Source organism: Nocardia transvalensis (genome assembly GCF_015477765.1).
Classification (GTDB): Bacteria; Actinomycetota; Actinomycetes; order Mycobacteriales; family Mycobacteriaceae; genus Nocardia; species Nocardia transvalensis_A.
The window spans coordinates 112,442-168,346 of the sequence record NZ_JADLQQ010000005.1 but is presented as its reverse complement, the minus strand read 5'-3'; the positions used below and the strand labels follow the sequence as shown (position 1 = coordinate 168,346).

The window sequence follows — 55,905 nt, the reverse complement described above, 5'->3', positions numbered from 1 at the left end:
CCCGGGTGGAAGTGGAACACCGTCGCACGCAGGCCCAGCGCGGGCAGCAGCCACGACTCCAGGTAGTGGAATTCCTGGTGATCGGCCGTGCGGGCCATGTACAACCCCCACGGCTCGACGTGATAGCGCTCCACCGCGCGCACGAACCCCTTGGGGTCGACATTGGTCAGGTCGGCCACATTGAAGTACTCGACCTTCGGCCGATGCAGGTCCACCGCCTGTGCCTGCGACATGTGCGCCTCCTGTACCGCCGCCTGTGCCGCCTCTCCGCGTTCGAGGCCGTACCAGTCCCTGCCGCGCGGCTCGGTCACAGGTCCTGCGTCAGGTGCCTGGCCGGTTTTGGGCGTACCCGGCGAGTTACCCATGTGCGAGCGAGATCAGTCGTCGCCTTGGCAGAGATTAACCGCAATCGGCATGTGGTGGCTACCCGGCGGACTCCGGACGCGCGGACGGGCCGGGACGCGGTTACAGCCAGGTGAGGGTGATGTTCTTGGTGGCCAGCCAGCGTTCGAAATTGTGATCGTGCGAGGCGATCCCGTCGACGATCGCGGTCGCGCGCTCGAAGGCGTGCTGGGCGGTGGCGGCGTCGACGTGCCCGGCGGCGTGGGCGGCGAACAGGTCGTCGACGCCGCGCAGCTCGGGGACGCGGCCGTTGCGGGCCACGATGTCGATGTAGTGGTATTCCGCCCGCCAGCGCTTGGGCTCGACGCGGGCGAACTCACCGACGTAGATGTGATAGACCGGGTCGCGGTCGTGGGCGGCGTTGACGTGATGCATCGTCACCTGAATCGACAGCTCCGGCAGCACCCACGTCTCGGTGTAGCGGTTCGGGGGAGTGTCGGCCGCGCACACCAGATACAGACCCCACGGTTCGGCGTGGCAGCTCTCCACCGAGTGGACGAAGCCGCGCGCGTCGGTCTTGGTCAGATCGGAGATGTCGAAATATTCGACGCGCGGTCGGCGCGGTGCTCTCGCCTCGGCCGCGCCGATGGCGGAGTTGGAACCTGGGCTGGTGGTGGGCTTCGACTGCATGGGAACAACTCCGTTGGGCGCGGTGGTGCGCAGGGCTCGGGCCGTGCGTCCCGCGAGCCCGGTGAGTGCGGGCACTACGAGTAGCGATAGGTGAAAACCGGCCATGACACCGCCCTTCTCGATCCTTACCGAATCTCGGACCGGATCAGAGTACACCCGAGCAACCCCTGTTGGCGGGACGTGAACGGACCGGAATTGTCCTGTCGCACAATCGCTATCATCGGCGAGCTCCCTTGCGGCACCGGGCATTTCGGACATGGTCATTTGATCTAGATCGGCTCGGCCGCGCGTAGCCGCGGCTGTGCTCGCCGGTCGCAGCAACCGCGTCTCGAGCGTCCGATACGGCCCGCGCCGGGGCGCTGTTGCAGGGCAAAGAATCCGGCTGTCTTTCCGGCGGGGGCGCGTCCGGCTTCCCATGGCCGTCGGTGCGACGGCCGGGATGTCGCGATGCGCGCATTGCCGAGAAGTAGCGGCAGTTGCGCTGGCGCTCCCGGGGCCGGTCCGCCGGCAAGGCTTGCTCCCCTTCGACCGGCTCGGCGGCTACGGGGGTGCGTGAATGGCTCAGTTGTGACACGAGTCACTTCCTTGCGGCGGCGTGTCGGCCGGGGTTCCGCGCGGGCGCACCGCTGTTTGTTGTCGGTGGGTCGTCCTAGGCTGGTGCCATGGCTTTCGCATCCGAGATTCCCGCCGACGGGAACACACCGCTGGCGCATTCGGAGTTCCGGCCCATCGGCGAGATCGAGCGGGCCGGGGGCCGCTTCGAGGTGGTCAGCGAGCACAAGCCGGCCGGCGATCAGCCGACCGCGATCGATGAGCTGGAGCGCCGCCTGAAGGCGGGGGAGCGGGATGTGGTGCTGCTGGGCGCCACCGGCACCGGCAAGTCGGCGACCGCCGCATGGCTCATCGAGCGCGTGCAGCGCCCCACGCTGGTGATGGCGCCGAACAAGACCCTCGCCGCACAGCTGGCCAACGAGCTGCGGGAAATGCTGCCCCACAACGCGGTCGAATACTTCGTCTCCTACTACGACTACTACCAGCCCGAGGCGTACATAGCGCAGACCGACACCTACATCGAGAAGGACAGCTCCATCAACGACGACGTCGAGCGGCTGCGGCACTCGGCGACGCAGAGCCTGCTGTCGCGGCGCGATGTGGTGGTGGTCGCGTCCGTCTCCTGCATCTACGGCCTGGGCACGCCGCAGTCGTACCTGGACCGGTCGATTCCGCTCGAGGTCGGCACCGAGGTCGAGCGCGACCGGCTGCTGCGGCTGCTGGTGGATGTGCAGTACACCCGCAACGACATGGCGTTCACCCGCGGCACCTTCCGGGTGCGCGGCGACACCGTCGAGATCATTCCGTCCTATGAGGAACTCGCGGTCCGCATCGAATTCTTCGGCGACGAGATCGAGGCGCTGTACTACCTGCACCCGCTGACCGGCGATGTCGTCCGGCAGGTGGACAAGCTGCGGATCTTCCCGGCCACCCACTACGTCGCGGGGCCGGAGCGCATGGAGCGGGCGGTCCGCTCCATCGAGGCCGAACTCGAGGAGCGGCTGGCCGACCTGGAGCGCCAGGGCAAACTCCTCGAGGCGCAGCGGCTGCGCATGCGCACCCAGTACGACCTGGAGATGATCCGCCAGGTCGGATTCTGCTCCGGTATCGAGAACTACTCGCGCCACATCGACGGCCGCCCCGCCGGATCCGCCCCGGCCACCCTGCTCGACTACTTCCCCGAGGACTTCCTGCTGATCATCGACGAGTCGCATGTGACCGTCCCGCAGATCGGCGGTATGTACGAGGGCGATATGTCGCGCAAGCGCAACCTGGTCGAATACGGTTTCCGGCTGCCGTCAGCGGTCGACAACCGGCCGCTGACCTGGGAGGAGTTCGCCGACCGCATCGGGCAGACGGTGTACATGTCGGCCACGCCCGGCCCGTACGAGCTGGGGCAGACCGGCGGTGAATTCGTCGAGCAGGTCATTCGCCCGACCGGCTTGGTCGATCCGAAGGTGGTGGTCAAGCCGACCAAGGGCCAGATCGACGATCTGGTGCACGAGATCCGGCAGCGCACCGACCGCGACGAACGGGTCCTGGTCACCACCCTCACCAAGAAGATGGCCGAGGACCTCACCGACTACCTGCTGGGTCTCGGTGTGCGCGTGCGGTATCTGCACTCGGAGATCGATACGCTGCGCCGCGTGGAACTGCTGCGGCAGTTGCGCCTGGGCGATTACGACGTGCTCGTCGGCATCAACCTGCTGCGAGAGGGTCTGGACCTGCCCGAGGTGTCGCTGGTCGCCATCCTCGACGCCGACAAGGAAGGCTTCCTGCGCAGCACCACCAGCCTCATCCAGACCATCGGCCGTGCCGCCCGCAACGTCTCGGGCGAGGTGCACATGTATGCCGACAAGATCACCGATTCGATGCGGCAGGCCATCGACGAGACCGAGCGTCGCCGCGCCAAGCAGATCGCCTACAACGAGGCCAACGGCATCGACCCGACACCGCTGCGCAAGAAGATCGCCGACATCCTCGACCAGGTATACCGCGAGGCCGACGACGCCGAGGTGGTGGAGGTCGGCGGCTCCGGCCGCAACGCCAGCCGCGGCCGCCGCGCCCAGGGCGAACCCGGCCGCGCCGTCAGCGCCGGCGTCTACGAGGGCCGCGACATCAAGTCCATGCCCCGCGCCGAGTTGGCAGACCTGGTCAAGGAACTGACCGACCAAATGATGAACGCCGCCCGCGAACTCCAATTCGAACTAGCAGGCCGCCTCCGCGACGAAATAGCCGACCTCAAAAAGGAACTCCGCGGCATGGACGCCGCCGGACTGAAATGACCCTTGTCCTGGAAACGGCCCCTGCACGGCGGCCCGGGGGCGCCGTGCGGGGAATGTGGAAGCGTGCTCCGCGGGGAATGTGGAAGCGTGCTCCGCGGGGAATGCGGAAGCGTGCTCCGCGGGGAATGCGGTGGCGTGCTCCGCGAGGAATGCGGAAGCGGGCTCCGCGAGGAATGCGGAAGCGGGCTCCGCGGGGAATGCGGAAGCGGGCTCCGCGAGGAATGCGGTGGCGGGTTCTGCGGGGAATGCGGTGGCGAGCTCCGCAGGGGAGTTTCCTTTTGCGGGTGGGCTGCCTTCCGCGGAGGGGGTTCCTCTCGCGGATGGGTTGCCTTCTGCCGAAGAGTTTTCTCTCGCGGGCGGGTTGTCTTCCACGGGGGAGTTCCCTCCAGCGGGCGAGTTCCCTCTGTCATTTCCCTGCACCGCGGCCCCCTAGGGCCGCGGTGCAGGGACCCTCATCACCCCTGCTGGGCCATCCACTCGTTCACTCGGCGCTCGGCCTCCTCGCGTGGCACATCCTCGACTCGCGTCATGACGACCCAACGATGTCCGAACGGATCGATCACCGCGCCGTATCGGTCGCCGGTGACGAAGGTCTGGGGGTCTTCCACGCGGCGGGCGCCGTGGTTGCGGGCCAGTTCGGTGACCGCGTCGACGTCGGGGCAGTAATGGACGATGCTGGCGTGCACCCAGTCGTCGGCGGGCGGGCGCAGGCCGTGTTCGGGGACGGGCAGGCCGACCTGGATGGTCGAGTCGCCGATCTTCAGCTCGGCGTGCGCGGGCTGTCCGTCGGGAAGGTCGTTGCGGCTCAGCACTTCCGCGCCGAAGACCGCCGAATAGAACTCGATGGCATTGTTGCCGTCCGGGACCGGCAGGAAACAGGTGATGGAGTGGTAACCGTCGGGAATCGGATTCACGGTGTTCGTCATGGCTCTCACTCTGGCCGGTTGCGCGGCCGGGGTCTTGTAAGAACGCGACAGCGGCCCACCGTCCCGGGAACCAGCCGTGCCGGCCTCTGAGGAGATCGCGAAAAGCGCTGCGCCGGAGCTGATTCCGGTTCCTCCGCCGGAGGTCGCCAAAGGTATCCTGCGGCCGCACGAACAGGCGCGCCATCGCACCCTCGGCCGTTTGCCGGCCGGTTCGGAGACCGCTCGTTTCATCGAGTGGTACTGGACGGTCTCGTGGGATCTGCGCGGCCGCCCCACCTACCTCGCCGAGGTGCTCCCGTTCCCCAGCGTGAACGTCACCTTCGAAAGGACCCACACCCGCACCGGCGGCTGGGTCAACGGCGTGAGCACCGTCAAATACACCCGGGAGCTGTCCGGCGTGGGGGAGACCTTCGGTGTGAAATTCCGTCCCGGCGGCTTCGGCGCATTCACCGGCCTGGACGTCGGCGCGTTCCGCGATACGGCGATCGAGCTGACCGAGGTGCTCCCGGAGGCCGCGGGCCTGACCGACAAGGTGCTCTCGGCCGCCACCGATGAGCAACGTCGCGCCATCGTCGAGGACTTCTTCGCCGACGCGGCCCGGCACACCGCGGTCGACGACGCCTACCGCCTGGTCCTGCGGATCATCGCGGCCATGGAATCCGACCGCGAACTGACCCGCGTCGATCAGGTCACCGAGCGCTTCGACGTCCCCGTGCGCACCCTGCAGCGGCTGTTCCGGCGCTACGTCGGGGCCGGTCCCAAGTGGGTGCTGCGGCGGTATCGCCTGCAGGACGGCGCCCACCTGCTGGCCACCGGCCGCACCGCCGACCTGGCCGCCCTCGCGCTGGACCTGGGTTACTTCGACCAGGCCCATTTCTCCCGCGAGTTCGCCAAGGAAGTCGGAATGGCTCCCCTGGAATACGCCCGAACCTCGCTAATCTCCCAGGATTGAAGCACCCGCGAGGCAGGTGAACTCTACGACGGGAGTTGGCGATGGATGTTCTGGTGCTCATCGGACGGATCCTGTTCGTCCTGCTGTTCCTCAGTTCCGGGGTCGGTCATCTCGCCCAGCCCGGACCCATGGTGGCCTATACCCGGAGCAAGGGCGTGCCCGCCGCCCAGGCCGGTGTGCTCGTCTCGGGCGTCATGCTGGTACTCGGTGGCCTGAGCATTCTGCTCGGCATCTGGGCCGACCTCGGCGCGCTGATCCTATTCGTCTTCCTGCTGCCGACCGCGGTGCTCATGCATCCGTTCTGGAAGGAGACCGATGCACAGGCCAAACAGGGCGAGATGGTGCATTTCAACAAGGATGTGGCCCTGGCGGGCGCGGCGCTGATGCTGTTCGCCTTCTTCGCCCATACCTGCGACCTCGGCCTGACCCTCACCGGACCGCTTTTCCGCCTCGGCTGATCCGCCGGTCGCAGCCTATTTCGCAGCATTAGCACGGGATTTTCGGCGAACTATCAGCAGTCCGGCCGGTGGCGCAATTGTGAGCTGTCACCAAACGCGCCGCCGGTGCGTTGGGTGCGGTCGGCCGGTATCGCCGTCCTCGCCCCGCCGACATGCGGGATGTGACGAAAATCCCAGTGGCGCAAGACCGTTCGGTTCGGTGGCGTGGATCTCGGGCAACTGACGCGTCCGGGAATCGGCGCTGGTAGCGCGGGTTGTTTATGGCATCCGCCCGGCGAACATGTGCTGCGTGTTACTCGACGTGCGGGTGTGATGTGTTGCGATTCGGGATATTTCCGGCCCGGTAAAGGTTATCGTCTAGCGCAGTTGCCGCGCGGTACCCGTAGTCACGGGCAAAACGCGCCGGCACCCGACCACTTGGACGTTTGGAGGAGAGATGACCGCCTATCGGACCATTGTCGTCGGTACCGATGGCTCGGACTCGTCGTACGTCGCAGTCGAGAAGGCCGCGGCACTGGCTGGGGCTTCGGGCGCCACCCTGCACATCGCCTGCGCGTACTACCCGACCGACGATCGTGATGTGGCCGCCGCGGCCGACGTGCTCAAGGACGAGGCTTACCAGGTGCGCGGTTCCGCCCCCACCCACGAGATCCTGCGCACGGGGCGCGACCGCGCCACGGCGGCCGGTGCCACCGACATCGTCGAGCGCGCGATCGTCGGCGAGCCGGTGGAATCGCTGCTCACCCTGGTCAAGGAGGTCGAAGCCGACCTCCTCGTCGTCGGTAACCGCGGCCTCAACACCCTGACCGGCCGCCTCCTCGGCTCGGTCCCCTCCGACGTAGCCCGCAAGTCCCGCACCGACGTCCTGATCGTCCACACCGTCCGCTGACCCCGGCGAAAAACACGCCGGGGAAGGAGGAAACGGTCACCGCCGCTCCCCGCAACCGCGGCTTCCGTGTTCCCCGCCGCGGCGACCCCATCGCATTCCCTGTCTCACGGCCCCCTGGGGCCGTGAGACAGGGACCTCACTCAGCCGCCGTCGCCAACGCGCCCAGAACTTCCGGCAGTTCCTCGCTGTGCACCACCGATAGTCGCTGCGTCGCGCGCGTCAATGCCACGTAGAGGTCGTTCAATCCGCGCGGCGATTCGTCCACGATGCCCTGGGGCTCGACCAGGATCACCGCGTCGAACTCCAGGCCCTTGACCTCGGAGACGGTCAGCACGCGCACGGAATCGCCCGCCAGCTCGGCATAGTCGCCGACCAGGGCGTGCGGCGCGAGTACCGCGGTGATACCGGGCCGGTCGGCCTCCTCGGCGACGAGCTTGCTCACCTGCGCGGGCCGATCGGCGGCCGCCACCCGCAAAGCCTGTGGCGGGAAACCCGATTCGCGCACCGACTTCGGTATCGCGGCGTCCGGATCGATGGCCGCCAGCACGTCCGCGGCCACCGCCATGATCTCGGCGGGGGTGCGGTAGTTGACGGTCAGCTCGGTGAGCTTCCAGCGGTTGGCGACATACGGTTCGAGCATCCGCTGCCACGACGACGCCCCGGCGGGATCGCCGGTCTGCGCCACATCGCCCACCACCGTCACCCAGCGGTTCGGGATGCGCCGCATGACCATTCGCCACGCCATCTCCGACAGCTCCTGCGCCTCATCGACGATCACGTGCCCATAGGTCCAGGTGCGGTCGCCCGCGGCGCGTTCGGCGGTGGTCTGGCGGGCACGCACCTGCTGCCGCTCGGCCAGCTGGCTCGCGTCGATCAGGTCGTAGGCCATCAGGATCTCCGGATCCAGTTCGTCCTCGAGATCCTGGGGCGCCGAACCGGTCAGAATGTCCAGGGCGTCCTGGGCCTCGGCCAACTGCGCACGCCAGCGCCGCCGGGCGCGCTCGCGCTCCTCGGTGTCGTCGACGCCCAGCAACTCGGCCAGTTCGTCGAGCAGCGGCGCATCGGCGGCGCTGAAATGGCCGTTGTCGGGCCGGTACAGCTGTTGGCGGTCCTCGGCGGAGAGCTGGTCGGCCGCGCGGGCCAGGCGATCCGGATCGGCCCACAGCCCGGCCAGCACCTCCTGCGGCGTGAGGATCGGCCACAGCCGCGCAATGGCACGCTGAATATCCGCGTCGGCACGCATCTCGTCGCGAATCTCGGTCAGATCGGCCTGGCTCAACAGGTTCCGCCCGCCGGTGAGGTCCTTGCCCAGCGTCTCGGCCAGCTGATCGGTGAGCGCGTCGACCACCGAGGCGGCGAACACGGGCCGCGCCAGATTGTGCGGCCGCCGCGAGGACCGGGCCCGCCCGCGCGCCTTGGTGGCGATCTTGCGGTCGAGGGTCAGGTCGTAGCCGTCGAAGCGCAGCCGGATCGGCTCGCTGGGCACCTGCTGCCAGTCGCGCACGCCCTTCTTCAGCACGTCGATCATGTCCAGCGAGCCCTTCAGCTCCCCGGCGCGCAGCGAATCCTCCAGCGTCGCCTGCACTCCCGGATAGAGGTTGCCGATCGTGGACAGCAGCACCCCGGTCTCGCCGAGCGAGGGCAGCACCTGGCCGATGTAGTCGAGGAAGGTGCTGTTGGGCCCGATGATCAGCACACCGGCCTTGTCCAGCTGCTGGCGATAGGTGTAGAGCAGGTAGGCCGCGCGATGCAGCGCGACGGCCGTCTTACCGGTCCCGGGACCGCCCTGCACGACCAGCACGCTCTTGTGCTCGGAGCGGATGATCGCGTCCTGCTCGCTCTGGATGGTCTCGACGATGTCGCTCATATGCCCGGTGCGGGCGGCGTTGAGCGCGGCCAGCAGCGCGCTCTCGCTGCCCACCCCGCCCTCGTCGGATTCGATGGCACCGGCCCGGCGCGCGGCCTCCAGGTCCAGGTACTCGTCGTTGACCGCGGTGACCTTGCGGTTGCGGGAGCGGATGTGGCGGCGGCGGGTCACCCCGTCGGGCTGGGCGGTCGTCGCCAGGTAGAACGGCCGGGCCAGCGGGGCGCGCCAGTCCAGCAGCAGGGTGGCATAGTCGTCGTCCTCGTCCAGGATGCCGAGGCGGCCGATGTAACGGTATTCGTCGGTCCCGTTCTCCGACAGGTCGATTCGCCCGAAGCACAGGCCGTGCTCGGCGGCGTCGTATTTCGCCAGATCCTCGGTGTAGAGCTGGGTGAACGACTCGCGCTCGCTGCGGGCCTGCGGGGTGCCGCCGGATTCCAGCAGCACCGTCCGTAATCGGCGCTGGGCGTAGGCGCGCATATCGTCGAGCCGCTCGTAGAGGCGGGTCAGGTAGGCCTGCTCCCGGTCGAGTTCGGCTGCGCGGTCGGTCGCCGGGCGATCCTCGGTGAGGCGGTCGGGCAAAACGGAACTCCTTGTCACCACAGCCGGCCGGATCACGGCCGCGCGCGAGAAGAGAAAACAGAGTTGTCGAGTCTAGTTCGGGTTCGGTCCGTGCGCCGTAACCCCAGGTGAGACGCACGAGTCAGCATTCGGTACGGCCTCGATGACGGTGGTGAAATGCTCGACCACCGGGAACGGCGCATAGAAGTGATGCAACAGCTGTTTCCACCGCTGATATTCCGGCGAGCCGCGAAAGCCCTCGGTGTGGTCTTCCAGGCGGTCACACTCCACGAGCAGCAGGTAGGTGTTCGGCGTCTCGAGGCTGCGCGACAGGGTGAGCGAGCGAAATCCGGGCATGCCCGCGATCAGTGGGCGGGCCTCGGCGAACGCGGCCTCGAACTCCGCGGTGCGATGGGGCAGGACCGGCAGCAACGCATGCTCGAGGATCATGGGCGGCTCTTTCGGGGCGCGTGGTGGTCGGATTCGCACGCTACCGCGCCGGACCGACATCGTGCAGTACTCGCGAGGGACAGTGGCGTGGTGCGCACCACACCGATCCGCGGGCGCGGGCGAGAACGTAGTCTGGTGAGACGGTCGCCGTCGTGCGACCGGCAACCGGTCGGCGACGGCCGGTGATCCTTGTTCCGATCCGGCTGTGGGCTGCTCGCCGAAACTTGTCGGTGGGTGTCTCTAGCATGGCGGCGGGGGTAGATCTGGACGCCGAAAGACGAGGGAGAAGGGACGGCCTGTGGCGGATCGCCTGACGGTGCGCGGAGCGCGGGAGCACAACCTCAAGGGGGTCGATCTCGACCTGCCCCGCGACAGCCTCATCGTATTCACCGGACTGTCCGGCTCCGGCAAGTCCAGTCTCGCCTTCGACACCATCTTCGCCGAGGGACAGCGCCGATATGTGGAGTCGCTGTCGGCCTACGCGCGGCAGTTCCTGGGGCAGATGGACAAGCCGGATGTGGACTTCATCGAGGGCCTGTCCCCGGCAGTGTCCATCGACCAGAAGTCGACCAACCGCAACCCGCGGTCGACGGTCGGCACCATCACCGAGGTCTACGACTATCTACGACTGCTCTACGCCCGCGCGGGCACCCCGCACTGTCCGGTCTGCGGTGAGCTGATCGCCAAGCAGACCCCGCAGCAGATCGTCGACCAGGTGCTGGCCATGGAGGAGGGCATCCGCTTCCAGGTGCTGGCGCCGGTGGTCCGCACCCGCAAGGGCGAATTCGTGGACCTGTTCGATCAGCTGAACACGCAGGGCTATTCGCGCGTCCGGGTGGACGGCGTGGTGTATCCGCTCACCGAGCCGCCGAAGCTGAAGAAGCAGGAGAAGCACGACATCGAGGTGGTGGTGGACCGCCTCGCCGTCAAGCCCAGCTCCAAACAGCGCCTCACCGACTCCATCGAGACGGCCCTGCGGCTGGCCGACGGCATCGTGGTGCTGGACTTCGTCGACCGCGACGAGCACGCGCACGATCGGGAGCGCCGCTTCTCCGAGAAACTGGCCTGCCCCAACGGTCATCCGCTCGATATCGAGGATCTGGAACCGCGGTCGTTCTCGTTCAACTCGCCCTACGGCGCCTGCCCGGACTGCACCGGTCTGGGCATCCGCAAGGAGGTGGATCCGGACCTGGTGGTGCCGGATCCGGAGCTGAGCCTCGCCGAGGGCGCGATCGCCCCGTGGTCGCGCGGTCAGACCGCCGAATACTTCACCCGGCTGCTGCAGGGCCTGGCCGACGCCATGGGCTTCTCCATGAAGACGCCGTGGAATCAGCTGCCGCCCAAGGCCCGCAAGGCGGTGCTGGAGGGCTGCTCCGAGCAGGTGCACGTCTCCTACACCAACCGCTACGGCCGCAAGCGCTCCTACTACGCCGACTTCGAGGGCGTGATGCCGTTCCTGCAGCGGCGGATGGAGAACACCGAGTCCGACTCCGCGAAGGAGTACTACGACGGGTACATGCGCGATGTCCCATGCCCGGTCTGCGACGGTGCTCGGCTGCGGCCCGAGATTCTCGCGGTCACCCTGAACGCCGAGGGCGGACGGAAGTCCATCGCCGAGGTCTGTGATTTCTCGATCCGCGACTGCTCGAAGTTCCTGAACTCCCTCGAACTGGGGGAGCGGGAGGCCGCGATCGCCGGCCAGGTGCTCAAGGAGATTCAGGCGCGCCTGGGCTTCCTGCTCGATGTGGGCCTCGAATATCTGACGCTGTCGCGCGCGGCGGCCACCCTGTCCGGCGGTGAGGCACAGCGCATCCGGCTGGCCACCCAGATCGGTTCCGGCCTGGTCGGCGTGCTCTACGTGCTGGACGAGCCGTCGATCGGCCTGCATCAGCGCGACAACCGCCGCCTGATCGAAACCCTCACCAGGCTGCGCGATCTGGGCAATACGCTGATCGTGGTCGAGCACGACGAGGACACCATCCACGCCTCGGACTGGGTCGTCGACATCGGCCCGTTGGCCGGTGAGCACGGCGGTCAAGTGGTCTACAGCGGTCCGTACAAGGGCCTGCTCGAGGACCGCAATTCGCTGACGGGCGCGTATCTGTCGGGCCGCGAGCAGATCGAGGTGCCGCTGGTGCGCCGCCCGGTCACCAAGAAGAAGCAGCTCACCGTCGTCGGCGCGAACGAGCACAACCTGCGCGGCATCGACGTGAGTTTCCCGCTGGGCGTGCTCACCTCGGTGACCGGTGTCTCCGGGTCCGGTAAGTCGACGCTGGTCAACGATATCCTCGCCACGGTGCTGGCCAACAAGCTCAACGGCGCCCGGCAGGTGCCCGGCCGCCACACCCGCATCAACGGCCTGGATCACCTGGACAAGCTGGTGCAGGTGGATCAGTCCCCGATCGGCCGCACCCCGCGCTCGAACCCGGCCACCTACACCGGCGTCTTCGACAAGATCCGCACCCTGTTCGCGGCGACCACCGAGGCAAAGGTGCGCGGCTACCAGCCGGGCCGGTTCTCGTTCAACGTCAAAGGCGGCCGCTGCGAGGCATGTTCGGGCGACGGCACGCTGAAGATCGAGATGAACTTCCTGCCCGATGTATACGTGCCGTGCGAGGTGTGCCACGGCGCCCGCTACAACCGCGAAACCCTCGAGGTGCACTACAAGGGCAAGACCATCGCCGAGGTGCTGGACATGTCCATCGAGGAGGCGTGCGAATTCTTCGAGCCGGTCACCTCCATTCACCGCTACCTCAAGACGCTGGTCGACGTCGGTCTCGGCTATGTGCGACTGGGCCAGAGCGCCCCGACCCTGTCCGGCGGTGAGGCGCAGCGTGTGAAGCTCGCCGCCGAACTGCAGAAGCGTTCCACCGGCCGCACGGTCTACATCCTCGACGAGCCGACCACCGGCCTGCACTTCGAGGACATCCGTAAGCTGCTCGGCGTCATCAACGGCCTGGTCGACAAGGGCAACACCGTCATCGTCATCGAACACAACCTGGACGTCATCAAGACCTCCGACTGGGTGATCGATATGGGCCCGGAGGGCGGCTCCGGCGGCGGCACCATCGTCGCCCAGGGCACCCCCGAGGACGTTGCGGCCGTGGCGGAAAGCTATACCGGCCAATTCCTGCGCGAGGTTCTGGCGGCAAAGCCCGCAACCGACCCGAAACCCGCCAAGAAGGCCACCAAGGCCAAAAAGGCCACGGCCAGAAGCAAAGTGGCGGTCGGCTGAGCCGGGTCACCGCCCGGCAAGCGGAGGGCATTTCGCGGAACATCGCCGTCTACATTGCGTTACGGCCAATATTTGACCCGCGGACATAACTGTTTCGCCCAAAAACATGCCCACCGGCAATTTTTGGGTACACCTTCCGCAAGCCGGGCCGGACCCGGAGGCACGATAAATTAAGAAGTACCATCATGCGTAGAGCAACGGCGCTCTTCGCCGCATTATTGTCGGCCATCCTCCTTGTCATCGCATACCCGTCGGCTCCGAAGGCGCACGCCGACAACTGTCTTGGCGACTGGGCCATCGGTATGGGCGGTCTCGGTGACAACACCTCGTCGGTTTTCATCCCCTATGTGGATCAACCCGTCGGCTACAACTCGCTCGATCCGCTGTCCGGATTGAACGAACTCGACCGGCTGTTCTGGCAGCATCGCAATGCCTGCCCGGGTGACCACATCAGGTTGATCGGCCACAGCGAGGGCGCGGGCATCGTCCACGCCTGGGTGACAGCCCACCAGAATGTCGGCAATGCCAACGCCATTCTGCTGTCGGATCCCAAGCGCGCCCCCGGGCCCGGCTGGGGTGGCCTGTCGTCGACTCCCGGCAACCACATCGTCGGTTATCCGCTCGCCGGTGTCGACGACTGGTTCGGTGCCTTTCCGGTGTTGACGGTCTGCAACCACGACGACCAGATCTGCGATACCTCCGCTGGTTGGTACGGCTATCTGTTCGCGGGCGCGCACACTCGCTACGATTTCAACGTCTGGCACTACGGCCCTTGGGATTCGGGCGTCTGGTATCGGTAGCCGGTGATTCGTGGGGATCAGTACCCGTGCGGTACCGGTCCCCATTGGCTGAAGCCATGGCCCATCGACGTGCACACGGCCACACCCTGATAGGTGATTTCGCATGTCGCTCCGGCATGGGTGACCGAATACTGCGGGGCGCGGTGGTTCGCGGACGCGATCCGCGGGAGCGCCGGATTCCCGCCCGGCAGCGTGTGACTGCCGTTGGAGTTCCACTGCGGATGAGCCGGCACCATCGGCGAATCGATGATGATGGCCGGCACATTCGGCACCGACACCTGCATTCCGGCGTACTGCACATTCATCGACGGGGCCGGGACCGTGAGGTCGCAACCCACCGTCGCGTTCGGGCCGATCGAGCAGTTCCACCCGCCCAGGGCGAAATACACCGTATCGCCGATTCGGGCGGGGCCGGGCCCCTCGTCGGCCTGCGCGGTGCTCACCCCGAACAGACACGCGGCGGCACCGAGAATTCCCGCGCAAATCCGTGCAGCGGCATTGTTTTCGGTGGCCATGTAGAAAAGCTATCACCATGCGCAGCAAAGGCAAAGGATTCTGTCGAGGGGCCGCGACAAATCGGCAAAGGCGTGAATGCGCCTGCAATTTCGCTCGGTTACCGGGTGTCGGGCCGGTCGTCCCACTCGCCGGCGGTGGCACGGTGCCGGCCCAACCGGCGGCGTTTGAAGAACACCTCTTCCACCGACATCGGCGGAATTGCGCGGGCCACGACGGCCAGCCGATCGTCGTGGCGGTACTCGTCGAGATGCCATTGCAGGCCCGCGCGGCGTTCCGGCGGCAGGGTCGACCAGATCGTGCCGATATGGGCCTGGACATCGGGGTCGGCGAGCGCGACGGTCTCCAGCAGCATCGGCCACAGACCGGCCGCGGTGGCGTGGGCGGGCAGGTCCGCGACGGTGGCATCGGACAGCCCGGCGAGCAACCGGGCGGCCTCGCGGTGGATGGTGGTGTCGACGAACGACAACAGGGCGAACAGCCCCCGCCAGCTGCTCGGCCCGGTTTCGCCGTCGAGGGCGGCGATCAGTGCGGCCAGGGCCGGTGGGTGGCCGACGATCGGATTGGCCGCGAGTCTGCCCAGCGCGAAGGCGCCGAGGTGGCCGGTGAAGGTCATCAGCTCCGGGACGGCGCCGACCTGAATGGCGGTATCGATGAGATTGCTGATGGCCGGGGGTGATCCGACGGCGAACAGGATGTCGCCGACGGCGGTGATCACATCCGGATCGCAGCGGGCGAAGACCGACAGCGCCGCGGCCTGCAGTTCGGGCGGTCCGGCGAGGACGGTGCGCACCATGCGCGGAATCCGTTGCCGCGCACCGACGAGCAGCTGCCGCACGATGGCGCTGATGCTGTCCGCGGCGAAAGCGTAGGCGGCCGAACAGATCAGCCCGGCGTCGTCGTCGACACCCCGTTCGACGGCCGCGACCAGGGCCGGGGTGGCGTAGGCGAGATACGGCCCGGCCGTCACGTAGTCGCGGCGGCGCAGAATCTCGTTGACGATCCGCACCACCGGTTCGGGCGGCGCCACATCGGCCAGCTTGCCGACGGTGCGCGGATCCAGATAGGGAGCGCAGTCGGCGGCATACGAGGGGTTCAGCAGCGCAACGGTTTCGGCGGCCTTCTTGGGATGATCCACGCCGACGGCCCCGGCCGCGCGCCCGGTCATCATGGGCGGCACGATGCGCTGCACCAGCGGCATCGAGATGGTCAACGGAATGATCGGCACCAGTTTGCTGATCCGCGAGAACGTTTCGGCATGCTGATCGAACAGGACCCCCGACATGCGCTGCTGAATCTCGTGCAGCGCGTCGGCGCCGAGCCGTTCCAGATGCGCGAGCCGTTCCGGCGGCACGTGCAGGGTGCGTGCCAGCAACACGATCTGTGCGCGGGTCACCAGATCCGTCATCGGTCCAGGCGATCGCCGAACATGATCTTCTTGGTGACGGCGCGCAGCGGCCGCGGCAGCGCGCCGATCATGGCGTCGATGGATCGGTCCAGTGCCTGCGCCTCCTCGCGCCGGGCGGCCCGGAAAAGCATGAGCAGATCGGCTATCTCCTGCTCGGTGAGTTGATCCGAGGCCGCCAGCGGGCCGTGCAGTTCCTGTTCGAGCTCACTTCTCGCGGTCATGCTGCTCCTGGTCGTTCGTGCCTCGGCAGCGGGGCCACCGGCGAAGACATTGTCGGAATGGTAGGAGCGGTCGGAGTGGTGCGTGGGGATTCGAGCACGATTTGATCGATATCACGTCAGCAGTGTGCGCGTATGAGTCCTGCCCGGCGCATGAGGACTGTGAATTCGAATCCAAATTACTTGGTGCGGTGCACAATTGGCGGGGCCCTGGACTGTGCTTTGCGGGATCTACCGGCGAAACGCCAAAGTCCTCGCGGCCGCGTCGGTACGGTGATGTCACACGCCATTCCGGACGTCGCGCAGCAGGGGCCATGATGTGGGACGACAAAATTGCCGCTGTCGGTCGCCGAGACTTCCTGACCCGCACGGCATGGTTTGCCGCTTACGCGGGTGCGGGTTCGCTACTGCCGGGCGCGGTTTCGCCCGCGAGCGCGGGGGCGCGGTCGGTCGGTCCGCTCGCCGCGGTCGACGATTTCGTGCTGGACACCATGCGCGGCGTGTGCGTCATGGTGTTTCCGGGGCCGGACGAATGGTCGCGGGCGCAGGGCGTATCGCGGGCGGGGCCCGGGTCGATCGAGGTCGGCGGCGGCGAATTCATGGTGGACCTGTTCGACAACTATCTGGCCATGGGCGATCAGCTCACCAAGCCGCTGGCCTTGGGATTCGGCCGGGCCCTCGACGAGCTGGGGATACCGGCGCCACCGCTGCTCGGTGTTCCCGAAAAGCAGGTACGAGGGTTCGACCAGGCGCTCGGATACCTGTATTCCGATCGCGTTCTGCCGCTGTCGGTTCTGATGGCACTGACCCTGACCTTCGGCACGGTGCTGATAGCGCCGGGCGCGCTGGTGGGTCCGCTGGGGTCGCCGTTCGCCCGATTGAGCCTGCGCGACAAGTGCCGCGTGCTCGAGCTGATCGAGCGCCCCATCTCGGAGCTGATCGCCATCGTCGACCGTGCCCTACCGGGACCGCTGCGCGGTGGCGGCTCCGGATTCCTCCAGTTCGGCGGCGGAATTCTGCTCGAGGCCACGGCCTTCGGCGTCCACTCCGAGATGCGCATGTTCGACCCCGGCATTCGCGACGTGTCGCCGCGGCCGCCGTCGTGGGATCTCACCGGCTACCGTCCGGCCGGGCTGGTGGACGGTAACCCCGAGCTCATCGGGTACTACCAGGGCCGCAGGGAGGTGTCGGCCGATGCGTGATGTCATCGTGATCGGTGCGGGCGGTGGGGGTCCGGTCGTCGCCGCGGAGCTGGCCGGGCGGGGGCTGGACGTGTTGCTGTTGGAGGCGGGCCCGCGCCATGCCGCGCCGCGAGCGCAGTGGTCGCACGCGGAGAACGATGCGAACAATCCCAATAACGGCTATCTGCGATTCGGTCCGCAGGACCGCGGCAAGCCCGCCTGGTTCCGCGAGTGGGCGACCAACCTGTTCGCCTGGCAGCTGGCCGGTGTCGGCGGAACCACGGCCCATTACTTCGGCAACTGCCCCCGGCCCTTTCCCGGTGTCTTCCAGGGGTACTCGGGTGCGGACGCGAATGCTTACGATCGTGAGCACGAATTCCCCTTCGGATACGACGAATTCGTGCCGTACCTGGAATGGGTCGAGGCAACCCTGCCGGTGCAGACGGCGGCGATGGGCACCAAGGAGAGCCTCACGTTCCGCGGGTGCGAGCGCGTGGGACTTCCGGTGCAGACGTCGCGGACCACCACCGGCAATTCGTTTCGGCCGCAGCAGAACGCGATCCTGCAGCCGGGTGGCAACGCTGGGCGCACCGACCGCACCGACCTGCTGACCTACCCGGCCGCGACCGGCTGCACATTCTGCGGACACTGCTTCCAGGGCTGTTATGAGCCGGTGCACGCTCCCCGCAATCTGTTCGCCAAGCGCTCGACCGACAACAGCTATGTGCCACTGGGGCTGGCGGCGGATGCGGTGCGGCCGGGCGGCAGGCCGGTCGAGCTGATCGCCGATTCCTTTGTGACCTCGATCAATTCCGAACAGCGCGGCGACGAGGTGAGGGCGACGGGTGTGAGCTGGCGCGACAACACCAACGGTGCGCGGTTCACCGAGGATGCGCGGGTCGTGGTGCTGGCGGGAGGTGCGACCGAGAGCCCGCGGCTGTGGTTCAACAGCGGGCTGCCCAACCCCAACGATTGGGTGGGCCGCGGGCATACCGACCACTTCCTGGACTGGGTGGTGGGCGCGTTCGACGAATATACCGGGAATTCCAAGGGCGCCAACTCGTCTGCTCGTGTCGACTTTCCCGGCCACGGGGGGATCGAGAACGTCGGCTTGACTCCAGCGATTCAGGCCTTCTCGATGTGCCTGTCCGACAGCGGTATTCGCGGCGTGTACGACAACGGCCGCGGGCCCACGGGCCCGTGGGACGGACCGGCGGGCCGATTGGTCGGCCACGAGCTGATGGATCTGCTGACCGGCGGGATCGACCATCTGCTCAATTTCCTCGTCATCACCGACGACCATGTCGAACCGGGCAACCGGATCACGCCGTCGCTGTTCCCCGCCGACGAGAACGGCGCACCGGCCAAGATCGATGTGTCTCGGCGGCAACGGAAACGCCGAACTCTGGAGAATCGGGAGTTCATGGCGTGGCGGGCCGCGGAGATCATGCGGGCGGCCGGGGCGAAGAGGGTGTATCGAATGGACTGGGCCCCGTTGCTGTTACATGTGCACTCCTCGATGCGGATGGGGACCTCGGCCGCGAACTCGGTGCTCGACGCCAACGCCGAGGCGCGCTGGGTCAAGCGGCTTTTCGTTGCCGACAACTCCGCCCTGCCCAATTCCCTCGGCGGCCCGAACCCCACCCTCTCCACCCAGGCCTTGGCCACCCGGACCGCGGAGAAGATCTTCCGGATCTACTTCGGTGGCGACTCCTGGGTGGACAAGGAAGCCCCGATCGTCACCACCGACGCACGCATCACCGCGCGACTGACCGAATTGGGGTTGTAGTCACCGGGTGGCGATGGCGTGGATCAGCTCGGCCAGGTCGACCGGGCGTGACCACATCGGCCAGTGCCCGGTGGGCAGGTCGACATATTCGATGTCCAGGTGGGGCAATTCGGCGAACATCGGCTCGTTGCCTTCGTCGCGCAGCTTCTGCACCAGGGCGGCGGGGAAGCTGTTGCAGATGATCGTGGTCGGCACGGCCCGCCGCGCCGGGGAATCGCTGAGCCGCAGCGGTTGCGTGGCGATGGCCGCGGGCTCGGAGACCGCGTGATCGGCGAAGTGCTGCAGCGCGCGCTCGTCCAGCCCGGCCAGGCTGTTTCCGGCGGCTTCCAGTTCCGGCCAATCGGGCAGGCGCAGTTCGCGTGTCGTCGGCGGCAGATCGGGCATGAGGGCGAAGCCATCGGGCAGCGGCGCGGAGTCCACGTAGATGGTGCGGGAAAACCGTTCCGGCGCAAGGTCGGTGGCCAGATAGGCGGGCGAGGCCCCACCCGAATGCGCGACCAGCACCACCGGACCGTCCTCCGCCGCGCCGACAATGGCCTCGGCCTGCCGCTGCAACGTCGCATCCAGCCGCTCCGGATCCGCGGGATCCAACCCGGGCAACGTCATCGCCCGCACGTCGTCCCCACGCCTGCGCAACTCATCGGCCACCTCGTCCCACGCCCACGCGCCGAGCCAGAATCCGGGTACCAGCAGTATCGGTGTCGCCATGGCCCGAGCATCGCATGCCCCACCCTTCCCCGCCCACCTTTCGTCCTCCCGCGCCCGGCGTCAGGGGTGAGGGGTTGACGGGGCGAGCGGGGCGAAGCATTATGAACATACGTTCATGAACGTGTGTTCATAATGACTGAGGAGTGAGCGATGGCGCAGATCGTCAATACCGCGCAGGCGGAGGCATGGAACGGATACGAGGGGGAGCACTGGGCTGATCACTTCGATCGGTACGACGCGGTCAATGCCGGGTTCAATGAGCCGTTGCTGGCCGCGGCGAACGTCGGTGGGGCGGATCGGGTGCTCGACATCGGATGTGGCAATGGGCAATTGACGCGGCTGGCGGCTCGCCGCGGGGCCTCGGCGATGGGGGTGGATCTGTCGGGGCCGATGCTGGCTCGGGCTCGTGAGCGGGCGAAAGCCGAAGGGGTGGGGAATGTTTCGTTCGAGCAGGGGGATGCCCAGGTGTATCCGTTTCCGGACGCGGCGTTCGATGTCGCGTTGAGCCGGTTCGGGATCATGTTCTTCACCGATCCGATCGCGGCCTTCGCCAATATCTCCCGCGCGCTGCGGCCGGGCGGGCGGCTGGCCTTCGTATCCATGCCGCCGTTCTCCGGCACCGATATCGACAGCGTCTTCGCCGCCGCCGCACCGCATCTGCCCGGTTTCGAGATCGGGCACGGGTTCAGCGCCTTCGCCGACCCGCACCGCATCGAAGGGTTGTTGACCGAGGCGGGATTCACCGGGATCGACTGCCGTGCCGCGGAGGCCGACGCCCGCTGGGGCGCCGACGTCGCGGACGCCACGGATTTCATCGTCGGCTGGGGCCCGATGCGCTATCACCGCGAGCGCAACGGCTTCGCCACCGACGATCTGGTGCGCGAGGCGATCGCCGAGGCGCTGACGCCGTTCGCCGGACCCGACGGTGTGCGCCTGCGTGCCACGGCCCTGCTGGTCACCGCGACCACCGCATTACCGTAAATCCCATGTCACCGAGGAGGGCAGCGGCGCTGCGCGACCGCGACGACCACGACCTGCGCGAGCACCTGATCGCCACGGCCGAGCGGCTGATCGCCGAACAGGGGAGTACGGGCCTGACCGTACGGGCCATCGCCCGCGCGGCCGGGGTCGCCGACGGCGTGCTGTACAACCATTTCGCCGACAAGGAGGAACTGCTGGCCGCGGCGCTGCGCGCCCACGTCGACGCCGTGCACCGCGGACTCCCGCCGCTGCCCGCCCCCGGCACCGCCACCGTGGAGCAGAACCTGAACGCCTATCTGCACCAAGGTCTATCCCTGCACCGAGCCATCCTGCCGGTCTTCACCGGCCTGCTCGCCCAGCCCGCGGTCCTGGCCAAATACGCGGATGCCCCCTCCCACGAACGGGATTGGCGCGACGCCCTGACCGACTACCTCACCGCCGAACGCGACCTCGGCCGCCTGTCCCCAGATGCCGACCTCACCGCCGCCGTAGCCATCCTCGTCGGCATCTGCCACGACGCGGTCCTCTCGGCCCTGCTCCCCGGCGCACCCCGATCCCACCCCGTCGCGCCGGTCGACTCGGTGATCACCACTTTGCTAAGAGGTATCGGGGCCTTCTGATCAGTGCACCGGACGGGTGTCTTCTCGCCGATCAGTGCACCGGGCCGGTGTATTTCTCGCCCGGGCCCTTGCCGGGCTCGTCGGGGTGGGCCGAGGACTCGCGGAAGGCGCGTTGCAGGGATTGGAGGCCGTCGCGGATGGGGCCGGCGTGGGGGCCCAGGTACTCGACCGAGGCGGTGACCAGTCCGGCGAGGGCGGTGATGAGGCGGCGGGCCTCGTCCAGGTCGCGGCGGGGGCTGGTGTCGGGGTCCTCGTCGGCGAGGCCCAGCTTCTCGGCGGCCGAACTCATCAGCATGACGGCCGCGCGGCTGATCACCTCGACGGCGGGGATGTCCGCGAGTTCGCGCACGGTCTCGGGCTCGTTCAGCGACGCCTCACTCATGCCCGTAGCATGGCATCGGCACCGATCTGCCTGGTCGCGGGGGGCGGGCGATTGGGAGTATCGGTAGGGGGGATGTTAAGCTGTCTGTCGACGACCGCCCCGGTCCGGTTACTGCAACAGGTTCGGGGCCATAAGTGGAGCCCGACTCCCACCGTTGGCCGGCGCCGTGTTCGATACAAGACACGCCAGGCTCGACGGTCCGGTCGCCCATCATTTACCGATGGGTTCCTCGTGCAGGGTTTTCCCAGCGCAGGGTCGATGCGGAGTCGTTCGCGTCGATGGCCGGTCGACATCGGGCCCCGTGGCGGTGAAATACCGTGACGGGGCTTTCGTGTTGGATATGGGGTTGCAGTTATAGCTTGCGGTCGTTGGATGACACCGCTTGACCTAGGAGGCCCCATCAGCACTGAGACCCGCATCAACGATCGCATCCGCGTACCCGAGGTCCGCCTCATCGGACCCGGCGGCGAACAGGTTGGGATCGTGCGTGTTGAAGATGCACTGCGCGTCGCCATGGAGGCAGACCTCGATCTGGTCGAGGTCGCACCGGATGCGCGCCCGCCGGTCTGTAAGATCATGGACTACGGCAAGTTCAAGTACGAGACGGCGCAGAAGGCACGCGAGTCCCGGAAGAACCAGCAGCAGACCGTGATCAAGGAGCAGAAGCTCCGCCCGAAGATCGATGACCACGACTACGAGACGAAGAAGGGCCACGTCCTTCGCTTCCTGCAGGCCGGCTCGAAGGTCAAGGTGACGATCATGTTCCGCGGTCGCGAGCAGTCGCGACCCGAACTCGGTTTCCGGCTGCTGCAGCGGCTGGCCTCCGACGTCGCCGAATTCGGTTTTGTCGAGACCTCGGCCAAGCAGGACGGCCGAAACATGACAATGGTCCTCGCACCGCACAAGGGTGCGAAGACGCGAGCGAAGGCGCAGCAGACCTCGTCGCCGCGCAGCGCCGCACCCGCCTCCGGCGGTGACGCCCCGGCCCCCGCGGCCGACCAGGCCACCCCGCAGTAGAACCCGCACAGCACCGGCGGCCCGCGCCCTCGCGCGCCGCCGGTACGAGACAGATTGAGGAAATCATGCCGAAGATGAAGAGCCACAGCGGCGCCTCGAAGCGATTCAGGGTGACCGGCAGCGGTAAGCTGCGGCGTCAGCAGGCGAACCGTCGCCACAATTTCGAGCACAAGCCCACCACGCGGACTCGTCGTCTGGACGGCACGGAGCCGGTTGCGAAGGCCGACGTCCGTCGCATCAAGAAGCTGCTCGGCCTCTGAGTAGCTGCGCGATTCGTTTACTTCCCGACCATCCCCGGGCGCCCGCGAGCGCCCCTCGATCGAACAAGGACTGACCAGTGGCACGCGTCAAAAGGGCCGTCAACGCTCAGAAGAAGCGTCGTAACATTCTCGAGGCCAGCAAGGGCTACCGCGGCCAGCGCTCGCGGCTGTACCGCAAGGCCAAGGAGCAGCAGCTCAAGTCGCTGACCTACGCGTTCCGGGACCGCCGGGCGCGCAAGGGTGACTTCCGTAAGCTGTGGATCGCCCGCATCAACGCGGCGGCCCGCGCCAACGACATCACCTACAACCGCTTCATCCAGGGCCTGAAGGCCGCCGGTGTCGAGGTGGACCGCAAGATCCTCGCCGAGCTCGCGGTGTCCGACGCCGAGGCGTTCGCCGGCCTGGTGGCGGTCGCCAAGGCCGCCCTGCCGGAGGATGTCAACGCCCCGGCCGCCTGAGTTCGCGAGCTTTGGCCACACGTGATTCGGGACGACCCGTGGACGCGCTCTCCGAGCGCAATCCGCGGGTCGTCTCCGCTATCAAGCTCCATCGCTCCGCCGCCCGCCGCAAGGCCGGGTTGTTTCTGGCCGAGGGCGCGAATTCGGTCGAGGCGGCCCTGAATACCGAGCGCGTGGAGGAACTGTTCTACTCCGCTCGCGCGGCCGAGCGTGAGCACGAACTGGTGGCGAGCGCCGTCGCGTTGGGCGTGCGGGCGACGCTGGTGAGCGAGCGGGCCGCGGAGCAGCTGGGGGAGACCGTGACTCCGCCGGGTCTGGTTGCCGTATGCCGCCAGGTGGACGTGCCGCTGCCGCAGGTGATCGGCTCGGTGGCGGCGAAGGGGCGCGAGGGCGATGCGCAAGAGCGTGTACAGGCTGGCATATTGGCTGTGCCTGTGGGGATTTCGGATCCGGGTAATGCCGGAACGTTGATTCGGGTTGCCGATGCTGTCGGGGCGAACGGCGTTGTGCTGGCGGGGGATTCGGTCGATCCGCACAACGGCAAATGCGTGCGCGCCTGTGCTGGAAGTCTTTTCCACGTGCCCATCGCCCGCGAGCGTGACACCGATGCGGTACTGGAGGCCCTGAAGGACGCCGGGGTCACCGTCCTGGCCACCACCGCCAAGGGCGAGGTCGACCTCGACGACGCCGACGACATCCTGCGCGGCCCCGTCGCGTGGCTGTTCGGCAACGAGGCCCACGGCCTCGATCCCGCGACCGCGGCCCGGGCCGACCACCGCATCCGCATCCCCATCCACGGCCGCGCCGAAAGCCTGAACCTCGCCGCCGCAGCGGCGATCTGCCTCTACGCGGGCGCGCGAGTCCAACACCGGCAATAAGGAACCCAGGACGGCTCTTCCGGATGGGCTCAGCACAGCCTCTCGGTATCGGGAGCGGGTGTCTCCGGCTCGGCCGCGCCCTCCAGCCACGGGAGAGGATCGAGCCGATCGGGGCCGGGCGGGGCGTAGCTGTAGCGATGGACCTCGAAATGCAGGTGTGGGGCCACGCCACCGTTGGTGGACCGGTCCGGATTGATCCGGGCGATCCGCTGTCCGGCCTCGACGCGGGCGTTGTGGGGGACCTCGCGCACAATGTGTCCGTAGACGGTCGTGCCGCTACCGTCCTCGGTCGGGTGGTCGACGACGAGCCAGCCCGCGGGATCAGGGCCGCCGTACCCCCTCGCCGCACCGGAATAGATGACGGTACCGCCCTGGGCGGCGTAGACCGCCATCCCCGCGCTGCCACCGACGCGACCGAAATCGGTGCCCCAGTGAAAACCGTCGGATCGTGGACCGAATCCGCTGGTGACGATCCGCCCGACTCCGAGCGGCCAGTACCGCACCATGGTGCTTCACCTCGCATTCCGAGTTCACGGTCCAGATGTGCGCGTACGCGGTGGATACCTGTGATCAGACGGCCGACGGCGAGGTTCAACCGTGGCCATAGAAGGGATACCCGCTAGAAACCGAGCGGTACCTCGTCCGACGCATCTTTGTTCAGGGTCCCCGAGCACGAAGACTTGTGCCGTGCCCTCGGGGTCTTTCGATGTTTCGACGTTCGACGAATTTGGATATCGTCGCGGTTGTCCGGGAACCCGCCCTCGGCTCCGACGACCCCGGTCCAGCCACCGCCGATACCGGGGTCGGGCCAGCATGTGGCTTACTGAAGGCTGATCCGGCTACGCGGTTCGGCTGCTACGACGCGCTCTCCGTGAGGATTTTGCTATCCGAGCGTGACCACCTTGGCCTGGCCGGAAACGACAGTGTCCGCACGATCGACCAGCGCGATCCGCACCTGCACCGTCTGCCCCTTCGACAGCGGAGCCTCCTCACCGGCGGCTCCGACCAAGACGACCACGGCAGTATGCTGGGCGCCATCGCATTCGACGGCTTTCTCCTCGCCGGTAGCCGACGGACCGTCCGCCTGAGGATCGCCCACCATCGCCTTGATGGCGACCACTCCGGCCGAGGCATCGCAGCTGTATTCGACCCCCACGTTCGCCGGACCGACACCCTTCAGGTCGATAGCGTTGGCGGCGAGAGCGGGCCCAGCGGTCGAGACAACGGCCGATCCCATGGCCCCGAAGGCCGTCACGACGAGGGCTGACCGGCGAAAATTCCGAACACTAACCATGGGTCGTCCTCCTGGATAGCAGAAGCAGATCGCCGAGCTCTATCAGAAGACACCGCAACTTCACGGTACCGCACCGCTCGTGCGCGTTCGCCGTCGTCAGTCCGGCGGCTCCCCAACCCCCTCGACCGTATCCGTCGCGGCCTCGGGCCGGGCGTCCTGCTCATCGGCCTTATCGTCCCGATCCCCGGACTTCCGCTCCTTGTCCGGTTTGATCGGCACCTCGTCGCTGTACTCACCTTCATCCTGTGGGTTAGTCACCCCTCCTGGGTTTCCGCTCGTGATCACCTGAAACCGCCCCCAGCGTCAGCCCCCACAACCGCACCCCGCGGCCCTCACCTACCGGTCGGCAGAGCGCCCCACAGCCGCACCCTTTACCCGCAAACGCACCCCTTGCAGGCGCTGGAAGGGGTGCGTTTGGAGGTAAGGGGTGCGGCTGTTGTGGGGGTGGGGGTTAGGCGGGGTCGAGGCGGCCGGTCTGGAGGGTTGCGGTGAAGGCGTCCCATTCGGTGGGGGTGAAGATCAGGGCGGGGCCGGTGGGGTTCTTGGAGTCGCGGACGCCGACCATGCCCTGGGGAAGGTGGGCGATCTCTACGCATTCGCTGCCGCCGGAGCTTCGGCTGGACTTGAACCAAACTGCGGTGGATAGGTCGATGCTCACGACGAGAACTCCCTTGCAATTGCCAGGACCAGGTCCCTGGTCGCGCCTGCATCCAACGCTACCTGCCGAACTGCCGGGATCGCATCACGATACCTGGCAACCTCGACTTCTCTCTCCAGGTACAGCGCTCCGACATAGGTCTCTATGTAAACGACGGGAGGTGGGGTGAGCCTTGTCGACGCGAGCACCGGGAAGCTCAGGAAGCTGAACGTACCGACGATGGGGGCAAGGGGATTCGTGACATCGTGTGGGATAACCCTGAGGGATACGTTCGGCAGCTCGATTACCTCGGTCAAGTGGTGCAGTTGGTCTTCCATCACTCCCGGCCCGCCAATTGGTTGCCGCAGAACCGCTTCCGGCACGAATGCCTCGAGCTCGAACCGTGGATCTGAGAGACGCTGTTGGCGTTGGCGTACGAGCGTAACGAGCCTTTCGATGTCCTCGGGAGGTCGTTGCGGGAACTCGGCCCACACGAGTTGCCGTCGATACTCGGGCGTTTGAAGCAATCCGGGGAGGAGACTGAGATGGAGCTGGGTTATTCGCCGCGCGGTCTCTTCGAGCTGAAGGTAGTACTCGAAGTTGGCCCGGATGTCGTCGATGTGCGGTCGCCACCACCCGCCCTCCGACTTACGTTCCTTACGAACCTCTTCTGCAAGCGTGAGCAGCTCGCGCCGCTCCTCGTTGCTCACTTGCAACCTGTCGCAGATGGCATTCATCAGCAGATTCGTCACATTGTGTTTCTGCCCATCCTCCAGCCGCCCGTACGTTTGCGGCGACGTCTCCACCGCCCGTGCCACAGCGTATTCCGACAACCCGGCACGCTCGCGGTACTTCTGCAGTTGCCGCCCGAGTGCCCTGCTGGCAAGAGTCGAACCACTCATCGCTTAGCCTCGCTATCTTCCGGTGCCAAATTTGGAAAACCTCGTTCTGGAAAATCCGATGAATCACGGCAGTAAGGCCGTGGATAAACTTCCGCCCCGTCGAGGCGAAGCGTATCACTAGATATGCCCCGATAACCGGAAAGTCGCCTTCAATTGAGCAGCGCCCCTTGCGATTTGGAGAGCCTTCCGGCTATCGGGCTTCTGGACATCCGACTCGAATATGGAGATGGTTATGGCCGATCGAACGCTGGCGATGTTCCATCGCCTTCCCGGACATGCCATGTCGCCGCGGCTCATGCATCTCGAGCTGCGCAGCGAACGGCACGCCGACTGCACGCTCGAGACCTGCGATATGAAGCGGTTCTGCTGGATTCGCCTCATCGAGCTGGGTCATCTGCACCCGGGAGATTCCCCGGACGACTGTCCTCGGTGCAAATTGGCCGCCTGACAAGGGCTTTCGTACGACAGGGTGGGAGCCGACACGGCGGCGCAGGTGTAGCAGTCGATTTCGTGCGGTACACCGGAATGGTGAGGGCATCAAAATACTTGGCTGTGTTCGTCAGTGGACTGGTGGCCGTCGTCGTCTCGTCCGTGCTGGTCACCGGCTCGGCCGTGGCCGCTCCGACGGGGGCGCGGGTGGTGGGGGAGGAGGCGATCGGGGATTCCGTCTCGCGCATCGACGTCTACTCCCCGGCGATGGATCGGGTGGTGAGCAGCAGGGTGATTAGGGCCGCGGGCGGCGGGCCCGCGCCGACGTTGTACCTGCTCACCGGCATCGGCGGTGGGACGGACGGGATTTCGTGGTGGGACGACACCGACGTCCGGGAGTTCTTCGCCGACAAACATGTCAATGTCGTGCTGCCGATGGGTGGTGCCTACAGCATGTACACCGATTGGGTCGCCGACGATCCCGCACTCGGCCGCAACCGCTGGCAGACCTTCTTCACCCAGGAACTACCGTCCGTCGTCGACGCTCGCTTCAACACCACGGGCCGCAACGCCATCGCGGGCGTCTCGATGAGCGGTGCCTCCGCCATCGACCTCGCCATCCAGGCGCCGGACCGCTACAACGCCGTCGCCTCCTACAGCGGCTGCCCCTGGGCCGCGGACCCCATGGGCATGGCCATGGTCAGCGCCCAGGTCGTCCGCGGCGGCGGCAACCCGCTGAACATGTGGGGGATACCGGGCGGTGACACCTGGCGCCGCCACGACGCCTTCGCCAACGCCGCCGCCCTCACGGGCAAGGCCATCTACCTGTCCGCCGCCACCGGCACGCCCGGTGCCACCGACCGGGGCGGGCTGGTATTCCCACCGGTCGAAGCGATAGCAAATTCGTGTACCGCATCCTTCGCCAACCGCCTCGCCCAACTCGGCATCCCCGCCACCCACCTCAGCCACCCGGAGGGCTCCCACACCTGGGGCCTGTTCGAATCCGACCTGCACAATTCGTGGCCCGAACTGGCCCGAGCCATCGGCGCCTGACAATTATTTCCGGACGGTAATGTCGATCACAGAGCATTGATTCGCTGGGAAGTTGCTTGCTTGTATCGAGGCATCCGTTCTTACGGAGAGGTGCAGCGTTGCACATCCGAGTTGTGACGCTGAGTGAGAGTTGTTTCGATGAGAGCAAAGCTTGTGACGGCCCTGTCGGCATGCGTGATCGCGGGCCTTCTCGGACCGGCGGCCGGTGCCGATGCCCAGGCGCCGGGACCGGAAATGCACTACTCCGCCGAAATCTCCGGCAATTCGGTCGTTCTGCACACCGACACAGGGAGCCTGAGCGTCGTGGACGGACAGCTCAGGATTCTGGATCCCACTGGTGTGGTGGTCGGCGGCATTCCGCTGAATTATCAGCGCGACGGTAAGCGGTGGCCGATTGCGGCCAGTGTGCACGACACGACCGCTCAGCTGACGCCGAGCACCGATCCGGGGCAGGCGACCCCCGCGCCGCCTCCGCCCGGCCTCGACCCCGAATCGGACACATTCAACGACGCGCTGTCGCATTTCTCCACCCAGGTCGGCGTCGGCGCCGCGCTGGGCGGGCTCATCGGCACGGTCATCGGCGCCGGGGTCGGCTGCCTCGCCGGTGGGCTGGTGGCGGGTGCCACGGCCGCCGTCCCGACCGTCGGCGTGCTGGCCATCCCGGGCTTCCTGGGCGGCTGCCTGGTCACCGCCGCCGCGGCGGCGGCGATCGGTGGGGTGGCCGGGACCATCGCCGTCGGTGTCCCCGTCGCCATCGCCGCGGGGATCCTGTTCTTCAACACGGTCAACGCCCCGCACTGATCGGCGCGGCGGTGACCGCCCGATGGCCCGCTGTCTCGCGCGTCAGTTCTCGTCTGCGCGGTTGGGGCTGTTCACGCTGATGGTGTCGATGTGGCAGCGGGGGCCGTCCGCGGTGGGCTGGGTGAGGCTGCCGCCGGAGCCGGTGTAGGTGATCTCCGGCTGCAGGCAGCTCTGTTCGTTGCTGTCGCGGAAGGTGATCGTGGTGTCGGAGAAGGTCAGCCGGCCCGGGAAGCGGGCGTTGTTCCACGGTTCGATGGCGAACAGTGCCATGTTCTGCGCCTGATCCCGCATATTGATCGAGAAGTCGACCGAACCCGACCGCCCGGTGACGGTCTGCGTCCAGACGCCGTTGGCCCGATTCAGGACGATGTCGATGGTGAGGACCTCGCCCACCTGGACCGACATGGCGCGTCCTGCGCGGCAGCCCCGGTAGTCCGGGTGATTGCCGACATTGACGTACATCGCGGCGATCCACCAGGTCGAGTACGCCGGGGGCTGTGGGGTCGGGGCGCAACTCGGTCCCCAGGTCAGGACGGGTTGCAGGACACCGAGGCCGATCGGATTGTAGTTTCTGCCGCCCGGGCGAGGCTCGAGGCCGGGCCACAGGAACATCGTTCCCACTCTGGGCAGCTTCGGTGGCACGGTGAAATGGGTTTGCAGCCGCACCATCTCGTTGTCGACCGGCAGCTTGAAGTACACCCGCGACTGTCTGTCGGGCTGGACTTCGCCGGGTGCGGATCGTGATTCGTCCAGTGGCTGGGAGGGGGTGGTCGGCGGCTGGGCCACCGAGCTGGGCAGCGATGCGAAAAGCATTGCCAGCAATGAGATTACGATGGTTGCGGTGGAGCGCGACGCCCGCGCGTGTGTAAGTGTCATACTCCCGCATGGAAGCACGAAATCCCCCTCGAGGAGGACGAATGAGCGTGGGGCAGGGCGATGTTCGCATTTGCGTCACCAAAACAGCCTCTGCAATAAGGGTTTTCGTCCGTACTGGGTCATTGTCACCGAACGCGGCCGGACCGGTCATGGTTACCCTCCGATGTCGATCTCGAATCTGCCGAGACTTCTCGGACCGCAGGGGAGATGATGGCCGGGTGTTGAGAATCTTCGGGGAGGAATTCGCGCGGAACCCATGGCCGGTTCTGGAATCGCTACGCACGGCTGGGGGCGTGCATCGGGTGGCCACCCCTGACGGGCCACCGGCCTGGTTGGTGACACGCTTCGACGATGTGTACAACGGACTGCTCGACCACCGGCTGACACCGCACCTGCGCCATGCCCGCGGCCGCGACTACCGCGGCTTCGATGTGCCGCCACCGCTGGACGTATTCCAGAACAGCGATCCGGAAGTCGTGGCCCGGATGCGCCGGACCGTGACCGCCGAACTGCACCCGCGGCGGGCGAGCGAGTGGGCCGATCGCGCGGGCGAGGTGGTCCGCTCGCAGCTGGAACGGCTCGACGGGACAACCGAATTCGATCTGGTCGAACGACTCGCGGTGCCGCTGCCCGCCACGGTGCTCGCGGACCTGCTGGGGCTGCCCGGCACCGTGCGCGATCAGGTTCTCGAGTGGGCGACGTCGACGCTGCGCCCGGGTGCGGCACCGCGGGCACGGGACACCTTGGCGACCATGCAGCAGATCATCGCCGCCGCCATCGCCTGCGCTCGAGAAGTCGACGACGAGACGATGCTGGCCCGGTTGGTGCAGGCAGGGGAGTTGAACCCGGACGAGCTGGCCGGGGTGGTGTTCTATCTGCTGTTCGTCTGGTACGAGGTTCTCATCGACGTGATATCCGGTGCGGTACTGACCTTTTCGGGCAACCCCGACCAACTGGAGGAGTTCCGGACATCCCCGGATCTACTCGGCGCAGTCGACGAACTCCTGCGATTCCTGTCACCGCAGGTGCTGGCTGGCCCACGCTTCGCGGTCACCGAGATCGATATCGGCAACCACACCATCGATCCCGGCCAAACCGTCCTGCTCTGTCTCGCCTCGGCCAACCACGACGCCGAAAGATTCACCGCCCCGGACGAATTGGACGTGCACCGCACCCACAACCCCCATCTGGCCCTCGGCCACGGCACCCGCGCATGCCTCGGAACGGGAGTGGTCCGCCCGGTCGCCGCCGCCGTACTCACCGAAATCTACGCCCACTGGCCCGGTCTGCGCGTGATCGGCGACGAGGAGTCCCTCCCGTGGCGCTCGGGCTTCCGCCACCGAGGTCCACTCACGGTCCCCGTCAAAACGCAATGACCCGTTATCGGTCCAGCGCCGCCAGAACCGCCCTGGTGCGGCGATCACGCCGGGCGCGCAGGCGTTCGAAGGTCTCGGGACCCGAGCCGTAGGTCTGCTCGACCTGGTCGATCACCTCGTCCATCCGGGCCGGATCGGGCGTTCCGAGTTCGATTTTGGACGTCTCCGCTCCGACCCCGGCGTACAGGTGGCGGATACCGCCGGGCCCGCCGCCGAGCACATTGCCCTCGAACGGTCCGATCGTGGCCCAGCGCAGTCCCAGCGAGTTCAGCATGATGACATCGAGGTCGGCCGGGGAGACCACGCCCTGCTGGACGAGGTGGACGGCCTCCCGGGACAGTGCGCCCTGCAGTCGGTTCGCGACGAATCCGGGCACCTCCTTGCGGATGACCACCGGCACCCGGCCCAGCGCCTTGTACAGGTCCAGCGCCCGCTGGACCGTCGCGTCGGACGTCTGCGCGCCCGGCACCACTTCGACCAGCGGCATCAGCTCCGGCGGATTGAACGGATGCCCGACCAGCACGCGGGAGGCGTCGGAGAGGCCCTGCGCGATCAGGCTCGCGGCGATCGAGGAACTCGAGGTGGCGAGCACCGCGTCCGGTCGCGCATGCGTGAGGATCTCGGCGAACAGGTGCTGTTTGATCGGCAAGCGCTCGGGGCCGTTCTCCTGGACCAGGTCGGCCTCGGCCACGGCCGCGGCGATATCGGCGGCCACGCGGACGCCGTGGTCGTCGCCCAGCTCGGCCGACACCACGGCGGCGATATCGTCGCGCGGGTCGTAAATCGTGACGTCCCAACCGTGTTCGCGGGCGAGCCTGGCCCAGGACAGCCCGATCACGCCCGCGCCGACGACGGCGATTGTGCTCATATCAGATACCTGCGATTCCTGTCAGTTGTTGCCCGGGGAACCGGGCCACGATGTATTCCTCGGCGCCGGACGAGGCGTCCAACGGCACCGCTCGCACCGTTCCCGCGAGATCGGTGACGTAGGCGAGTCCGGCCTCGGCGTCCACGGCCAGCCCGATGGCCTCGCCGAAGTGGCGCGCGAGGATTTCGGGCCGGTCGCCGCGCGCGCCCCTGGGCGGGATCGGCGCGCGGTTGAGTGTGTTCCCGGACGGCTCGGCGCCGCGGTCGGTCCAGTACAGGGTCGAGGAGGCCGGGTCGATGTGCAGATCGATCGGCTCGGGCAACCCGTCCCACAGGACCTCGATATCGGACCGGTTCGCGGAGGTCTCGCCCGCCGGAATATCCAGCCCTGCCCGCAGGATCCGGCCACGCCCACCCTTGGCCGGGCCCTTCTGCGTCCAATAGAGGTACCCGTTGTCGGGGTCGACTGCGACCCCGACACATTCGGCGGTACCGTCGTCGGCCGGGGTATTGACGACGAGGTCGGTGAGTCCGGTCCCGTCGGTGCCGACCCGGCTCACCCGGCACCCCTCCCGATCCGAGAAGTACAGCCGATTCGCCGCGAAATCGGCGGCCAGCTGCTTCCCGGTGGTGAGCGAGCCGACCGGCAGGACGTAGTGGTGATCGGAGCCGTCTACGCGAGCCGACTGCACCGAACCGTTGCGCGGCGAGAAGTCGAGGTCTCCGTCCGTCTCGCCGCCGAGGCCGCGGGGCAGCCCCATCGTCGTCCAATAGAGCCGATCGGTGGCCGGATCGACCACCAGGCCGTCCGGGGCCGGACCGGTATCGGCAACGATGGTGCGGACGCTGTTGTCCGACAGCTCGATTCGTTCGATCACCCCGGTGGCGATCCCGAGCACCAGCAGCGAGCGGAACATCTCGACCTCCTTCTGTGATGCCTACGCGGGCAGTGGTGCCCGGTCGGTGTCGTTGCGCAGCGCGCTGGGTGCGGTGACGGCCGACGCCGAGTTCAGCGCCCGCCGCCGCGCCGCGGCGATGCCGCCGAAGGACTGCGTGAGGGCGGTGAGCCGGGCCGCGTAGTGGCTGACGGCCGTTTCGAAGGTCATGCCGATACCGCCGTGCAACTGGGTGATCTCCTCGGCGACGGTTCGTGCGGCCTCGGCGACGAAGACGAAGGCGTCGTCGGCCGCCTCCGGCAGGGCGACCGCATCGTCGATCTCGAAGGTCTCCAGCGTGGCCGTCGCCCACAGCGTCATCGAGCGCGCCAGCTCGATCTCCGCATAGGCGTCGGCCGCCCGGTGGATCAGCGCCTGGAAGGCCGACAGCGGTACGCCGAACTGCTTGCGGGACTTCAGGTATTCCACCGTCTGCGCCAGCCCCGCCTCCATCAGGCCGACCGCCTCGGCGAGCACCGCGATGCGAGCCCGCGCGAACGCGATCCGCAGAGCGCGGACGGTCTGCGGCCCCGGTCGGCCCAGTGGGGTGGCGGGCGTGGCGTCGAGGCCGACCCGGGACGCGTGGGCCCAGTCGGTGCTGCGGCCGTCGTCACGAGTCAGGCCAGGGGCCTGCGACGACACCAGGTAGACACCGGGTTCGCCCGCGGCGTCGCTGGCGGTCACGAGCAGGAATTGCGCCTGGTCGGCATGTGCCACAGGCGATTTGACCCCGGTGAGCAGGAAGGTGCCGGGATCGTCGGTGCCGACCGCGGCCACCGACGGCGGCGCATCCCAGTCCCGGCCCGGCTCGGCATGGGCGATCGCGCCGATCAGGGTCGCGTCGGCGAGCGCCGGAAGCAGTTCGCTGCGCTGGGTGTCGGAACCGAGCGCCGCTATCAGCCAGGAGGGCAGATAGACGCCGTTCAGCAGCGGCTCCACCGCCGCGTGCCTGCCCAGCGCCTGCTGGACGACATACACCTCCGCAGGTCCTGCCCCGGCGCCGCCGTACTGTTCGGCGACGGTGAGCGTGGTCAGGCCCAATTCGGTCAGCGCAGACCAGACGGTCTCGCTCCAGCCCAGCGGCGAGGTCACCACCGTGCCACGGAAGCCGGGCGTGTAATGCCGTGCGAATGCCGCGTCGGCGGTGTCGAACAACAGTTTCTGATCTTCGTTCGGTTCGAGCTCCACTGCTGCGCTCCTCACAGTCCGAGAATTGTCTTGGCGATGACTCCACGCTGAATCTCGTTGGAGCCACCGAAAATCGAGAGCTTGCGCAGATTCAGGTACTGCGCGCTCGACAGGTCGTCGTCGGCCACCAGCAGCGCGTCCGAACCGGCGGCCTGCATGCGCAGGGCCGAGAGTTCCTGCAGCGCCTGGGTTCCCGCCAGTTTGAGCAGCGAGGAGACAGGGCTGGGCTCGCCGCGTTCGGAGGCTCCGGTGACCCGCAGTTGGGTGGCCTCGATGGCCAGCAGCCGCAACTTCGTCGCGTGCAGCCGGGACCGGAAATCCGGATCGGCGGCGAGGTCTCGCGCCTCGGCGAACCGGGCCAGTTCGGCGAACATGCGCTGGCCGGTGCCGATCTGGGCGATGCCGTCGCGTTCGTTGCCGAGCAGGAACTTCGCGTAGGTCCAGCCCTTGTTCTCCTCGCCCACCAGGTTTTCCGCCGGAACGCGCACGTTGTCGAAGAAGAACTCGTTGACCTCGACTCCGCCGTCGATCAGCCGGATCGGGCGGCGTTCGATGCCGGGGGTTGTCAGATCGAGCAGCAGAAACGAGATGCCCTGCTGTTTGCGCTGCGCCTGCGGATCGGTCCGGGCGAGCAGGAACATCCAATCGCCATACTGGCCCAGGGTGGTCCAGGTCTTCTGGCCGTTGACGATGTATTCGTCGCCGTCGCGGCGGGCGGTCGTCTTCAGCCCGGCCAGGTCCGATCCGGCCTCCGGCTCCGAAAAGCCTTGGGACCACCAGATATCCAGGTTCGCCGTGGCGGGCAGAAACTTCCGCCGCTGTTCTTCGGTACCGAATTCGGCGATGATCGGGCCCACCATGCTCACGTTGAATGCCAGTGGGGGCGGGACCGCGGCGCGCTGCAGTTCGGTCCGGTAGATGTGCGCCTGGGTCGGGGTCCAGTCCCGGCCGCCCCATTCCACCGGCCAGTGCGGCACCGCGAGCCCGTGCTCGTTCAGAATGCGCTGCGCGGTGACGATGTCGTCGCGCGTGGCCAGGCCCTGTGCCGAGCGCTCGCGCACGTCCTCGGGGATCTTACCGAGGAACACCGCGCGCAATTCGTCGCGGAACGCGATTTCCGCGGGGGACAATTCGAGATTCATCACGCCTTCTTTCCCTTGGCTGTGGATCGCACGGACGCCAGGACTTCCGCGGTGCTCTGGCCGGGAAGTTCTGCGTGCCTGCGGATGTCGACGGGTGTGTCGGAGAAACCGAGAGGATTGGCGACCAGCCTGATCGTGCCCTCGGTCGGATGCTCGGCCTCGCGGATCAACCCCATTTCCCGCACGTACTCGTCCTCGGCGAGATGCTCGATATCGAGGACGACGCCGAAGGGAATATCGTTGTCGCGCAGGTAGGTTTCCCATTCCGCGGTCGTCTTCTCCGCCGAATGCGCCAGCACCGCACCCAGGCCCATCAGATACGCGTCGCGATCGGGCTCCTCGGAGTCCCATATCGGTTGGGCCGCAAGGTCGTCCAGACCCGCGCCGATCAGGAGTCGCTTGATGTCCTGCAGGGTGTAGGCCACCGCCGCGATCGCGCCGTCCTTGGTGCGCAGCGCCGCGTGCTCGGGTACCAGGCTGAGGGGGTTGCCCGCCGGGCCGGTCGCCGGAACGTGCACGTCACCGGCCATGTGTTCGACGGCGGTGAGGGCGATCATGGCGTCGGCCATCGCCAGTTCGATCCGCTGGCCGGTCCCGCTCACCCGGCGGTGGTAGAGGGCCGACACCACGCCGAGGGCCAGGTAGAGCGAGGCCGATTTGTCGGCGATGAACGTCGGCATGAACTGCAACGAACCGCTGGCATGTTCCTGCAGGCTGACCAGGCCGCTCACGGCCTGGATCACCTCGTCGTACGCGGGGCGCGAGCTCTGCGTGGAGGACCGGTGGAAGCCCTGGGCGTGGGCATACACCAGCTGCGGGAAGCGCTCGTGGAGCTGGTCGTATCCCAGGCCGAGTCGCTCGAGTGCCTGCCACCGCATATTCGTCACGAAGACATCGCTGCTCTCCAGCAGTTCGAACAGCGCCGCGCGGTCGTCGGCATCCTTCAAATTCAGTGCAATGCTGCGTTTGTTGCGATTGACCTGTAGATACAGCGGCGACATTCCCAAATTCCTGGCCATATCGGGGGAAGGGGAAAAACGGGCACTGTCGTACGGCGGTTCGATACGGATCACGTCCGCGCCGAGGTCGCCCAGGATCTGGGTGGCCAGCGGCCCCATCACCACGGTGGACAAGTCGATGATGCGGATACCGGCCAGCGGTCCTTTCGGCGTGCCGCCGATATTCAGTGGAGAAGAATCGAGTGATTCGACGTGACGCGTCGAAAGCATTGTAAGAACCTTCCATCCGATCCGGTCTGTCGATGATCAACGCTATGTTTCCGATCCCGACAAAGGAATGACCGTTTCCCTCGAAACGGTATGACCACCGTGATAACACCGGCCGGTCGAGGGCGGGTGGTTACGATGCTGCGTTATGGAGATCCGTCACCTGCGGTACTTCCTCGCGGTCGCCCGTGAACTGAACTTCACCCGGGCCGCCGACGCGCTGCGGATGTCGGTGCCGCCGCTCAGCCAGCGCATCAAGGCGCTCGAGCGCGAACTCGGTAAGCCGCTGTTCGACAGATCGACCCACCACACCCGCCTGACCCCGGCGGGGGAAGCGCTGCTGCCCGTCGCGGCGCGGCTCGTCGCCGACTTCGACGCCCTGCCCGCGGTGGTGCGCGCGCCCGCGCCCGGCGCGCGCGTGCGGGTCGCGATCCCCGACTCGCTGAATCCGCAGCACCGCACCCGGATCGTCGCGGCCAATCGGAAGCTGGCCGAGGACTTTCACATCGATGTGCGGCAGATGCCGTCTCTGGCGATGGAGGAGGAGCTGCTCGAGAACAAGATCGATATCGCGTTCTCGCACGTGCCCGCCGTCCACGCGACGTTGAGCGCGACGCTGCTCTACACCGAAGCCTTGATGGTGATGCTGGACGCCGCGCACTTCCCTGGCCGAAAGTCGCTGCGAGTCAGGGATTTACAGGGTTTCACCCACCTACCCGGGCCCAGGCACTGGGAGCTGTCGCCGCAGACGCGCCAGAATCTGGCCGACGTGGGTATCGTCACCGACCCCACGCTGCGATTCTCCGACGGTGGCGGCATGCTCCTGCTGCTGACGACGGGTAAACGGTTCGCGATCGTGCAGCCGGAGTCGGACGTCGCACGCGACGCGGACCGGCACGCGTTTTCCGTGCTGCCCGTCTCCGGTGTCGACATGGTGGTGAGCACCTACCTGATCTGCCGCTCCTGGGACACTCGGGTGGCCCCGGTGACCGATGCCTATCTGAATCACTCGATACCGGCGCGGCCCGCCGACGAGTAGGAGCGACGGGTCCGTCGATGGAGGGAGGCGACCTCCAAATTCTCCTTGACGAGAGGTTATCGGTTGATAACCTGGAGAAGGTTATCGGATGATAACCCAACGAGGAGGTCTCTGTATGTCCACCGCCGTCACCACCGACCATTCCGTCGACGCCCTGCTCGCAGAACTGCACGAGTACCTTGGTGATTCGCCCCCGGCGCTCACCTTGTCGCCCGCCGCCTACACCTCTGCGGAACTGTGGGAACTGGAGCGCGAGCGGATCTTCGCCCGCACCTGGATGCTGGTGGCCCACACCGACCAGCTCGCCGAGCCCGGCGACTATGTCTCGGTGTCGGTCGCGGGCGAAGCGGTTGTCGTCGTGCGCGCCGACGACGGGCGACTGCACGCGCTCTCGCCGATCTGCCGCCACCGGCTGATGCCGCTGGTCGCGCCGGGCGCCGGGCGAACCAACGCCTTCACCTGCCGCTATCACCTATGGAAGTACGGCCTCGACGGCCGTCTGCGCGGCGCGCCGTACATGGGCGGCAACAAGGAATTCGACCCTGAGCAATGCCGCCTGCCCGCCTTCGCCGTCGAAGAGTGGAACGGCCTGGTCTGGGTGAACCTCGACGCCGAGGCCGAATCCCTGTCGGCGCACCTGGATCTGATCGCCCCCGAGTACGCCAACTACCGCCTCGATCAGCTGGTCCAGGTGGATGCGTGGCGGCTGGAGTGGAGGGCCAACTGGAAGTTGGTCATGGAGAACGGCCACGAGAACTACCACGTTCTCGGCCTGCACCCGAAGACATTGCAGCCGTACATGCCCGGCGGCGCCGACATACACATCGACTCCTATTCGCCGTGGGTCTCCAATATCCGCATCCCTCTCGCGTTCCGCGCGGAACCGGGGTCGCTGGAGCTGACCGAGATGCAGAAGACCCACGGCATGCTGGTGATGGCCTTCCCCTGCGGGGCGTTCATCGCCATGGGCGACCAGGTCGTGTGGTTCAGTTTCATTCCGCTGGCGATCGACCGGGTGGAGGTCATCGGCGGTGTCCTCACCACACCCGACCTCGCCGGTATCCCCGAGGCCACGGCCCGCACCCAACAGGCCGTGACCGCGATGATCAACGAGGAGGACCGGTCGGGACTGGAAGACGTGCAGCGGGGTACCGCGTCGCGCTTCACCACGCGCGGACACCTCAGCCCGAAAGAACAGCCGGGGATCTTGGCGTTCTACCGGAACCTCGCGCACGCGATGGGAGGTTCATCGATACCCTGATCGGTATGTCGCAGCCCCCGACCTGGAGCCCGGCGGCCGAACGTATCCTGCGCACGGCTGCCGAACTCTTCGCCGTGCGGGGGTACTCCGGCACCTCCACCCGCGATATCGCCTTCCGGGTCGGCGTGCAGCAACCGGCCATCTACAAGCACTTCTCCGCCAAGGACGACATCCTCGTCGCGCTGATTCGCTCGGCCGTCGACCGCCCCTTGGCGTTGGCCGAGCGGCTGGACGCGGTCTCGGCGCCGGCCGTGGTGAAACTGCATTGCTGGTTGCTGGACACGCTGCGGCATCTGCACGATTCGCCGTATCTGCTGGCGTCGATTTTCAGCGCGCCCGAACTGCAACAGGATCGCTTCGCTGCGGAGCGGGATCTGCTGGAGCGACTCGAACAGGTGGTCGTGAGCCTGGTGGCGGCCGGCCAGCGCGAGGGTGACATCCGTCCGATCGACACCGTCTCCGCCGCGCGGCTGGTGCTGGCCCTGTTCGATGCGCTGGCGTTGCCGGGGATCGCGGTCAGCCCGCCCGAGATCACCGAATTCGCCCTGGCCGGACTGCTCGCCGACCCGGCACGCCTGCCGGAGATCGCCCGCAGCGCCGATGAGCTGGCCGTGCCGTCGAATGTGCCTGCTGGGCGGGTGGGAAATGCGGGTGAGACGGGCTGATTACATCGCTTACGATGCGACCAGCAACAATGTGGGTGGGCATCCCGCCTGCAGACCGGTACCAGCCAGGGGAGTGACGAAGCATCGTGGCCGACGACAACGCACGAGCCGAGCAGACAGCGGCACTGAGCGAAGAGTCGCTCACTGCCGCGGCCGAAGCCGCGGAGAAGGCGTTCGCCGCTGCCACCGACCTCGACGCGCTCGCCGCCGCGAAGACCGAATATATGGGCGGAAAATCGCCCATCGCGCTGGCACAGCGATCGCTCGGCAGCCTGCCCAAAGATCAGAAGGCCGAGGCCGGTAAGCGCGTCAACGTGGCCCGCGCCCGGGTGTCGGCGGCGTATGAGGCTCGCCACGCCGAACTGCAGGCCGAGCGCGACGCCGCGGTGCTGGTGGCCGAGGCCATCGATGTCACCCTGCCCGCGCGGCGGCAGCCGGTGGGTGCGCGGCACCCGCTCACCACCCTGTCCGAGCGGATCGCCGACGTCTTCGTGGGGATGGGCTGGGAGGTCGCCGAGGGGCCCGAGGTGGAGACCGACCACTTCAACTTCGACGCGCTGAACTTCCTGCCCGACCACCCCGCGCGGACCATGCAGGACACCTTCTACGTCGCGCCCGAGGGGTCGCGGCAGGTATTGCGCACCCACACCTCGCCGGTGCAGGTGCGGGCCATGCTCGAACGGGAGCTGCCGATCTACGTCGTGTGCCCCGGCCGTACGTACCGCACCGACGAGCTGGACGCCACCCACACCCCGATCTTCTCCCAGGTCGAGGGGTTGGCTGTCGACAAGGGCCTGACCATGGCGCATCTGCGCGGCACGCTCGACGCGTTCGCGCGGGCGCTGTTCGGCCCCGAGACCCGAACCCGCATGCGCCCCAGCTACTTCCCGTTCACCGAGCCGTCCGCCGAGGTGGACGTCTGGTTCCCGGACAAGAAGGGCGGCGCCGGCTGGATCGAGTGGGGCGGCTGCGGGATGGTGAACCCGAAGGTGCTCATCGCCAGCGGCATCGACCCGGAGGTGTACAGCGGCTTCGCCTTCGGTATGGGTCTGGAGCGCACGCTACAGTTCCGCAACGGCATTCCCGACATGCGCGACATGGTCGAAGGCGACGTGCGATTCACGCTGCCCTTCGGCATCCAGTCCTGACCGTCCCCCGAATAACGAGGAAGCGAAACGTCAAGTGCGAGTAGCGCAGTCGTGGCTGACCGAAGTCCTGCAGCGCACCAGCCCGGAGTGGTCGGTGACGCCGGAAGAACTCGACGCCGGGTTCGTCCGGGTCGGACTCGAGGTCGAGGAGATCGATAAGCTCGAGCGGGTCGAGGGGGAGGTCGAGCATCCCCTGGTCGTCGGGCGGGTCGCCGAGATCACCGAATTGACCGAGTTCAAGAAGCCCATCCGATTCTGCAAGGTCGACATCGGCAAGCCCGAGCTGCAGGAGATCATCTGCGGCGCAACCAACTTCGAGGTCGATGACCTGGTCGTGGTGGTGCTGCCGGGCGGTGTGCTGCCGGGCGGATTCAAGATCACCTCGCGCAAGACCTACGGGCACATCTCCAACGGCATGATCTGCTCGGTCGCCGAACTCGGCATCGGCAAGGACCACTCCGGCATCCTGGTGCTGGAGCCGGGGACCGCCGAGCCGGGCACGGATGCCAACGCGCTGCTGGGACTCGACGACACGGTGGTCGAGCTGGCCATCACCCCCGACCGCGGATACGCGTTCTCCGTGCGCGGCCTGGCGCGCGAGCTGGCCTGCGGATTCGACCTGGAATACGCCGATCCCGCCGTGCGGACGCTGCCGGACGATGAGGCCGAGGCGTGGTCGGTGCGGCTGGAACCGGAGTCGCTGTGCACCCGGTTCGCGGTGCGCCGAGTGACCGGGATCGATCCGGCGGCCGTCAGCCCGTGGTGGTTGCAACGGCGACTGCTGCTGTCGGGCGTGCGGCCGATCTCACCCGCCGTCGATGTCACCAACTACGTGATGCTCGAACTCGGGCAGCCGCTGCACGCCTGGGATGCGTCGAAGCTCAACGGCGGCTTGGTGGTTCGCCGCGCCCACAAGGGTGAGACGCTGCGCACCCTCGACGACGTGGAGCGCGTGCTGGACGCCGAGGACGTGGTGATCGCCGACGATTCCGGTGTGCAGTCGCTGGCCGGTGTGATGGGCGGCGCGAGCACCGAGGTGAGCGGCGATTCCACCGACATCCTGCTGGAGGCGGCGACCTGGAATCCGGTTGCCGTCGCCCGCACCGTGCGCCGCCACAAGCTGCCGTCGGAGGCCGCCAAGAGGTACGAACGGGTCGTCGATCCCGAGGTCAATGTCGCCGCGCTCGACCGGGCCGCCAGCCTGCTCGTCGAGATCGCCGGTGGCACTGTGGAATCCGCACTCACCGACGTGCGGGTGCCGACGCCGGGTCCGCAGCCGATCCGCATCGATATCGACCTGGCCGACCGGACCGCGGGCGTCGGTTATCCGACCGGCACCTCCGCGCGGCGGCTGGCTCAGATCGGCTGTGCCGTCGAGGTGGGTGTCAGCGAATCCGGGCACGGGCAGCTCGTCGTCACCCCGCCCAGCTGGCGTCCGGACCTGACCCAGCCCGCCGATCTGGTGGAGGAGGTGCTGCGGCTGGAGGGTCTGGAGCAGATTCCGTCCGTGCTGCCGAGCGCACCCGCCGGACGTGGTTTGACTCCCACCCAGCGTCGCCGCCGCGCCGTGAGCCGGGCGCTGGCGTTCGCCGGATGTGTCGAGGTGCCCGCGCCGATCTTCATGCCCGGCGGAGCGTTCGATACGTGGGGGCTGGACGCCGACGATTCGCGCCGCAACACCCTGCGGGTGCTGAACCCGCTCGATGTCGAGCGGGCCGAGCTGGCCACCACACTGCTGCCCGGCCTGCTGGAAGTGGCCGCCCGCAACATTTCTCGCGGCGAGCGTGATCTTGCGATCTACGGTATCGCGCAGGTGGTGCTGCCCACGCCGAATACCCGTGCGGTGGAACCGCTTCCGGTCGACCGGCGGCCGACCGACGAGCAGATCCGGACGCTGCTGGAATCGCTGCCCGAGCAGCCGGTGCATGTGGCGGCCGTGCTGGCCGGGCGGCGGGAGCCGCGCGGTCCGTGGGGTCCGGGTAGACAGGCCGAGGCATCGGATGCCTTCGCGCTGGTCGACGCCGTCGCCGACGCGGCCGGGGTGACCATCGAGCGCCGTGCCGCCACGCACCTGCCGTGGCATCCGGGCCGCTGCGCCGAACTGGTCGTCGACGGTGAGGTCGTCGGCCACGCCGGTGAACTGCATCCGGCGGTGCTGGAGCGCTCCGGCCTGCCGCCGCGCACCTGCGCCGTCGAACTCGACCTCGACGCCCTGCCTTTGCGCGAAACCCGTTCCGCTCCAGCGGTTTCACCGTTCCCCGCGGTCCTGCAGGACGTGTCGGTGAGCGTCGACAAGCAGGTCCCCGCCGCCTCGGTCGAATCGGCACTGCGCACCGGCGCGGGCGCCCTGCTCGAGTCCATCGCCCTGTTCGACGTCTACGAGGGCGCCCAGGCGGGCGAGGGCCGCAAATCCCTCACCTACGCCCTGCGCTTCCGCGCCGGCGACCGCACCCTCACCGAGGACGAGGCCAGCGCCGCCCGCGACGCAGCCGTCGCCGCCGCCTCGGACGCCGTGGGCGCGGTCCTGCGCGGCTAGCCTGCCGGCCCGAACCCTTCCCGAGCGCGGCCCACGACTTCGTGGGCCGCGCTCGGCCGTATCACCCCGCCGACGGAGTGCACTGGCATCGGCGTTTCCGGCTATGGTGGCCGGGCGTTCCACGCGGGCAGTGCGGCTACATATTCGCAGGTAGCAGAGGTAAGGCCGCTGTTAAGTGAGTGAGGCTCGTCACAATAGCCTGCCCAACCGTATCGTCTGCTGAAAGTTTGCCGACGATACTGTCGTGACCTGTATTCACCCGACGATCCGCCGGAATGAACAGGTCAGATCGGCCCCCATTGACGGGACTGCCAACAATTCGCCGTTCCTGCACTAGGTCGGCAGAAAGAAGGAGACTCGAGAATGCGGAAATTGACGATCGCCATCGGCCTCGCGGGAGCGCTGACCTTGTCCGGTGCGGCCGTAGCGCAGGCGTCGCCCCCCGGCCCGGAGCCGGACTGGAGCACGAAGAGCCCGGCATGCCAGGCCCTGCACGAACCGCTGTACCAGTTCATGATGAACAACCCACCGGCGCTGTGGCCGCTCAACATTCCGGTCACGGTACTGCTGAACGTCGTCTGCGCCTGACGGCCAGGGCGCGCGCCGGCCGGTGGCGAACATCGCGCCATCGGCCGCTGCGGGCGTTCGCGATCGACCGGAGATAGCACGAAACCGCCGATGACCAGGGAAAGTTGGGGTTCTCACTTTCATGTGCGCGCGGCGGGGTCGATCCCTACCTTCGGGAATATGACGGAGAAGACGATTCCCAGGCTGATGACCCGATCGATCGATGTGATGGCCGAGTTCTACACCGCGCTGGGGTTTGAGATCACGTTCCGGCAGACGGTGCCGTACCAGTTTCTGAGCGTGAAGCGCGGGGGTATCGAGCTGAACTTCTACGGAGACAAGAAGTTCGATCCGACGTCCTCCACACATGGCTGCCTGGTCGACACCGATGACGTCGACTACCTGTACGCGGTCTTCACCGAAGGGCTGCAGGAGGCCTTCGGGTCGGTGCCCACCCAGGGAGTTCCGCGGGTGGGTGCGTTGAAGGACAAGAGCTACGGGGTGCGAGAGTTCCTGGTGACCGATCCCGGTGGGAACACCCTCCAGATTGCGCAGCCGATCAGCGAGGACCAGCGGCACCGGCCGTTGCCGAAGGCGACGTTCGACCGGGCGATCCACATGGGCTCGCTGTTCGCGGATTCCAAGCAGGACTTGGAGTTGGCGGTGAAGGTCCTGGACCGGGCTCTGCATCGGACCGACGAGGAGCCGACCGCGGTCCAGCTCGTGAAGTTGCTGGTGCTGCGGGCCGACGTGGCGGTCCGCCAAGGCGAGCCGCACCTCGCCCGAGAACTGCTGACCCGCGCCAAGTCGGCCGGGGTCGGCGGACCGGAACTGGCCGACGACCTCCGGCGGATCGCGGAACTCGAAGCCGGGCTGTGAGCTGTCGGTGCCGTTGCTGATCGACATCGACGACAGCGAGGAGATGGTGGTGCTCGCTGAATTGATTCGCGGGCGCCTCTGGGCCCTAGGACCGGCAGCGAAGCAGTGGAGCCACGGTATCGGCGATGGCGCGGTGCCCGGCCTCATTGGGATGGATGTCGGCCACGGCCATATTCGTCCACTCCAACACCCGGGCAGTGCTCAACGGCACCCGTCGACTGTCGCGCGTTACCTGTGGGGCGTAGGAGTGCCGCGCGAACGCCGTATCGAGTTCTGCGATCGGCACACCGTGTCGGCCGGCGACGGCCGAGATAACGGCGTTGAGCGTGTCGATCGCCGGAATACCCACGGCCGCAACAGCTTCCCTCTCCGCGGTCGGGGGCAGTGCGAGGTATGGGTTGTAGTAGCCCAGGGTGACGATGCGGGCCTGCGATCCCGCCGCGGACCGCAATCGTCCCAGGATGGTGTCGAGATCGCGTGCTACTACCCCGATTCCCCGGGAGACGCAGTCGATGTCGGCCTCGTCCAGGCAGGGCCGGATGTTTTCGAGGCCGATCCCGATCGTGACCGCGACCCGGTCCTCGTGGTGCGCGCACAAGAATTCTTCGGCCGTCACCAACTGCGGTGCCGGCCGGTCGAGTTGATGTTGGCCAGCGGCGCCCTCGATCATGGTGCGAGTCGTTTCCCCGGGACGGGCAAGATTGGTATAGGAGAAGGGCCGGTGGGCTGCTGTGGCCTGTCGGGCCAGGGCATCGGCGATGAGATCGGCATAGCCACTGCCAGGGGCCGTCGACGCGCCCACGTCCCCGCCGCTGCTATCGGCCCGGTACCCGGCGGCGATGGAGTCGCCGAGGGCCAAGTAATGGCTCGGCGTGGCAGCGGCTGTCGGCCCGGCGGCAGAGAGTAGCAGCGCCGCACACGCGCACAGTGCCCCGAATAGCTCGCCTATGCGCACCGTCAGGCCCGACAGGAGTCGACGCAGCAGTTGCATGGGCTTGTCTCACGGTTTCGACCAGATGGTGAGCGAATGAGCTTGACGCGCAGCAGAGTAACATCCGGGCGGGGTGACACGGGGTCGACTGCCTTGGCCGTCACATCCGCCCCTCGGTTCGATCACTACCCGGCAGCTGCAGCAATTCCTGCGCCCGATCGGCGAACTCGGGATCGACCAGCACCTCGTATCGGTCGGCGAGCAACTCGCGCGCCGACAGGAAGTCCCGGCGACCACCCGAGAGCGCATGCCATATCAGGCCGGAGAGCGCGCCCGCGACCACCCCCCACAGCAGCCCAGCCCAGACACCCCACAGGGCGCCGAGACCGGCCGCCTTCAGGTAGGTCAATCGGCCGAGCACATGTTCGGCCAACCGCAGACCCACCCCGCAGATGGTCGTGTGCTGCACCGGGAAACCGCGATCCGCCACAGAGTCGACGGCTTGCTCGGCTGCGGAGTAACTGTCGTAACTGGCTACCGCAACTCGATTCGGCGCTTTCGCGGATACCGGCCTCATCGCATGCCTCCAGATGAACGGCAATGACAGATTCGGATGCGGGCTACGGCGCCACCGGGCACGCGCACCACACGCCGCCGACCTACCCCTGATGCACCCGGATAAACACCCACAGCCGACCGTGATCGGCTGTGGGCCAATATCAGTGGTGCATCCGCGCGGCGACATCGTGCGGCAGCGTCATGCGGTAGGCGAAGCGGCCCGTGCGGCGGGTCCGATGCCGGAATCAGGATCTTGCGATGGCCAGGCCAGGGTTTCGGGTTGTCACGACGCCCTTCTCGGCGAGTGAAGCCCGGCGGTTAGGCTGCTGGTCCTATGGCTCTCAGCGCGACTCTGTATACCTTCGCCGTTCATCTGGCCGATGTGGACCGAGGCGTCTATCAGGACGTGGAGGTGCGGGTGGCACGGCATCCGTCGGAGACGGTGGAGTTCATGGTGACGCGGCTGCTGGCCTACTGCCTCGAGTACGAGGAGGGGATCGCCTTCAGTGATGGTGGGGTGTCGTCGACCGAGGAGCCCGCGGTGGTGGTGCGGGATCTGACCGGGCGGGTGACCGCGTGGATCGAGGTCGGTGCGCCCGATGCGGAGCGGGTGCACCGGGGGAGCAAACTGGCGCGGCGCGTTGCCGTCTACACCCACCGCGAGCCCGCCAAGGTGTTAGGACAGTTGGCGGGCAAGCGGATTCATCGGGGCGAGGAGATCCCGGTCTACAGCTTCGATCGGGGCTTCGTCGATGGCGCGGTCGCCGCGATCGAACGCCGCAACACCGTCACCCTGTCCGTCACCGAACGACTGCTGTATCTGGATCTCAACGGGACGGGGCTGAGCACACCGGTCGAGGAGCATCGCATCCCGGTGTGACGGGGGATCTCAGGGGCGGGGGATGTTGCGCAGGTTGGTGCGGGCCAGGTCGATCATCTTGCCGACTCCGCCGTCGAGCACCGTGCGGCCCGCGGCGAGGGCGAAGCCGCGCACCTGGGCGGCGGTGATCTTGGGCGGGATGGACAGGGCGTTGGGGTCGGTGATCAACTCGATCAGCGCCGGGCCGGGTTGCCGCAGGGCATCGGTCAGCGCGTCGCGAATCTCGGTGGGCTTTTCCACTCGGACAGCCGGGATTCCGCAGCCCGCGGCGATGGCGCGGAAATCGACCTGGGGATGGTCGGTGCCGAAGTCCGGGAAGCCGTCGACGAGCATCTCCAGCTTGACCATGCCGAGCGAGGCGTTGTTGAACACCACCACCTTCACCGGCAGGTCGTAGGCGGACACCGTGAGCAGATCGCCCATCAGCATCGCCAGACCGCCGTCGCCGGAGATCGAAATCACCTGCCGCTCAGGATGAGCCAGCTGCGCGCCGATCGCGTGCGGCAACGCATTGGCCATGCTGCCGTGCCGGAACGACCCGATCACCCGCCGTCGGCCGTTGGGCGTGAGGTACCGCGCCGCCCACACATTGCCCATGCCGGTGTCCACCGTGAACACCGCGTCCTCGGCCGCGACCTCGTCGAGGACCGCCGCAGCGTATTCGGGGTGAATAGGCGTGCGGTGCTCGATGTTTCGGGTGTAGGCGTCGACCACGCGCTGCAGCCCGCGCATGTGCTGGGTCAGCATGTCGTCGAGATACGACCGATCCGTGCGCTTGCGCAGGCGCGGCAGGACTGCGCGAATCGTCGCTCCCACATCGCCGTGCACGGCCAGATCCAGCGGCGTGTGCCGTCCCAGCCGGGCCGGGTCGATGTCGATCTGTATCGTGCGAGCCTGCGGCAGGAAGTCGTCGTAGGGAAAATCGGTGCCCAGCAATACGATTCGATCGGCGGCCTGCATCGCGTCGTAGCAGGCGCCGTAGCCGAGCAGCCCGCTCATGCCGACATCGAACGGATTGTCGTACTGGATCCACTCCTTACCGCCCAGGGAGTGACCCACCGGCGCGGCGAGGGCCTGCGCCAGCCGCATCACCTCGTCGTGGGCGTCGCGGCATCCGGCGCCGCAGAACAGCATCACCTTCTCGGATTCGTCGAGCAGCCGGGCCAACTCGGCGACGCGGTCCTCCGGCGGCACCACCGGCGACATCGCGGTGAGCCGGACGGTGTCCGGTGTCGGAGCGGGCACCGTGCGGGCGGCGACGTCACCCGGGATGGTCAGCACCGCGACCCCGCCGCGGCCCGCGGCGGTCTGCATGGCGATGGTCAGTAGCCGCGGCATCTGGTCGGGCTGGGAGATCATCTCGCAGTAGTGACTGCATTCCACGAACAACCGGTCCGGATGGGTCTCCTGGAAGTAGCCCGTGCCGATTTCCTTCGACGGAATGTGCGAGGCGATCGCCAGGACCGGCGCGCCGCTGCGATGTGCGTCGTACAGGCCGTTGATCAGATGCAGATTGCCCGGCCCACAGCTGCCAGCGCAGACGGCGAGCCGGCCGGTGACCTGAGCCTCGGCCGCGGCGGCGAAGGCCGCGGTCTCCTCGTGCCGGACGTGCACCCAGTCGATGCCGTCGGTGCGGCGGATGGCGTCCACGATCGGGTTGAGACTGTCGCCCACCACGCCGTAGACCCGCCGCACGCCGGCCTTCTGCAGCATCCGCACCAACTGCTCGGCAACGGTGGCCATGCGTGCTCCTTTCGTCCCACGGTTGATCTTCACAGATCCCGGGCCGGGCAAACATCGGTTTGCCCCTCGGACGCTCGGGTAGTCGCCCAGAGGATTCGAATACGTCGGAGGGAGGCACCCGTGCAGATCGGATACAAGCTCGCCGCGGAGGCGTTCGGACCGGCCGAGTTGATCCGTCAGGCGGAGCTGGCCGAGCAAGCCGGATTCGATTTCGTCGAGATCAGCGACCACTACCACCCGTGGCTGGACAACCAGGGGCACTCCCCGTTCGCATGGACGGTGCTGGGAGCGATCGCCGCGCGCACCGACCGGATCGGGCTGGCCACCGGCGTCACCTGCCCGACCGTCCGCTATCACCCCGCGATCATCGCGCAGGCCGCCGCCACCCTGGCCCTGGTCTCCGAGGGGCGGTTCACGCTGGGGGTCGGATCCGGCGAGCGGCTGAACGAGCATGTCGTGGGCCCCGGATTTCCGGAGTCGGTGCAGGGGCGGCACGAGTTGCTGCGGGAGGCGCTCGAGATCATCCGGTTGCTGTGGCGTGGCGGGTATCAGTCGTATGAGGGCAAATACTTGCGGCTGTCCGATGCGCGGGTGTTCGACCTGCCCGACGAGCTCCCGGTGATCGCGGTGGCGGCGGGCGGTAAGCGGGCCGCCGAATTCGCGGCCGAACTCGGGGACGGCCTGTTCGCCACCGAACCGCGCGGCGACATCGTCGAGCACTATCAGCAGTGCGGGGGGAAAGGCCCCCGGTATGCGGAGGTGCCGGTGGCCTGGGCGCCCGACGAGCACGCCGCGGCCCAGGCGGCGCTGGAAACCTCCCGGTGGGCGCTGACCGGCTGGAAGGTCATGAGCGAGCTGCCCAACCCGGTCAACTTCGAGGCCGCGTCGAAAACCGTGCGCGAGAGCGACATTCGGGAGCAGTTCACCTGCGGCAGCGATCCCGAGGCGTATGTGGCGGCGGTCCGCGAGTACACCGACGCCGGATTCGACCATGTGGTCCTGCAGAACGCCGGTCCGGATCCGGAGGGGTTCATCGAGTTCTTCCGCACCGACCTCGCCTCGCGGCTGCGGGGCTGACACAGGCCGCCGCGCTATGCGTAGCGACCGGTCGGTCGCTGTAGCGTGACGGCATGAGCTTCGTCATCGACGGTTCGTTCACGTGCTATCTGATGCCCGGCGACCACGACGAGGCCCGCGCGCGGTTCCTCGACCTGGTCGCAGGACCGGGCGAAACCTGGATCATCGCCTACGGATTCACCCTGCCGGGCGCGATCGATGAACTGGTGGCCGCGCATCGGCACGGGGTGGCTCTGCATCTGTACCTCGACCACACCCAGTCCACCGGGGCCACCGAGCGACCGCTGGTGCAGCGACTGGTCGACGCCGGGGTGGAGGTGACCATCGGTACCAGCACCAGCGGGTCCCGATATATCTGCCACACCAAGGGTTTCGTCACCGACACGCCGTCCGGCCCGCAATGTTGGGAGGGGTCGGTCAACTTCAGCACCTCCGGCTGGCTGCAGGTGAACACGGCCATGCAATTCGGCTCCCAGACCTGGCGCGATCATTTCGTCGCCCAATTCAACACCTTGGTCAACTACGCCTGGACCGAGGAACGCAAGCTCCAGCTGATGCCGCAGCCGCCTGCAGGGTTGTACGCGACCGGCACGCCCACGTTGCCCTTGACGGCGTGACGAGGTGGGGTGGTGGCCTATTCGTCGGCGGGTATGCGGGTGGAATAGTCCGGGACCGTCATCGAGTCGAGCATGCGTACGCCGGTGGTGTTGAGTTCGGCTACCGCGCGGCTGAGTCCGGCAGGCAGGATATTGAAGAGCCGGATGCTCTGGGTGAGTGCCCAAACGCCGGTGGCCGAGGCGGGGACGAGTGTCTTGGCTGCGCGCAGGGCGAAGGCCCGGCTGCCTCGGACCGCGTCGGCCATGGCCGCCTCGTAGGCGGGGAAGGCGATGGTGTGGTCGCCGTCGGCGGCGGCGAGCTCTCCGGCCAGGGTGTAGGCGCCGAGTACGGCCAGGCTGGTGCTGCCACCGACCACCGGTCCCGGACAATAGGCGGCGTCGCCGACGAGTGTGACCCGGCCCCGTGACCAGCTGTCGACGCGCAACTGAGTGATCGAGTCGAAGTAGAACGTCGGGGTGTGGTCCAGTTCGGTCAGCCAGCGGTCCACCTGGGGCGCGAAGCCGGCGAACGCCTTGCGGAGCAGCTCTTTCTGTCGAGCGAGATCGCGGTGGTCGTAGTCGAGAGGCTGGTCGGTGCGGAAGAGGAAGGTCAGACGCGCGTCGGGAAGATGTGCGGCGGTGTAGATCCCGATCCAGCGTCCGGCGTCCAGGTAGCTCACGAACTTGTTCGCCTCGGCGAGTTCGCGTGGCGCCGATATCACCGCGAAGTAGCCGCCCAGATAATGCTCGGGAACCTCCCCGAAGATCAGACGCCGGACGTTGGAACGCAACCCGTCCGCGCCGATTACCAGATCGAACTCACGCGCCGGACCGTTCTCGAAGCCGACTCGACCGTCCTCGGAGATCTCGGTGATGGCATTGCCGAAGAGGTACTCCACATCGTCTTCGGTTGCGTCGTAATAGATCTCGCTCAGATCGTCTCGCATGATCTCCACGTGCCGGTCGGACGCGGCCGAGACAAGTTTGGTCACATTCATCCGGACGCTGCGCCGCCGGGTGTGGACGATCAGCTGCTCGGTGCCGGTGGCCGCCTTCAGAATTCGGGGCAGCACACCCATCTGCTCGGAGATCGTCATCGACGGTTTGAACAGATCCACCGCGTGTCCGCCCGCCTTACGCAAGGTCGACGCCTTCTCCACCACGGTGACCGTGAAGCCGTACCGGGCCAGCCAGTACGCCAGGACAGGACCGGCGATGCTCGCACCCGAGACGAGAACCCGCATGTCACACCCGTTTACTTATCGGACAGTAAGTTGCGTACTTAACGAATGGTAAGTCATGGTGAGTGCTGTGACAATGGACACCAGGCAGCGGATCCAGGCGGTGGCCCGAGAGTTGTTCGCGCAAAAGGGCGTGCAGAAGACCAGCCTGCAGGACATCGCCGATCGGCTCGAGATCACCAAACCTGCGCTCTACTACCACTTTTCCTCGCGCGAGGAGCTGGTGCGCAGCATCGTCGAGCCATTGCTCATCGCTGGTGAGGCCGCGGTGGAGGAATTGGAGAAGGCCCCAGATCCTCAGGCGCGCACCGTGTTCCAGGTGTTTTTCGACTTCCACTACGGTCATCGCGACGTGGTGCAGTTCCTCCTGGTCGAACCGGCCGCACTGGCCGAACTGGGGTTGATCGATCGCGTTATCAACTGGCGGGAACGAACAGCGGCGATCCTGCACGGTCCCGACCCCAGCGTGGAGCAGAAGATCCGGACCACGGTGGCATTGGGTGGCCTGGCCGACGCGGCCACCCTCTTCACCGACGTGCCCGAGGCACAACTGCGAGCCGCAGCGGTCGAGGCGGCGATGGGCGCATTCTCCTCGTCGTAGGGCGGCGGCCGCCCATGGCGGGGCCGTGGGCAGCCGCCTTCCCGGTGCTATCCGCGGGGGCGGATTACCTGGCGGCCCTGGTATTGGCCGCAGGACGGGCACACCATGTGGCGTGGTTTGGCTCGGCCGCAGGCCGGATTCGGGCAGCGCATGAGCTGCGGCGGGTCGACATTGGCCAACCAGCGGGCACGGTGGGCGCGGACATTCGCCCGTGACTTCTTGCGGAACATCGAACTGGACATGGGTCTCCTTCCCGTCGTCTTCCGTTGCGGAGGCGGAAGGGGGCGGGCGGATCCCGCCCCACGTCGGGGCGGATGACCAGGGCGAGCAGGGCAGCGCGCAGATCGGCTTCGGACATGGGAGATCCTCGGAATGGTTATCGAGCGGACCCCGCCGAAAAGCACGGCGGGGAAGGGGGCAGCTGACGCGAGGCAGAAAGACAGCGGTCGGCGCTCCGCAGGGGTATCCGGTGCGGAGTGCGGAGCGCGGCAGCTAAGACGCGGTCGGCGCGTCGGAGGGCTCGATAGCCATGGTCGGACCGTAACCGGATGGGCGGAGACGGCACAAAGGGTTTTTCAGGGGTGTATGAAAGGACTCATGCGACATCCGGCCGAACCGATCCTCAACGCGCTGACGTTCCTGCCCGAGCGGGAGATCGTGATGACACCCGCGGAGTTCGGCGCGGCCTATGAGGATCTGTATTTCACCGCCGCCGACGGGGTGCGGATCAACGCGTGGCTCGTGCGCGCGCAGAAACCGGTAGGCCACATCCTGTTCGCGCACGGGAACGGGGGCAATATCGGCGATCGGTCGCCGGTGCTGGCGCTGCTGGCGGCTGCCGGATTCGACGTGCTCATCTTCGATTACCGGGGTTACGGGCGCAGCGGGGGCCGACCCGGCGAACGCGGTGCCTATCTCGATGCGCGGGCGGCCCGCGAGGAACTGCTACGGCAGCCCGGTATCGATACGGAGCGCGTGCTGTATCTCGGCAAATCGCTCGGGGGAGCGGTGATGATCGAGCTGGCCACCGCCTTCCCGCCGGTCGGGATGATCCTCATGTCCACCTTCACCGGGTTGCGCGACGCCGCCCGGGCGGTGTATCCGTTCCTGCCGACACCGTTCGTGCCCAACGCCTTTCCGAGCCTTCGCCGCATCCGCACCCTGCACGTGCCGATGCTGATCATGCACGGCGACAACGACGAGCTCCTGCCCGTGCGCATGGCCCACCAGCTGTACAACGCCGCGCCCGGCCCGAAACAGCTGAAGATCTACCCCGGCGGCGCCCACAACGATCTGGTGCTGTCCCCCGATTGGGCCGAAACCGTTGCCGAGTGGGCGCGCCCGGTGCTGGGGAGTAGGGCGCTCGAAGGCTGCGGGGAGTAGGGCGCTCGAAGGCTGCCTCGAAGGCTGCGGGGAGTAGGGCGCTCGCTCCTCCCGAAGCCAGGGGTTTCGTACGCCGGTGCGTCGGCTCGCGCGTGCGTAGCCTGGGTGCATGTCTGATGTCAGCGATATGGCGGCGCTGCTGGCGGGTCTGAAGGACGAGGATCTGCTGGCGGTGGTCGTGACCGCGACCACGGGGCGGCCGGGGCTCGAGCAGTTGCATCGGGTGGCCGTGGAACTGTCGGCGTCGGCCGGTCATGTCACGGTGGAGCCCGATGTGACTTCCACCACCGGACCGTCCGGCGGCTCCGGCGGAGTCTCCTCGTCCGGCGCATCCGGGCAGGTCGCGCCGGTTTCCGGGATACCGGTACCACCGACGGGTATTTCTGGGCCGGGCGGTTATACGTCCTCCGGCGTCCCTACTTTCGAGTCAGTTCGCGATAAAGTCGAGCAGCGCTTCGGTACCGCCCAGGGGATGAGCGAACTCGATCGGGAGACCCCCACGGGCCGCAGCGCCGACGAACAGTGGCAGGCGCGGGAGAAGGCCGCGCGGGACCGCCTGGACAGCATTCGGGAGTCGATGCGGCGCAACGATTCCGGCTGATCCGGCGGGCCGGGAACGAAGTGAGGGTGGAACTCCATGACCGAGCCGCGGGAAATCGCCGAACGACTGCTCGATGCCCAGGTCGACTTCATCCTCGCGGAGGTCTCCGGCGAGCGTTTCGCCGAGGTCGTGGCCCGCGACGTGGAGTCGGTGATCGGTGTCGCCGACACCATCGTCTTCCGGGACGTGGTGGAGATCGACCAGGCCAGGCAGACCGTCCGCAAGGTGGTCGACCGCGGCGGAGCCAGTCCTCTGCTGGAGGATCTGGTCGGCGTCCTGTCCGACTCCCTCTACGAGCACATCGCCGCCAATGACGACTACACCCTCGGCGACGTGGTCGACCGCGAGCCGGTGGAGGCGTTGCTGGAGAAGATCATCGGCATGTACGGCACCCAGGAGCGGTTGCTCGATCGGCTGAGCGAGGCGCCCACGGCAGGTCCGGTCGCCGCCAAATTCACCGATATGCTGATCGACGACATTCTCGAGGCGAACAAGAAGATCGCGGGCAAGGTGCCGGGCGTGAATTCACTGATGTCGCTGGGACAGTCGGCGGTGAAATCGGCGCGCAAGGCTGCCGAGGGCAGCCGCGTCGGCGACCTGGCCGCCAAGGGCACGCTGTTCGCGCTCAAGCGGGTCACCAACGCCATTCGCGAGACGCTGCGCGAGGCGCCGGTGCACGGCGCCGCCATGGAGTTCTGGGATCTGCACGCCGGTGAGCCGGTCAGCGGCCTGCGCGACTACCTGAGCAAGGCCGACCTGCGCGAGCTGGTACTGCTCGTCCACGAGATCGTGAAGACCAGCCGCAACAAGGAATACGTGGGCCTGCTGCTCGACGAGGCCGTGGAGGTGTTCTTCACCAAGTACGGCGACCACACCCTCGCCGCCCTGCTACCGGAGCTGAACGTCACCCCGGACGACATCGCCGAGGAGATCCTGCGCTACGGCCCCGCCGTCATCGAGGCCGCCAAACGAAACGGCGTGCTGGCCAAGCTGATCCGCGAACGCTTGGAGCCCTTCTACACCTCCGACCCGGTCCTCACCATCCTCGCCGACGCC

At 67.3% G+C, this 55,905-nt stretch carries 58 protein-coding genes (2 of these 58 only partly in view); 32 read left to right on the top strand and 26 right to left on the bottom strand.

Translation table 11 applies throughout. The features are described from left to right. Together IU452_RS15840 and IU452_RS15835 are read right to left on the bottom strand one after the other, a co-directional pair. On the bottom strand, nt 1-233 hold the start of the coding sequence (locus IU452_RS15840; RefSeq protein WP_195110216.1) for a DUF402 domain-containing protein. It extends 292 nt beyond the left edge of the window; only the first 233 of its 525 coding nucleotides appear in the window; it begins with the start codon at nt 231-233; the stop codon falls past the left edge of the window. A gap of 232 nt (nt 234-465) precedes the next feature. Continuing rightward, nucleotides 466-1,137, bottom strand: coding sequence for a hypothetical protein (locus IU452_RS15835; protein WP_228817930.1), 672 nt, complete (start codon nt 1,135-1,137; stop codon nt 466-468). A 557-nt stretch (nt 1,138-1,694) separates the two neighbouring features. Between IU452_RS15835 and uvrB the strand changes: the two genes are divergently transcribed. Further along, a complete protein-coding gene (uvrB, locus tag IU452_RS15830; protein ID WP_195109830.1) occupies nt 1,695-3,869 on the top strand; it encodes an excinuclease ABC subunit UvrB in 2,175 nt (724 codons plus the stop codon). Between the two features lie 455 nt (nt 3,870-4,324). On the opposite strand, the gene IU452_RS15825 is transcribed toward uvrB, so the two are convergent. Next, on the bottom strand, nt 4,325-4,795 hold the full coding sequence (locus tag IU452_RS15825) for a VOC family protein (RefSeq protein ID WP_195109829.1): 471 nt from the start codon (nt 4,793-4,795) through the stop codon (nt 4,325-4,327). Between the two features lie 76 nt (nt 4,796-4,871). On the opposite strand from IU452_RS15825, the gene IU452_RS15820 reads away from it, so the two are divergent. From IU452_RS15820 to IU452_RS15810, 3 genes are all read left to right on the top strand, one after another. Next, nucleotides 4,872-5,747: a helix-turn-helix domain-containing protein gene (locus tag IU452_RS15820; protein WP_324192645.1), complete on the top strand. Its 876-nt coding sequence runs from the start codon at nt 4,872-4,874 to the stop codon at nt 5,745-5,747. A gap of 41 nt (nt 5,748-5,788) precedes the next feature. Next, nucleotides 5,789-6,205: a DoxX family protein gene (locus tag IU452_RS15815; RefSeq protein ID WP_195109828.1), complete on the top strand. Its 417-nt coding sequence runs from the start codon at nt 5,789-5,791 to the stop codon at nt 6,203-6,205. A 436-nt stretch (nt 6,206-6,641) separates the two neighbouring features. Continuing rightward, entirely contained in the window at nt 6,642-7,094 is a 453-nt protein-coding gene (locus IU452_RS15810) for a universal stress protein (RefSeq protein ID WP_195109827.1), read from the top strand. A 136-nt stretch (nt 7,095-7,230) separates the two neighbouring features. Here IU452_RS15810 and IU452_RS15805 read toward each other — a convergent pair whose 3' ends face one another. Next, nucleotides 7,231-9,540: a HelD family protein gene (locus tag IU452_RS15805; RefSeq protein WP_228817928.1), complete on the bottom strand. Its 2,310-nt coding sequence runs from the start codon at nt 9,538-9,540 to the stop codon at nt 7,231-7,233. 72 nt (nt 9,541-9,612) lie between these two features. Beyond that, nucleotides 9,613-9,969: an antibiotic biosynthesis monooxygenase family protein gene (locus IU452_RS15800; protein WP_195109826.1), complete on the bottom strand. Its 357-nt coding sequence runs from the start codon at nt 9,967-9,969 to the stop codon at nt 9,613-9,615. Nucleotides 9,970-10,267: 298 nt separating this feature from the next. On the opposite strand from IU452_RS15800, the gene uvrA reads away from it, so the two are divergent. Next, on the top strand, nt 10,268-13,204 hold the full coding sequence (gene uvrA / locus IU452_RS15795) for an excinuclease ABC subunit UvrA (RefSeq protein WP_195109825.1): 2,937 nt from the start codon (nt 10,268-10,270) through the stop codon (nt 13,202-13,204). 185 nt (nt 13,205-13,389) lie between these two features. Further along, nucleotides 13,390-14,004 (top strand): cutinase, encoded by a 615-nt coding sequence (locus tag IU452_RS15790; protein WP_195109824.1) that lies wholly within the window; start codon nt 13,390-13,392, stop codon nt 14,002-14,004. 17 nt (nt 14,005-14,021) lie between these two features. Here the strand turns inward: IU452_RS15790 and IU452_RS15785 are convergent, their stop codons facing one another. From IU452_RS15785 to IU452_RS15775, 3 genes are all read right to left on the bottom strand, one after another. After that, a complete protein-coding gene (locus IU452_RS15785; RefSeq protein WP_195109823.1) occupies nt 14,022-14,519 on the bottom strand; it encodes a hypothetical protein in 498 nt (165 codons plus the stop codon). A 98-nt stretch (nt 14,520-14,617) separates the two neighbouring features. Continuing rightward, entirely contained in the window at nt 14,618-15,925 is a 1,308-nt protein-coding gene (locus IU452_RS15780) for a hypothetical protein (RefSeq protein WP_195109822.1), read from the bottom strand. Next, nucleotides 15,922-16,146 carry a hypothetical protein gene (locus tag IU452_RS15775; protein ID WP_195109821.1) on the bottom strand — a complete coding sequence of 75 codons (225 nt, stop codon included), beginning with the start codon at nt 16,144-16,146 and terminating at the stop codon, nt 15,922-15,924. Before IU452_RS15775 ends, IU452_RS15780 begins: the two co-directional genes overlap by 4 nt. Nucleotides 16,147-16,460: 314 nt before the next feature. Here IU452_RS15775 and IU452_RS15770 point away from each other — a divergent pair, with 314 nt between their 5' ends. Next, complete coding sequence (locus IU452_RS15770) at nt 16,461-17,345, top strand: hypothetical protein (RefSeq protein WP_195109820.1); 885 nt, start codon at nt 16,461-16,463, stop codon at nt 17,343-17,345. Next, nucleotides 17,338-19,113 carry a GMC family oxidoreductase N-terminal domain-containing protein gene (locus IU452_RS15765; protein WP_195109819.1) on the top strand — a complete coding sequence of 592 codons (1,776 nt, stop codon included), beginning with the start codon at nt 17,338-17,340 and terminating at the stop codon, nt 19,111-19,113. The genes IU452_RS15770 and IU452_RS15765 overlap by 8 nt, the downstream gene beginning before the upstream one ends. Here IU452_RS15765 and IU452_RS15760 read toward each other — a convergent pair whose 3' ends face one another. After that, nucleotides 19,114-19,821: an alpha/beta fold hydrolase gene (locus IU452_RS15760; protein WP_195109818.1), complete on the bottom strand. Its 708-nt coding sequence runs from the start codon at nt 19,819-19,821 to the stop codon at nt 19,114-19,116. It abuts the gene before it with no gap. A 150-nt stretch (nt 19,822-19,971) separates the two neighbouring features. Here IU452_RS15760 and IU452_RS15755 point away from each other — a divergent pair, with 150 nt between their 5' ends. Together IU452_RS15755 and IU452_RS15750 are read left to right on the top strand one after the other, a co-directional pair. Beyond that, nucleotides 19,972-20,802 carry a class I SAM-dependent methyltransferase gene (locus tag IU452_RS15755; protein WP_195109817.1) on the top strand — a complete coding sequence of 277 codons (831 nt, stop codon included), beginning with the start codon at nt 19,972-19,974 and terminating at the stop codon, nt 20,800-20,802. Nucleotides 20,803-20,807: 5 nt separating this feature from the next. Continuing rightward, nucleotides 20,808-21,422, top strand: coding sequence for a TetR/AcrR family transcriptional regulator (locus IU452_RS15750; protein WP_195109816.1), 615 nt, complete (start codon nt 20,808-20,810; stop codon nt 21,420-21,422). A 31-nt stretch (nt 21,423-21,453) separates the two neighbouring features. Here IU452_RS15750 and IU452_RS15745 read toward each other — a convergent pair whose 3' ends face one another. Continuing rightward, nucleotides 21,454-21,804: a DUF1844 domain-containing protein gene (locus IU452_RS15745; RefSeq protein WP_195109815.1), complete on the bottom strand. Its 351-nt coding sequence runs from the start codon at nt 21,802-21,804 to the stop codon at nt 21,454-21,456. A gap of 372 nt (nt 21,805-22,176) precedes the next feature. Here IU452_RS15745 and infC point away from each other — a divergent pair, with 372 nt between their 5' ends. From infC to IU452_RS15725, 4 genes are all read left to right on the top strand, one after another. Continuing rightward, a complete protein-coding gene (infC, locus tag IU452_RS15740) occupies nt 22,177-22,821 on the top strand; it encodes a translation initiation factor IF-3 (RefSeq protein ID WP_195109814.1) in 645 nt (214 codons plus the stop codon). Nucleotides 22,822-22,886: 65 nt separating this feature from the next. Further along, nucleotides 22,887-23,081, top strand: a complete 195-nt coding sequence (rpmI, locus tag IU452_RS15735; RefSeq protein ID WP_195109813.1) for a 50S ribosomal protein L35 — start codon at nt 22,887-22,889, stop codon at nt 23,079-23,081. A 77-nt stretch (nt 23,082-23,158) separates the two neighbouring features. Continuing rightward, on the top strand, nt 23,159-23,539 hold the full coding sequence (gene rplT / locus IU452_RS15730) for a 50S ribosomal protein L20 (protein WP_195109812.1): 381 nt from the start codon (nt 23,159-23,161) through the stop codon (nt 23,537-23,539). 38 nt (nt 23,540-23,577) lie between these two features. Continuing rightward, nucleotides 23,578-24,417 (top strand): TrmH family RNA methyltransferase, encoded by an 840-nt coding sequence (locus IU452_RS15725; protein WP_195109811.1) that lies wholly within the window; start codon nt 23,578-23,580, stop codon nt 24,415-24,417. 29 nt (nt 24,418-24,446) lie between these two features. Here IU452_RS15725 and IU452_RS15720 read toward each other — a convergent pair whose 3' ends face one another. The 5 genes from IU452_RS15720 to IU452_RS15700 all read right to left on the bottom strand — a co-directional run bounded on the left by IU452_RS15720 (nt 24,447) and on the right by IU452_RS15700 (nt 27,250). Beyond that, nucleotides 24,447-24,923, bottom strand: a complete 477-nt coding sequence (locus IU452_RS15720) for a M23 family metallopeptidase (RefSeq protein WP_195109810.1) — start codon at nt 24,921-24,923, stop codon at nt 24,447-24,449. Between the two features lie 377 nt (nt 24,924-25,300). After that, complete coding sequence (locus IU452_RS15715) at nt 25,301-25,711, bottom strand: hypothetical protein (protein ID WP_195109809.1); 411 nt, start codon at nt 25,709-25,711, stop codon at nt 25,301-25,303. Nucleotides 25,712-25,807: 96 nt separating this feature from the next. Further along, nucleotides 25,808-25,969 carry a hypothetical protein gene (locus IU452_RS15710; RefSeq protein ID WP_195109808.1) on the bottom strand — a complete coding sequence of 54 codons (162 nt, stop codon included), beginning with the start codon at nt 25,967-25,969 and terminating at the stop codon, nt 25,808-25,810. A 193-nt stretch (nt 25,970-26,162) separates the two neighbouring features. After that, nucleotides 26,163-26,369 (bottom strand): DUF397 domain-containing protein, encoded by a 207-nt coding sequence (locus IU452_RS15705; RefSeq protein ID WP_195109807.1) that lies wholly within the window; start codon nt 26,367-26,369, stop codon nt 26,163-26,165. Beyond that, complete coding sequence (locus IU452_RS15700; protein WP_195109806.1) at nt 26,366-27,250, bottom strand: helix-turn-helix domain-containing protein; 885 nt, start codon at nt 27,248-27,250, stop codon at nt 26,366-26,368. Before IU452_RS15700 ends, IU452_RS15705 begins: the two co-directional genes overlap by 4 nt. Before the next feature lie 232 nt (nt 27,251-27,482). Between IU452_RS15700 and IU452_RS15695 the strand changes: the two genes are divergently transcribed. The 3 genes from IU452_RS15695 to IU452_RS15685 all read left to right on the top strand — a co-directional run bounded on the left by IU452_RS15695 (nt 27,483) and on the right by IU452_RS15685 (nt 29,533). Then, entirely contained in the window at nt 27,483-27,698 is a 216-nt protein-coding gene (locus IU452_RS15695) for a hypothetical protein (protein WP_195109805.1), read from the top strand. Nucleotides 27,699-27,760: 62 nt separating this feature from the next. Then, nucleotides 27,761-28,732 (top strand): alpha/beta hydrolase, encoded by a 972-nt coding sequence (locus tag IU452_RS15690; protein ID WP_416382327.1) that lies wholly within the window; start codon nt 27,761-27,763, stop codon nt 28,730-28,732. 138 nt (nt 28,733-28,870) lie between these two features. Next, complete coding sequence (locus IU452_RS15685) at nt 28,871-29,533, top strand: hypothetical protein (RefSeq protein WP_228817924.1); 663 nt, start codon at nt 28,871-28,873, stop codon at nt 29,531-29,533. A gap of 42 nt (nt 29,534-29,575) precedes the next feature. Here IU452_RS15685 and IU452_RS15680 read toward each other — a convergent pair whose 3' ends face one another. Next, the gene (locus IU452_RS15680) at nt 29,576-30,346 is read right to left on the bottom strand and encodes a hypothetical protein (protein ID WP_195109803.1); all 771 of its coding nucleotides are present in this window, start codon (nt 30,344-30,346) and stop codon (nt 29,576-29,578) included. 281 nt (nt 30,347-30,627) lie between these two features. Here IU452_RS15680 and IU452_RS15675 point away from each other — a divergent pair, with 281 nt between their 5' ends. After that, complete coding sequence (locus IU452_RS15675) at nt 30,628-31,785, top strand: cytochrome P450 (RefSeq protein ID WP_195109802.1); 1,158 nt, start codon at nt 30,628-30,630, stop codon at nt 31,783-31,785. Between the two features lie 4 nt (nt 31,786-31,789). On the opposite strand, the gene IU452_RS15670 is transcribed toward IU452_RS15675, so the two are convergent. The 5 genes from IU452_RS15670 to IU452_RS15650 are packed head-to-tail and all read right to left on the bottom strand — an operon-like array spanning nt 31,790 to nt 37,146. Then, nucleotides 31,790-32,653 carry a 3-hydroxyacyl-CoA dehydrogenase NAD-binding domain-containing protein gene (locus IU452_RS15670; RefSeq protein WP_195109801.1) on the bottom strand — a complete coding sequence of 288 codons (864 nt, stop codon included), beginning with the start codon at nt 32,651-32,653 and terminating at the stop codon, nt 31,790-31,792. Between the two features lies 1 nt (nt 32,654). After that, nucleotides 32,655-33,569: a hypothetical protein gene (locus tag IU452_RS15665; protein WP_195109800.1), complete on the bottom strand. Its 915-nt coding sequence runs from the start codon at nt 33,567-33,569 to the stop codon at nt 32,655-32,657. Between the two features lie 21 nt (nt 33,570-33,590). Beyond that, nucleotides 33,591-34,775, bottom strand: coding sequence for an acyl-CoA dehydrogenase family protein (locus IU452_RS39190; protein ID WP_195109799.1), 1,185 nt, complete (start codon nt 34,773-34,775; stop codon nt 33,591-33,593). Nucleotides 34,776-34,786: 11 nt separating this feature from the next. Continuing rightward, nucleotides 34,787-35,917, bottom strand: coding sequence for an acyl-CoA dehydrogenase family protein (locus IU452_RS15655; protein ID WP_195109798.1), 1,131 nt, complete (start codon nt 35,915-35,917; stop codon nt 34,787-34,789). Further along, the gene (locus IU452_RS15650; RefSeq protein WP_195109797.1) at nt 35,917-37,146 is read right to left on the bottom strand and encodes a CaiB/BaiF CoA transferase family protein; all 1,230 of its coding nucleotides are present in this window, start codon (nt 37,144-37,146) and stop codon (nt 35,917-35,919) included. Before IU452_RS15650 ends, IU452_RS15655 begins: the two co-directional genes overlap by 1 nt. Nucleotides 37,147-37,291: 145 nt before the next feature. Between IU452_RS15650 and IU452_RS15645 the strand changes: the two genes are divergently transcribed. The 7 genes from IU452_RS15645 to IU452_RS15615 all read left to right on the top strand — a co-directional run bounded on the left by IU452_RS15645 (nt 37,292) and on the right by IU452_RS15615 (nt 45,238). Then, nucleotides 37,292-38,182, top strand: coding sequence for a LysR family transcriptional regulator (locus tag IU452_RS15645; RefSeq protein WP_195109796.1), 891 nt, complete (start codon nt 37,292-37,294; stop codon nt 38,180-38,182). Between the two features lie 115 nt (nt 38,183-38,297). Continuing rightward, on the top strand, nt 38,298-39,443 hold the full coding sequence (locus IU452_RS15640) for an aromatic ring-hydroxylating oxygenase subunit alpha (RefSeq protein WP_195109795.1): 1,146 nt from the start codon (nt 38,298-38,300) through the stop codon (nt 39,441-39,443). A 5-nt stretch (nt 39,444-39,448) separates the two neighbouring features. Further along, nucleotides 39,449-40,108: a TetR/AcrR family transcriptional regulator gene (locus IU452_RS15635; protein WP_195109794.1), complete on the top strand. Its 660-nt coding sequence runs from the start codon at nt 39,449-39,451 to the stop codon at nt 40,106-40,108. An 86-nt stretch (nt 40,109-40,194) separates the two neighbouring features. Beyond that, nucleotides 40,195-41,256, top strand: a complete 1,062-nt coding sequence (gene pheS / locus IU452_RS15630) for a phenylalanine--tRNA ligase subunit alpha (protein ID WP_195109793.1) — start codon at nt 40,195-40,197, stop codon at nt 41,254-41,256. A gap of 34 nt (nt 41,257-41,290) precedes the next feature. Beyond that, entirely contained in the window at nt 41,291-43,792 is a 2,502-nt protein-coding gene (gene pheT, locus IU452_RS15625; RefSeq protein WP_195109792.1) for a phenylalanine--tRNA ligase subunit beta, read from the top strand. Between the two features lie 363 nt (nt 43,793-44,155). Next, complete coding sequence (locus IU452_RS15620) at nt 44,156-44,380, top strand: hypothetical protein (protein WP_195109791.1); 225 nt, start codon at nt 44,156-44,158, stop codon at nt 44,378-44,380. Between the two features lie 159 nt (nt 44,381-44,539). Further along, nucleotides 44,540-45,238: a bleomycin resistance protein gene (locus IU452_RS15615; RefSeq protein WP_228817922.1), complete on the top strand. Its 699-nt coding sequence runs from the start codon at nt 44,540-44,542 to the stop codon at nt 45,236-45,238. 85 nt (nt 45,239-45,323) lie between these two features. On the opposite strand, the gene IU452_RS15610 is transcribed toward IU452_RS15615, so the two are convergent. Beyond that, entirely contained in the window at nt 45,324-46,229 is a 906-nt protein-coding gene (locus tag IU452_RS15610) for an SGNH/GDSL hydrolase family protein (RefSeq protein WP_195109790.1), read from the bottom strand. 100 nt (nt 46,230-46,329) lie between these two features. Continuing rightward, nucleotides 46,330-46,746: a general stress protein gene (locus tag IU452_RS15605; protein WP_195109789.1), complete on the bottom strand. Its 417-nt coding sequence runs from the start codon at nt 46,744-46,746 to the stop codon at nt 46,330-46,332. A gap of 315 nt (nt 46,747-47,061) precedes the next feature. Here IU452_RS15605 and IU452_RS15600 point away from each other — a divergent pair, with 315 nt between their 5' ends. Next, complete coding sequence (locus IU452_RS15600; RefSeq protein WP_195109788.1) at nt 47,062-47,607, top strand: YaeQ family protein; 546 nt, start codon at nt 47,062-47,064, stop codon at nt 47,605-47,607. Nucleotides 47,608-47,616: 9 nt separating this feature from the next. Here IU452_RS15600 and IU452_RS15595 read toward each other — a convergent pair whose 3' ends face one another. Further along, nucleotides 47,617-49,350, bottom strand: coding sequence for a pyruvate dehydrogenase (locus IU452_RS15595; protein ID WP_195109787.1), 1,734 nt, complete (start codon nt 49,348-49,350; stop codon nt 47,617-47,619). Between the two features lie 120 nt (nt 49,351-49,470). Between IU452_RS15595 and IU452_RS15590 the strand changes: the two genes are divergently transcribed. After that, a complete protein-coding gene (locus IU452_RS15590; RefSeq protein WP_195109786.1) occupies nt 49,471-50,427 on the top strand; it encodes a TIGR03557 family F420-dependent LLM class oxidoreductase in 957 nt (318 codons plus the stop codon). Between the two features lie 53 nt (nt 50,428-50,480). Then, on the top strand, nt 50,481-51,044 hold the full coding sequence (locus IU452_RS15585) for a phospholipase D-like domain-containing protein (RefSeq protein WP_195109785.1): 564 nt from the start codon (nt 50,481-50,483) through the stop codon (nt 51,042-51,044). A gap of 17 nt (nt 51,045-51,061) precedes the next feature. Here IU452_RS15585 and IU452_RS15580 read toward each other — a convergent pair whose 3' ends face one another. Further along, entirely contained in the window at nt 51,062-52,267 is a 1,206-nt protein-coding gene (locus IU452_RS15580) for an FAD-dependent monooxygenase (RefSeq protein WP_195109784.1), read from the bottom strand. Nucleotides 52,268-52,322: 55 nt separating this feature from the next. On the opposite strand from IU452_RS15580, the gene IU452_RS15575 reads away from it, so the two are divergent. Beyond that, nucleotides 52,323-52,865 (top strand): TetR/AcrR family transcriptional regulator, encoded by a 543-nt coding sequence (locus IU452_RS15575; protein ID WP_416382326.1) that lies wholly within the window; start codon nt 52,323-52,325, stop codon nt 52,863-52,865. 47 nt (nt 52,866-52,912) lie between these two features. Here the strand turns inward: IU452_RS15575 and rpmF are convergent, their stop codons facing one another. After that, nucleotides 52,913-53,107 carry a 50S ribosomal protein L32 gene (rpmF, locus tag IU452_RS15570; RefSeq protein WP_228817918.1) on the bottom strand — a complete coding sequence of 65 codons (195 nt, stop codon included), beginning with the start codon at nt 53,105-53,107 and terminating at the stop codon, nt 52,913-52,915. Nucleotides 53,108-53,462: 355 nt separating this feature from the next. Between rpmF and IU452_RS15565 the strand changes: the two genes are divergently transcribed. From IU452_RS15565 to IU452_RS15555, 3 genes are all read left to right on the top strand, one after another. After that, complete coding sequence (locus tag IU452_RS15565; protein ID WP_195109783.1) at nt 53,463-54,248, top strand: alpha/beta hydrolase; 786 nt, start codon at nt 53,463-53,465, stop codon at nt 54,246-54,248. A 109-nt stretch (nt 54,249-54,357) separates the two neighbouring features. Beyond that, complete coding sequence (locus IU452_RS15560) at nt 54,358-54,849, top strand: hypothetical protein (protein WP_195109782.1); 492 nt, start codon at nt 54,358-54,360, stop codon at nt 54,847-54,849. A 36-nt stretch (nt 54,850-54,885) separates the two neighbouring features. After that, nucleotides 54,886-55,905 carry the 5' portion of a hypothetical protein gene (locus IU452_RS15555; RefSeq protein ID WP_195109781.1) on the top strand. The gene runs 3 nt beyond the window's last position, so the window shows 1,020 of its 1,023 coding nt (coding positions 1-1,020); it begins with the start codon at nt 54,886-54,888; the stop codon falls past the right edge of the window.

Excerpts from the sequence above, each read along its gene's own strand:
- IU452_RS15835 (WP_228817930.1), bottom strand. The coding sequence starts at position 1,137 with ATGGCCGGTTTTCACCTATCGCTACTCGTAGTGCCCGCACTCACCGGG.
- uvrB (WP_195109830.1), top strand. The coding sequence starts at position 1,695 with ATGGCTTTCGCATCCGAGATTCCCGCCGACGGGAACACACCGCTGGCG.
- IU452_RS15825 (WP_195109829.1), bottom strand. The coding sequence starts at position 4,795 with ATGACGAACACCGTGAATCCGATTCCCGACGGTTACCACTCCATCACC.
- IU452_RS15815 (WP_195109828.1), top strand. The coding sequence starts at position 5,789 with ATGGATGTTCTGGTGCTCATCGGACGGATCCTGTTCGTCCTGCTGTTC.
- IU452_RS15810 (WP_195109827.1), top strand. The coding sequence starts at position 6,642 with ATGACCGCCTATCGGACCATTGTCGTCGGTACCGATGGCTCGGACTCG.
- IU452_RS15800 (WP_195109826.1), bottom strand. The coding sequence starts at position 9,969 with ATGATCCTCGAGCATGCGTTGCTGCCGGTCCTGCCCCATCGCACCGCG.
- IU452_RS15790 (WP_195109824.1), top strand. The coding sequence starts at position 13,390 with ATGCGTAGAGCAACGGCGCTCTTCGCCGCATTATTGTCGGCCATCCTC.
- IU452_RS15785 (WP_195109823.1), bottom strand. The coding sequence starts at position 14,519 with ATGGCCACCGAAAACAATGCCGCTGCACGGATTTGCGCGGGAATTCTC.
- IU452_RS15780 (WP_195109822.1), bottom strand. The coding sequence starts at position 15,925 with ATGACGGATCTGGTGACCCGCGCACAGATCGTGTTGCTGGCACGCACC.
- IU452_RS15775 (WP_195109821.1), bottom strand. The coding sequence starts at position 16,146 with ATGACCGCGAGAAGTGAGCTCGAACAGGAACTGCACGGCCCGCTGGCG.
- IU452_RS15770 (WP_195109820.1), top strand. The coding sequence starts at position 16,461 with ATGTGGGACGACAAAATTGCCGCTGTCGGTCGCCGAGACTTCCTGACC.
- IU452_RS15765 (WP_195109819.1), top strand. The coding sequence starts at position 17,338 with ATGCGTGATGTCATCGTGATCGGTGCGGGCGGTGGGGGTCCGGTCGTC.
- IU452_RS15760 (WP_195109818.1), bottom strand. The coding sequence starts at position 19,821 with ATGGCGACACCGATACTGCTGGTACCCGGATTCTGGCTCGGCGCGTGG.
- IU452_RS15755 (WP_195109817.1), top strand. The coding sequence starts at position 19,972 with ATGGCGCAGATCGTCAATACCGCGCAGGCGGAGGCATGGAACGGATAC.
- IU452_RS15750 (WP_195109816.1), top strand. The coding sequence starts at position 20,808 with ATGTCACCGAGGAGGGCAGCGGCGCTGCGCGACCGCGACGACCACGAC.
- IU452_RS15745 (WP_195109815.1), bottom strand. The coding sequence starts at position 21,804 with ATGAGTGAGGCGTCGCTGAACGAGCCCGAGACCGTGCGCGAACTCGCG.
- infC (WP_195109814.1), top strand. The coding sequence starts at position 22,177 with ATGACACCGCTTGACCTAGGAGGCCCCATCAGCACTGAGACCCGCATC.
- rpmI (WP_195109813.1), top strand. The coding sequence starts at position 22,887 with ATGCCGAAGATGAAGAGCCACAGCGGCGCCTCGAAGCGATTCAGGGTG.
- IU452_RS15720 (WP_195109810.1), bottom strand. The coding sequence starts at position 24,923 with ATGGTGCGGTACTGGCCGCTCGGAGTCGGGCGGATCGTCACCAGCGGA.
- IU452_RS15715 (WP_195109809.1), bottom strand. The coding sequence starts at position 25,711 with ATGGTTAGTGTTCGGAATTTTCGCCGGTCAGCCCTCGTCGTGACGGCC.
- IU452_RS15700 (WP_195109806.1), bottom strand. The coding sequence starts at position 27,250 with ATGAGTGGTTCGACTCTTGCCAGCAGGGCACTCGGGCGGCAACTGCAG.
- IU452_RS15695 (WP_195109805.1), top strand. The coding sequence starts at position 27,483 with ATGGCCGATCGAACGCTGGCGATGTTCCATCGCCTTCCCGGACATGCC.
- IU452_RS15685 (WP_228817924.1), top strand. The coding sequence starts at position 28,871 with ATGAGAGCAAAGCTTGTGACGGCCCTGTCGGCATGCGTGATCGCGGGC.
- IU452_RS15680 (WP_195109803.1), bottom strand. The coding sequence starts at position 30,346 with ATGCTTTTCGCATCGCTGCCCAGCTCGGTGGCCCAGCCGCCGACCACC.
- IU452_RS15670 (WP_195109801.1), bottom strand. The coding sequence starts at position 32,653 with ATGAGCACAATCGCCGTCGTCGGCGCGGGCGTGATCGGGCTGTCCTGG.
- IU452_RS15665 (WP_195109800.1), bottom strand. The coding sequence starts at position 33,569 with ATGTTCCGCTCGCTGCTGGTGCTCGGGATCGCCACCGGGGTGATCGAA.
- IU452_RS15655 (WP_195109798.1), bottom strand. The coding sequence starts at position 35,917 with ATGAATCTCGAATTGTCCCCCGCGGAAATCGCGTTCCGCGACGAATTG.
- IU452_RS15650 (WP_195109797.1), bottom strand. The coding sequence starts at position 37,146 with ATGCTTTCGACGCGTCACGTCGAATCACTCGATTCTTCTCCACTGAAT.
- IU452_RS15645 (WP_195109796.1), top strand. The coding sequence starts at position 37,292 with ATGGAGATCCGTCACCTGCGGTACTTCCTCGCGGTCGCCCGTGAACTG.
- IU452_RS15640 (WP_195109795.1), top strand. The coding sequence starts at position 38,298 with ATGTCCACCGCCGTCACCACCGACCATTCCGTCGACGCCCTGCTCGCA.
- IU452_RS15635 (WP_195109794.1), top strand. The coding sequence starts at position 39,449 with ATGTCGCAGCCCCCGACCTGGAGCCCGGCGGCCGAACGTATCCTGCGC.
- IU452_RS15620 (WP_195109791.1), top strand. The coding sequence starts at position 44,156 with ATGCGGAAATTGACGATCGCCATCGGCCTCGCGGGAGCGCTGACCTTG.
- IU452_RS15615 (WP_228817922.1), top strand. The coding sequence starts at position 44,540 with ATGACGGAGAAGACGATTCCCAGGCTGATGACCCGATCGATCGATGTG.
- IU452_RS15610 (WP_195109790.1), bottom strand. The coding sequence starts at position 46,229 with ATGCAACTGCTGCGTCGACTCCTGTCGGGCCTGACGGTGCGCATAGGC.
- IU452_RS15605 (WP_195109789.1), bottom strand. The coding sequence starts at position 46,746 with ATGAGGCCGGTATCCGCGAAAGCGCCGAATCGAGTTGCGGTAGCCAGT.
- IU452_RS15600 (WP_195109788.1), top strand. The coding sequence starts at position 47,062 with ATGGCTCTCAGCGCGACTCTGTATACCTTCGCCGTTCATCTGGCCGAT.
- IU452_RS15595 (WP_195109787.1), bottom strand. The coding sequence starts at position 49,350 with ATGGCCACCGTTGCCGAGCAGTTGGTGCGGATGCTGCAGAAGGCCGGC.
- IU452_RS15585 (WP_195109785.1), top strand. The coding sequence starts at position 50,481 with ATGAGCTTCGTCATCGACGGTTCGTTCACGTGCTATCTGATGCCCGGC.
- IU452_RS15580 (WP_195109784.1), bottom strand. The coding sequence starts at position 52,267 with ATGCGGGTTCTCGTCTCGGGTGCGAGCATCGCCGGTCCTGTCCTGGCG.
- IU452_RS15575 (WP_416382326.1), top strand. The coding sequence starts at position 52,323 with ATGGTGAGTGCTGTGACAATGGACACCAGGCAGCGGATCCAGGCGGTG.
- rpmF (WP_228817918.1), bottom strand. The coding sequence starts at position 53,107 with ATGTCCAGTTCGATGTTCCGCAAGAAGTCACGGGCGAATGTCCGCGCC.
- IU452_RS15565 (WP_195109783.1), top strand. The coding sequence starts at position 53,463 with ATGCGACATCCGGCCGAACCGATCCTCAACGCGCTGACGTTCCTGCCC.
- IU452_RS15560 (WP_195109782.1), top strand. The coding sequence starts at position 54,358 with ATGTCTGATGTCAGCGATATGGCGGCGCTGCTGGCGGGTCTGAAGGAC.